This is a genomic window from Phytohabitans sp. LZ39 (genome assembly GCF_059359075.1).
The window spans coordinates 113,645-169,935 of record NZ_JCADBM010000017.1 but is presented as its reverse complement, the minus strand read 5'-3'; the positions used below and the strand labels follow the sequence as shown (position 1 = coordinate 169,935).

The window sequence follows — 56,291 nt, the reverse complement described above, 5'->3', positions numbered from 1 at the left end:
GATGCCCCGGTCCCAGCCGACCGAGTCGGGCTCCTCGTCCTCGCCGAAGCCCTCGTCGTCGGCGACCAGGCGGCCGGCGCGGGCCTCCCGCTCGTAGCCGCGGCGGGTCAGCTCGTCCTCGTCGGCGTCGCTGTCGTCGGAGTACGGGTCGACGTCCGGCTCCTCCTGCGCAAGGTACTGGTCCAGCGACTCGCCGGCACGCTCCTCGGCCGCGGTCGTGCCGTACCGGTCGGCACCACTCCAGCGGTCGGCCGGCGCGATGCCGGTGTCCAGCGGGTCGTCCACGCGGTCGTCGTCGAGCGTGTCCGACGTGTCGAGGACGCCGTCGTCCTCGATCTCGTCGCCCTGCCGGATGTCGTCGCGCGAGTCGTCCTGCGTCATGGTCCACAGCTTAAACGCGCCGACCGGGCCCCTCGGCGCTCATTGATTACCGGTCACCTCGTCCGGGTAGGGTGCCGCTCATGGGGGGTCCACGATGGCAGGTCGCCGGCGAAGGGCCGGCGAGTGCGTACGAGAAGTATCTGGTACCCGCGTTCTTCACCGGGTGCGCCGAGCAGTTGTTGGAGCTGGCCGAAGTCAAGCCGGGCGAGCGGGTGCTCGACGTCGCCACCGGCACCGGGATCGTCGCCCGGCTGGCCGCCGCGCGGGTCGGCGGCGAGGGCGCGGTCACCGGCATCGACGTCAACGAGGGCATGCTCGCCGCCGCGGCCGCCGCCGGGCCCGGCGAGGTCGAGTGGCGGCAGGCGGACGCGGTCGAGCTCCCGTTCGCGGACGGCAGCTACGACCTCGTCACGTGCCAGCAGGGGCTCCAGTTCGTGACCGACCACCGCGGCGCGCTGCACGAGATGCGCCGGGTGCTCGCGCCGGAAGGCCGCGTGGCGGTCGCCGTGTGGCGGGGCATCGAGGTCAACCCGGCGTTCGTCGCCGTGGTCGACGTCCTCGACCGCTACGTCGGCACCGACGCGGGCATGATCCTGCGCGAGCCGTTCGCCGGCCCGGACCGCGCCGACCTGCACCGGCTCCTGACCGCGGCGGGCTTTCGCGCGGTGCGGGTGCGGATCGGCATCGTCGACGTGCGCTTTCCCTCGGCGCGCGAGTTTCTGCGCCGCGAGGTGGTGAGCACACCGCTGGCCGAGCCGGTGAGCGGGCTCGACGAGGCCCGGCACGAGGAGATGGCGGCGGAGCTGGAGCGCACTCTTGCGCCGTACACCGACGACGACGGCATCACCTTCCCCTTCCAGACCTGGCTGGCCGTCGCCGCCCGCGGCCTTGACTAAGCCCTCGAAGCCGGGGGTCGCCGCCCGTCGTGCCGTTCGGGCGGTGCCGTGATAACGGTCACCAGGGCCCGGTCGTCGGCTTGCGTTCTCGCCCGAGCCGCTGGGCGGGGCGCGGGTCGGCGGTGAAGCCCGCGACGGTCGCCCGTCCAAAGGCCGCGAGTGGCCTACGTGCTCTACCTCACTCAGGCCGCACCGACGCAGGCGGCGCCACCCCATAAACCCAAACCATGTCCCGGGTCCGCGTCACCCGCGGACCGCCGCTCCCGCCGGAGACCGCGGAGGCCGGCGGCTCGCGGGGCGAGCCGAAACCCCCGACCTCCGCTGCCATGCCCGCGCCGCAAGACCACACCGCGCGACCAACAGCGGACGGGTGAGGCCGCGAAGCAACGGTCCGGATCCACTGCCAATCACCGTGAGTCGACCCTGGTCTGGTCCGTTGCTCCCGCGGCTCACCCTCGCGTTTTGTCGCGGTAACCCCTTTGCCCCGGCGGATGTAGCGGTGTTTGTCCACAATGCCCGTTGCCGAACAGCCGGCGGAGATCGAAACAAGGGCTTCGTCGCGCTGAGTAACCGCCGCCACCGTGCGCGCGGCCTGAAATTCGAGATCTTGGAGAGTTAGGGCGCCATATCAGCCTTAACTCTCCTAGATCTCGTAGTTTCCTACCTGAGCCCGCTGACGCTGCGTCACAGACGGTGGCCGGTGAGTCCGGCCCACCCTGTGAAGCGGTGGACCCGCGCCGGTCCTGTCGCCCGCGCCCCCGGAATGTCCAGGCCGGCCCTTTGATCAACTTAGGGTGAGTGGCATTGGGTCCGGACCACGACGGACTTCGCGGTAGCCCGAATCCCGGGCGGGTAAGGGGTTACGAAACGGGCGAGTAGAAGCGGTACTCCGCCCGGTAGGGCACGCCCGCCGTCGCGCCGTCGACGCAGGCGCCGGCTGGGGCGACTCCGCCCTGGGTGGCCAGCCGCTGGATGTACGACGTCTTGCCGAAGACGCCGTCGCCGCGGTTGCGCGTCGACTGGAGCAGCAGCTCGGGGATCGAGCCGGGCACCGGCGAGTTGGCGACCGCGCGGGCCTCGACCAGCGAACCGTCCTCCGTGGACTGCCAGCTCGGCCCCCGGAAGTGGATCACGTCGTGGTGGCCCTTGGGACGCCAGGAGAACCCGTTGAGGCTGGCGGCCGGCTCCACGAAGGCCCACGCGCCCGCCGTGCACTGGTAGACCTGCACGCCGCGGGCGGCGAAGACGGCGGTCAGCACGTTGCCGGCCGGCGGCGCGAGCGCGGGTGGTGCGGGCTTGAGCGACGGCACGGCCGAGGCGCTCGCGCCGGAACCGGCGATCAGGGCGCCGGCGAGCAGCGCGGCGCAGGCCAGGGCACGCCCCATTGTGGACTTTCGCACGTTTGTCTCCCCCCAGAGTGTGGTCGCAGCGAGCCTATGGGGCTACCGCACATGAACACCATTAGCTGTCGCTTAAAAGAGGACCGGATGGATTAGGCCCCTGTTACCGGCGGGTTTGGGTGCCGTTCGCGACTTCGCCCACGCCATCGCCTGGTCCCAATGGCGACGCAAAGTCCAAGCCCGAGCCAGACGAGCCCACTACCAGCGCAGACTCACCCCGCAACACACAAGTGATGTTGGAGTATTAGCCGCAGTGGCGGCCCGAGAGGGCTGTCGACTGGCCGCAGGCTTCGGGCGCGGGTCGGTCGCCCGCCGCGCGTTGTTCAGCGGGTCTTGCGGCTGCGGGTGGTGTTGCATCCGGCCGCTTTGTTCGAGCTGGTGACGGGCACCGGGTCAGGGACTCGGCAAAGTCGTCACTGGTCGAACGGCATGTTCTTGGATCGCGGGCGTGTTGACTACCTGGCTCGAGTCGTAGGCAGGCGGCTGCGAGGTCAGATACAGGATTACCGCCATGGCGAGGGCCAGCAGGGCAAACGCCAGCACGACGAGCAACACGTCGAGGCCGCGGGTGCGCCTGGGGCGAGGGGGGCCGACGTCGGGGTTCTTCATTGCTACCTCCGTGCTATTACGCACGGGGGCCTGGTGTCGCTGCGTGGCAAGCTCGCTCATGCCCGGTGGGCGGTGCCGATGCTTGCGCGTCGCCCGAGCACGCTCGTCTTGAACGCCGCCCAGATCGGCGGGCACTCTGACTGTGGGATTGGCGAGGTAAGCGGATCGGAACGCTGAAGCGTATGTGGGATGTGGGAGGGGTTCAGGAGGACTTCGCGGAGTTCTACGCGGCGTACCGGGACGGGTGCGTGCGGGCGGTGCTGGCGGCGGTCGGCGACGCGGCGCTGGCGGAGGACCTTGTCGCGGAGGCGTTCGCGCGGGCGTGGGCGTCGTGGAGCAAGGTCAGCCGCCATCCCGCGCCGCAGGCGTGGGTGGTCCGGACCGCTTACAACACGCACGTGTCGTGGTGGCGTCGCCGCCGGCGTGAGGTACGGCTGGATGGCCACGACGCCGCAGCAGGCGTCGACGTGGACGCCGGCGTGGATGCCAAGGTCCTCGCCGCGCTGCGCCGGTTGCCCGCGCGGCAGCGTGACGTGGTGGTGCTGCGGATTTTCCTTGACCTGGACACCGAGGCGACCGCGCGTGTGCTGGACGTTGCGGAGGGCACTGTGAGAGCGCACCTGTCGCGTGCTGTCGCCTCGCTTCGCGAGCTGCTGGCCACCGTTGATGTTCAGGAGGACGGACGTTGACTGACAACCAGGTGCTGGACGCCTTAAAAGACTCTTTCGCCGGTGTGCGGATGAACCGTCCGTTGGAGGCGGTTTTGGCACGCGGCCGCAGCCGCCGCCGGCAACGCCGCGCCGCTGCGGGGGGCACGCTTGCGGTGGCGGCCGGGCTGGTCGCAGTGGCCGCGGCCGGCGTTCTGGGCGGCGCGGCGCCGCCAGCCGCATCCGAAGCCACCCCACCCCAGCTGGCCTCCGAGGCCACCTCATCCCAGCTGGCCGCGGCCTTGTCGGTCGTCACCGACAAGCACGGCACCATCACGGTGGAGCTTCGCCACCCCAACGACGTCGTCGACCCATCGGCACTGCGACATGCTCTGACGGCAGCACGCGCACCGGCGATCGTGCGGATCGGGGACTGTACTTGGCCCTCCCCAGGCTCCGGCTACGGCGGCGAGGGGTTCAGCATGGACGCTGAAGGCGGTCGAACCATCCGGATCACACCGTCGAAGCTGCCGAACGGAGCGGTGGTTGTGTTCGCCATCGACGGCCAGCTAGCACCGTCTGGCACCACCAACCGCGAGGGCCGCTGGGTGATCATCCGCGCGGGCGTGATGGCACCCGGCGGCACGGTCACGTGCAAGCCCTGACTCGTCACCAGCCCCAGGGTGCCGGCAAGTCGGTCAAGCGATGCCGAGCAGGTTCAGTGGTCGGTTGCTGTCGCGGGCGTGGTGGCGGCAGGCGACGGCGATGTTGGTGAAGCCGGCCAGGCGCAGCAGACCGATGGCGGAATTTTGACCCTTCGCTACCAGTCACCCCCGCGGCCTCACCCGTCCGCTGTTGGTTGCGCGGTTGGGTCTTGCACCGCGGACATGGCAGCGGAGGCCGGGGATCTCGGCTCGCCCCGCGAGCCGCCGGCCGCCGCGGTCTCCGGCGGGAGCGGCGGTCCGTGGCTGACGCGGACCCGGGACATGTCTCGGCTTATGGGGTGGCGCCGGCCGCTTCGGTGCGGCCCGAGTTGAGGTAGAGCACGTAGGCCACCAGGGCGGGTGAGCGGGACGGTGAGGTGGCGGCGCCGACCAGGGCGACCCGCTCGTAGCTCAGCAGCCGCCCGGCGCCCGGGTCGAAGACGGCCACGTCGCGGGTGGTGCCGCCGTCGCTGTCGACGCTGACCGCGACGCCGCTGCGCCCGCTGCGGTCGACGACGGTGCCCCGGTAGTCGATGCCGTCGGTGTCGGCGAGCACCTGGAGCGCGGCCGCGCGTTGCGCCGGATCGAGGTGGTGGGAGCGGTAGAGATCGGCCACCGCCCGCAGCACCCCGCGCGGACCCTCCTTGAGCGGGTGCCGGTCGGCGAGCTGGAACGCGAGAAGTGGGGCCTGTGCGGACGGCGCGTCAACCACGACGGACACCTTCCCTGGCTCGTAGGTGGTGATAGCGGTGTCCGAAGTGGACGCCGCCGGCAACGGGACGGGGGGTGGCTGCGGCAGCACGGTGATCTCCGCCCGGCCGGACCGGTCGGCGGCCCACCACAGCCGCTCGTCACGGGAGATCGAGCGGGCCCCCCGGCTCCGCCCGGCCGTCCACGTCTGCACGTGCACGTAGGTGTAGGCGCCCACGGCGGGCGTCGCCGGCGCGCGGCCGGCCGCCTTCGCGAGGGCGGCGAGGTGGGAGCGCGCCGCGGGCGGCCGCCCCGCCGTCGACAGGGCCAGCGGGCTCGGGGTGCCGGGGTTGCCGGCCGGTGCGCTCGCCGGCACCATCGGCGGCGCCTCCTCCACAGCCTCGCCGGAGGTCAGCAGGCCGCCACCGACGGCGCCCAGCACGGCGACCGCCGCCACGGTGGTGCCGACCGCCGTGGGCAGCGCCCACCGGCTGGACCGCATCGCCCAAATTCGCAGCTTGGTGGGCGGGCGGCCGGCGTGCCGGGCGTCGGCCCGCGCGCGCAGCTCGGCGGAGGTGGCCCGGGGCGGCGGCACCGGGAGATCACGGACGGGGTTGGCGGCCAGCACGACCTGGCGCACCACCTCGTCGACGTGCTCCTCCTCGATGTGTCCCATCACTTCCCCTTCCGGGCGCCGGCGGGCGCCAGAGACCCGGCCCTACCCGCCGGCAGGGCTGCGCCCGCTGGAAGATCGTTGTCCATGTCTTCGATGATCTTGCGGAGGCGGCCGCGGGCCCGCTGCACGCGCTTGCGGGCGGCCGCCGGCGCGATGCCGAGCACCGCCGCGATCTGGTCGTCACTCATCTCGTGCAGGTAGCGCTGCTGGAGCAACTCACGGTCTTCGGCGCTGATCGCCCGCCACGCGGGCGCGAAGTCGTGCCGCTGCTCCCAGGCGCGCAGGCCACCGTCGTGCGGCGGCCCGGGCTCCCCCAGCCTGGTCAGCGCCCGCAGCAGCCGCACGTGCAGCCGCTGCCGGTTGTAGACGTGGTTGCGCGTGGTCACGTACAGCCAGGGCCAAGGGTCGTCACCCAAGCTGTGGCGCTTTTCCCACGCCGTCGTGAACGTCTCCTGCGCGACCTCCTCGGCCTCGTGCCTGTACTGGTATCCCAACAACGACGCCGCCACCGCCATCACCCGCTGCCGGTAACGCCGGTAGAGCTCGTCGTGCCATGCTTCGTCCCGCACCCCTTCGGTGCCCACAATGGACTCCTTGATGGATCGCAGCCTGCGTCAAAGCCCCCCGCTGCTGATCACCCGATTGGTTAATGTCGCCAACTGCCTCCCCGTGACCCACAATCGCGGAAATTCATCGTTCCGGCTGACCCGGGCCGCGTGTGCCTTTGCCCATTTGGCGACAACAGCCTGGCATCGACGGTAATGAGACGCTTACCGTGGGTGACATGTTGCTCTCTGCATTTGCACGAGCACGGCCTGTAGCGGCCTTGCTGACCGCAGCCACCATCGCCGTGGCGCTCGCCGCCACCGCCACCCCCGCCCGCGCGGCCGACGTACAGGACCGCGTCGACGCCTACCTCAAGGCCCACCCCGGAGGCACCCAGATCGGCCCGGCCGACATCGCGTACAGCGGGGGCAAGTTCGTCGTCACCGTCGTCCGGACCGACCTCGCCGCCGCCGCGCCGGACTGCCCCTCGAACTGGTTCTGCTTCTACGACGGCACCAACTACACGTACCCGCGCGGCAAGCTCAGCGACTGCGGCGCGCAGGACCTCGGCACGTGGGGGTGGCGCAACCGCACGGCCTCGGTGCACTACCGCATGTCGACCGGCTCGGTCACGTTCATCAACGAGACCGGCTCGACCGACACCCCGCTCTTCACGGCCAGCACGACCCGGCGCACGATCGCCGACGTCGCGCCCTACCGAGACATGGCCGACTACGTCTACCGCACCTGCTGACCCGCCACCGATGAGTCCGGCCGCCCCGAGCCGTCCAACCCAGCGTCGGAAATAACCGCGATGCGAGGCGAGGGAGACGGACATGAGCGGCTACGAGTACACGGTGTCCCGCGTGGTGGACGCGCCGGTCGAGCAGGTCTGGCGCATGTGGACGGAGGCCGAGCACTACGCCGGCGTCTTCCAGACCACGCCCGGCGCGGCCGAGATCGACGTGCGCCCCGGCGGCGCCTGGAAGATCACGATGTCGGGCGGCACCCCGATGACCGGCGCGTACGTGGAGGTGATACCGAACAAACGCCTGGTGACCACGATGGACGGTGCCGGCCCGCACCCCTCCCCGATGGCGATGGACCTGGCCGACGAGGGCGGCCGCACCCGCATCACCTTCTCGCAGACCTGCACCACCCGGGAGGAGCACGCCCAGTCCAAGGAAGGCAGCGAGATCCTCCTCCAGTGGTGCGCCGACTACGCCACGAAGATGTAGCAGCTCCCGGATCGTGGTACTCAGACCCTTGACTTCGCGATTTGGCTGGCTTGGGGCCCGGCCAAGCAAGGCTTGGTCGGACCCGGTGTCCACGGCGCGTCGGTGATCGTTAGCCCGAAACCCGCGTTCGTGCCGGCGTGTCACGCGGGTTTCGGGTTAACGATCATGGCGCCGCCCACATGCTGAGCTACCTCCCCAAACAGTGGGAAGCGGGGCCGGCGGTCCGCCGGTCATCGTCGTTCGCGGCCGGGGACAAACCCACAGTCGCCACCACCGTGCGAAGCCGATCATGGTCTCGCCCGGGGGCTTGCACCGCGGGCCTGGCAGTGGACGGCCGGGGGGTTCGGCTCGGTCTGCGAGCCGCCGGCCGGGAGCGGTGCCCGCGGGAGCATACGGTCTTCAGCTGACGCGAGCGTGGGCAAATCTGTCGCCAGAAACTCGCCAGACTCCTGGTCGCGGTGGCTCAGAGCGGGTCGATCACCTGGTTGTGGGCGTGCTGGAAGATCACCGAGCTGCGGAAGCCGACGATCTCGCGGCGCTTGCTGAGGCGGTCCATGAGGAAGGCGTGCAGGCCGTCGACGCTCGGCACCGCCACGTGCACGATCAGGTCGTCGCCGCCGGAGACGACGAACACCGAGATCACCTCGGGTTGTGCCGCCACGAAGGCCTTGAAGTCCTGGATCACGGCCCGGCTCAGCGGCCGGATCTGTACGTGCAGCAGGGCCTGCACGTGGCGGTTGAGCGCGGCCAGGCTGATTTCGGCGTGGTAGCCGGTGATCACACCCCGCTCGCGGAGGGCGCGCACCCGCTCGAGGCAGGTGGACGGTGCGATGCCGAGCTTGCTGGCCAGCTCGCGGTTGGTCTGCCGGGCGTCCTGCTGGAGGTGCTTGACGATCGCACGATCAACCTCGTCCACGGCCGAATTCTATTCGACACATGCGCGCCCTGGCCGATCATGTCTCGCTGTCGAGGATCGCCATGTGCGTCTCGTCGTAGCGGGTGCCGGCCACCGCTGCCGCCGGCACGGCCGCCTCGATTCGGGCGAGCTCCGCCGGGCCGAGCTTGAGCGCCGGCGCGTCGAGCGACTCGGCCAGCCGCTCGCGGGTGCGCGCGCCGACCAGTGGCACGATGTCGTCGCCGCGGCTGAGCACCCAGGCGATCGCCACCTGCGCCACCGTGCCGCCCAGCTCGTCGGCGACCGCGCGGAGCGCCTCCACGAGCCGGAGGTTGGCGTCGAGGTTGTCGCCCTGGAAGCGCGGGGCGTGGCCGCGGAAGTCACCGGCGACAAGCTCCCGGTCCGGCCGCCAGTGGCCGGATAGGAGACCGCGCGACAGCACGCCGTACGCGGTGACGGCGATCCCCAGCTCGCGGGTGACCGGCAGGATCCGGTCCTCGACGCCGCGGGACATCAGGGAGTACTCGATCTGAAGGTCGGCGATCGGGTGCACCGCCGCCGCCCGGCGGATCGTCTCGGCGCCCACCTCGGAGAGGCCGACGTGGCGCACGTACCCCGCGTCGATCATCTCCTTGATCGCGCCGACGGTCTCCTCGATCGGGATGCCGGTGTTGAGGCGCGCGGGCCGGTATACGTCGATGTAGTCGGTGCCGAGCCGGCGCAGCGTGTACGCCAGCCGGTCCTTCACCGCCGCCGCGCCCACGTCGGCGCCGACCGGCTGGAAGCCGCCGTCCGGGGTGCGCATGCCGCCGAACTTCACGCTGATCACCACGTCCTCGCGCCGGCGGTCGCGCAGCGCCCGGCCGATCAGCAGCTCGTTGTGGCCGGAGCCGTAGAAGTCGCCGGTGTCGACCAGGTTGACGCCGGCGTCGAGCGCGGCGTGGATGGTGGCGATGCTCTCGGCCTCGTCCGCCGGGCCGTAGAAGTCGGACATGCCCATCGCGCCCAGGCCGAGCGCCGAGACGGTGGGGCCGGTCGTGCCAAGCTTTCGGTTCTCCATGCCGTCGATCCTGTGGCGGCCGGGCGCGGTGTGGCAGGGCGAGGTTTACCAGGGAGCGGCTCTCCCTGGATAGCCTTGGCGGGTGGATCGGGCCCAGCTCGCAGACTTCCTCCGCCGGCGCCGGGAGGCGCTCCTGCCCCGCGACGTGGGCTTCGCGGCCGGTGTGCGCCGGCGCACCCAGGGCCTGCGCCGCGAGGAGGTGGCGCTGCTCGCCGGCATGTCGACCGACTACTACAGCCGCCTGGAGCAGCAGCGCGGCTCGCAGCCGTCCGAGCAGATGGTGGCCGCGATCGCCCGCGCGCTGCGCCTGAGGCCGGACGAGCGTGACCACCTGTACCTGCTCGCCGGCCACCGGGTCCCGCCCAGGCACGCGCCCTCCGCCGCCGTGCACGCCGCCACGCTGCGCATCCTCGACCGGCTGCACGACACGCCGGCCGTGGTGATCACCGAGCTCGGCGAGACCCTGGCGCAAAACAGCCTCGCCGTCGCGCTGCTCGGTGACCAGACCGGGTACACCGGGCTGGCCCGCAGCTTCGTCTGGCGGTGGTTCGCCGATCCGGCCGCGCGGCTCGTCTATCCCGAGGCCGATCACGGGTATCACAGCCGTGTGCTGGTGGCCAACCTGCGCGCGGCGACGGCCCGGCGCGGGCACGACCCGTTCGTGGGGGAGATCGTGACGAGCCTCACCGCGGCGAGCCCGGAGTTCGTGGCGCTGTGGGAGCGGCACGAGGTGGCGGTGCGGCGCATGGACACCAAACGCATCGTCCACCCCGAGCTCGGCGTGATCGAGCTCGACTGCCAGGGTTTCGTGGCGGAGAGCGACGCGCACAAGCTCCTCGTGTACACGGCGGTGCCCGGCAGCCGTGCGGCGGAGCAGCTGGAAATGCTGGGGAATAGCGGTCATCGGCATCTAGTTCAAAGTTGAACGAAAGCAGGACTAGAGGCAGGATGGGTGACATGCAGTTCGGGATCTTCTCCGTCGGCGACGTCACGCCCGACCCGACAAACGGCACCGTTCCGACGGAGCACGAGCGGATCAAGGCGATGGTGACGATCGCGCTCAAGGCCGAGGAGGTGGGCCTGGACGTCTTCGCGACCGGCGAGCACCACAACCCGCCCTTCGTGCCCTCTTCGCCGACCACCTTCCTCGGGTACATCGCCGCGCGCACCGAGCGGCTGATCCTCTCCACCGCCACCACGCTCATCACCACGAACGACCCGGTGAAGATCGCCGAGGACTACGCGTACCTCCAGCACCTCGCCGACGGCCGCGTCGACCTCATGATGGGCCGCGGCAACACCGGCCCGGTGTACCCGTGGTTCGGCAAGGACATCCGTGACGGCATCGCGCTCGCGGTGGAAAACTACGCACTCCTGCACCGCCTGTGGCGCGAAGACGTCGTCGACTGGGAGGGCAAGTACCGCACGCCGCTCCAGTCGTTCACCGCGACGCCCCGGCCGCTCGACGGCGTGCCCCCGTTCGTGTGGCACGGCTCGATCCGCAGCCCGCAGATCGCCGAGCAGGCCGCCTACTACGGCGACGGCTTCTTCCACAACAACATCTTCTGGCCGGTCGAGCACACCAAGCGCATGATCGAGCTGTACCGGCGGCGCTTCGAGCACTACGGCCACGGCTCCGCCGACCAGGCGATCGTCGGCCTCGGCGGCCAGGTCTTCATGCGGCGCAACTCGCAGGACGCGGTCCGCGAGTTCCGGCCCTACTTCGACAACGCCCCGGTGTACGGGCACGGGCCGTCGCTGGAGGAGTTCACCGAGCAGACGCCGCTGACCGTGGGCAGCCCGCAGCAGGTGATCGACCGGACGCTGACGTTCCGCGAGCACTTCGGCGACTACCAGCGGCAGCTGTTCCTCATGGACCACGCGGGCCTGCCGCTCAAGACCGTGCTGGAGCAGATGGACATGCTGGGCGAGGAGGTCGTGCCGGTGCTGCGGCGGGAGATGGCCGCGGGCCGCCCCGCGCACGTGCCGGACGCGCCGACGCACGGTTCGCTCCGCGCCGCCGCGGCGGCCGTCGCCGCTGCTTCTGCTGGGATCGACGCGTGAGCCGGCGTTCCCTCGTGGTGGTCTCCGCGGGCCTGAGCCAGCCGTCCTCGACGCGGCTGCTCGCCGACCAGCTGGCGGCGGCCACCCGCCGCCGGCTGGACGCGGACGCGGAGACGGTCGAGCTGCGCGACCGCGCGCACGACCTGACCAACCACACGCTGACCGGCTTTCCCTCGCCCGAGCTGGAACGGGTGCTCGACGCGGTCGCCCGCGCCGACGGCCTCGTCGCGGTCACGCCGATCTTCAACGCGTCGTACAGCGGCCTGTTCAAGTCCTTTGTGGACGTACTGCCGGAGGGCGCGCTGGTCGACAAGCCCGTGCTGATCGGCGCGACCGGCGGCACGGCGCGGCACTCGCTGGCGCTGGAGTTCGCGATGCGCCCGCTCTTCGCCCACCTGCGGGCGGTGGTGGTGCCGACGTCGGTGTTCGCCGCGCCCGAAGACTGGGGCGGCGCCACCGCGCAGGGCCCGCTCGCGGCCCGCATCGAGCGGGCGGCGGCGGAGCTCGCCGTCGAGATCGAGCGCCGCGAGCCGCCGGTGGTGGCGGACCCGTTCGACGAGCCGACGCCGTTTTCCGAGCTGCTCGGCGGTCAGCCCAGCTGAGTGGCCTCCCGCTCCAGGGCGGCGACGAGCTCCGCGGCCGGGAGGGCGCGACTCCAGGTGGCGCCCTGGCCGGCCAACATCGGCGGCTCCGGACTCAAGTAGCGCGGCAGCGGGTAGTCCGGCGGCTGGAGGCCCGCGGCCTCGAGGCGGTCGACCAGCGGCGTACGAACCGCCCGCGCGTGCCGCCCGGTGAGCACCTTGGTCACCGTGGTCTCGGCACCGGCCAGGGCTCCTTTGTGGGCCTCGCTCGCGCCGGACTCGGGGCAGCGGATGAAGCACGTGCCGAGCTGCACCGCCTGCGCGCCCAGGGCCAGCGCCGCCGCGACGCCCCGGCCGTCCATGATGCCGCCCGAGGCGATGACCGGCACCGACACCGCGTCGACCACCTGCGGCACCAGGGTCAGCGTGCCGACCAGCGACCGCTCCACCGGCGCCAGGAACGTGCCGCGGTGGCCGCCCGCCTCGTACCCCTGCGCCACCACGGCGTCCACACCGGCCCGCTCCAACGCGAGGGCCTCCTCGACGGTGGTCGCCGTGCCGACCGTGAACGCGTCGACGCCGTCCAACGGCGGGATGCCGAACGTGAAGCTGAACACCGGCACCCGCTCACCCACGACGGCGGCGAGCTGGTCGGCGAAGTCGGGCGCCGCCGGGAAGCTCTCGGGCGGCGCGACACCGGTGAGGGCGGACCACTCGGCCACCCGTGCGGTGGTGGGGCGGGGGAGCGGCGCGAAGAGGTTGACCGCGAGTGGGCCGTCACTGGCCGCGCGGAACTCGGCGATCGCGGCGCGGATCGCGTCGGGGGTGAGCATGGCGCCGGCGATCGAGCCCAGGCCGCCCGCGTTGGCGACGGCGGCGGCCAGGCGGGGCGTGGAGATGCCGCCGGCCATGGGTGCCTGGATGATCGGCACCCGCAGACCGAGCCGCCGCGCCAGCGCGGTATCCCGCCACGTCATCGTGGTCCCCTTCTTCTCAAGAGCCGAGGTTCATTTTCCCACGAGCGTTCCGGTTGTTGGTTTGGGGGCAATGTGAAGCCCGCCGAGGTCAGTCGGCGGGCTATTTGGTGGTTGCGATGTTTGTCGTATAGATGGATTGTTTAAGAGCCGTACGTCGGACGGTCGAAAACGCCGCACTTTGTCGCGTCGAGAAAGCTCGCAAAGCTCTGTTTGCTAACGGTCAAGACGGAGCCGCCCGGCTCCGCCTTGGAATCCCTGATACCGACCCGATCTTCTAAGATGCATATCTCAACGCAGTTGCCGTTGCCAGCGGCACTGCGACTGCTCTTCTTCCAGGCGTAGCTTGCCCATCGGACGACGAGCCCGTCGTGGGTCGTATCGCCACCCTCGGCGCGGTAGGTGATCACCGGGCACTAACTAACACAAAATGGGCGTGAGGCCAAGTTTCCCCGGCGTGTCGTCTTGCTTGCTGGGATCGGCAAGCGTGTGGAGGTGGTCGTAGGTTGGAAAAGTCTGACAAATACCGTATCTTGAGATCAAATTGATATTCATATATCTCAATGTCAGTTCTCCTAGTGCATTCTGTCCTGATCGTCGGTAGGGGGTGGGATCGGCATTGCGCCGCTTCCAGATGGTGACTAGCGCATCGCTAGTTGTCATACTGCTAGTGACGGCGATCCGTGATCGCCGTTTGTGCGATCTTTTGCGAGGGGAACCCAGCCATGGCAGAGTCACTCGATCCGTCCATCTGTCGGTTGCGACTGAGGCGCGCTTTGCGGGAGGCGCGCGTCGCGAAAGGGCTCAGCCAGAAGGATGTCGCCGAGGCTCAGGATTGGTCGGTGTCAAAGCTGCTGAGGATCGAGGGTGGCGCAGTCGGAGTTTCCACCACTGACCTGCGCGCTCTCCTCGACATGTACCAGATCCGTGATCCTCATCAGGTGGGCGAGTTGACGAGATGGGCCCAGATCGCGCGTAAGTCGCCACTGTCCCGTCACCGCGACGTCCTCAGCTCTGAGATGTTGACCTACCTCAACTACGAGGGCTCCGCTTCGGTCGTGCGGCAGTGGGAGCCGCTCTTCGTCCCTGGGCTCTTGCAGACCGAGGCGTACGCGCAGGCGGTTATAGAGACCCTTGCCCCGCCGGGGACATCGAGACGCATCATGGACCGCCAGATCGAGGCACGGTTGGCCCGGCAGGAACTCCTCCGCCAGCCCGAGGCGCCTGAAATGTTCTTCATCGTCGACGAATCGGCGTTGCGTCGCCGGGTTGGCCCTGGAGACACGATGATCGCGCAGTTGGCATACCTCCGTGAGCAGGCGGAACTTCCCCAGATCACGATCCAGATCCTGCCGTTTGAGGTCGGGGTGCATCGCAACATGCGATCCCCGTTTGTGATCCTGGAGTTCAGGGAGGCCAACGTCGAGGCGCTTCTATTCGTGGAAAATCCACGGGGTTACATCCTCGATCGCGATGACGGGGAGGAACTCGCTCTCTACTTGTCCGGCTTCTGGGATTTGGAGGGCCTTGCTCTGCCGGCCGAGGAGACTGGTGCGGTGATCGGCCGCATCATCGGTGACCTTGGCGGTCAGGCCGCGCGTGCGGCCTGACCGAGATGGTTGTTACGCCTACGGCTTCAGGTGTGTAGTGGGCAGAACACCCTGGTGGAGCCGAGCAGGGCGGCCGTCGTCACGATGATCGAGACGATGGCTGGGGCGTCCCAGCCCAACGCGGCCAGCGCGACCGACTGCACTAGGATCACGATGACCAAGATCACGTTTGCCGGGCGTCTCGTGCGGCGGTGGGGGTGTAGCGCGATTGAATGCGCGTAGTGTCTTGGTGGGAATCGTCTCGTCATCTTCTGGCACCCTCTCTGCCTGCAGCCCATGGGGAGCGCGCCGCGTCACATGCGGGGCGTTTGCTGCCGCTGAATCCCGTACGGTGACTCGGTCTGCCGTCGAGATTACGTGCTGTGAGCGTGAAGAATCGGATGGATCGCAGGAAATGCGCATTGGGGCTCCGCGCCCAAATGACACGAAAGCCCTCCGCAGCATCGGAGGGCTTTCGCGGCGCTTCCGAGGGACAAGCGTCTGGGCTGCAGGCGATGCCTGGAAGCAGCGCTGATCCGAGGAGAACCAGCCCATACAGTATGGCGCTGATACCGGCGGAACGGAAGTGTCAACTAGCTACATGGCAGATCGCGATCCGGAGAGTGGATTGCTGCTGTCGGTGAGCATCGACAAGCCGACGTTCAGACGTACGATAGCTTAGCGCGCGATGGCACTCCGGGATTTCCGTGAATTGGCATTCCGTGCCAATGGGGTTGCATGAATGTTGCGGCGGGAATGGGCGGGAACCGAAGGGCGCCCTCGTGACTCGTAGGCGACATGATCGAGCGCTCCATCCATGGCATCGCCGTCGCGGTGATCGGGCTCGGCGGGGTCGTCGCGTGCGACGGTGGCGATCCGGCGCCGGTGGTGACGAGCGCTAGCCCGAGCGGCGCGTCGGGATGCGCGCGGCCCGCGTTCGGCAGGGCCGACGTCACCCTCACGCCGGGGCCGACCGAAGGGGTGCCCCAGGCCACCGCCGGCGGTGACGTGCTCGCCATCGACGCGGTCGTGCTCGACCGGGGCTGCCAGCCGGTGCCTGGTGCGCCGCTGCGGATCTGGCACACCGACGCGCGCGGGCTGTACGGTCCCAAGGGCGGGGACGACTGCTGCTTCTACGAGGCGCGCGGCCAGACCGACCACAGTGGACGCTTCCGGCTGGAGACGATCCGGCCGGCGCAGTACCCCGAGGCGAACGCGCCGCCGGCACACATCCACCTTCAGATCGACCACGGTGGGCGGCGGGCCGAGGTGACGATGGTCTTCGGCTCCGGCTCGCCGCCCGCCACCGTCACGCCGGCGGAAGGGCCGGTCGGTGTCCTGCTCAGCCGTGACGGTGCCGGGTGGCGAGGCGAAGCCGTGCTGCTGCTTACTTGATCGGCTCGCCGTCCACGTACACGGTGACGCCGGGCTTGCCGGTCCAGAAGGAGAGGAGGCCGGCCACCTTCTGGCTCTCCGGGAGCGGGGTGCGGTAGGTCCACACCACGTCGTCGCGGACCGTGTCTCCCGCGCGCACCGACCAGTACGTCGCCTTGCCCTTGTACGGGCAGTACGACTCGGTCGCCGACGGCTGGAGCAGGTCGAGGCGCACGTCGACCATCGGCAGGTAGTAGCGGGGCGGCAGCCCCGTCTCGTAGAGCACGTACGGACGGCTCGACTCGGCGACCGTGACGCCGTCGACCTCGACGCGTACGTGGCGGGAGCTGGCCAGGATGTCCACGCGCGTGTAGGGGTCGCGGGCGTGTACGTAGACCGGCTCGTCCTCCTCCAGCCACTCGTCCATCGCGTCCCAGTCGAAGCGGACCAGCTCGCGCAGCTCGTCGATCGGGGAGTCTTCGTGGCGGAGGGCGGCGTCCACGGCCTCGCGGTCGCCCACGCGCACGGTGTACAACTGGCCGTCGCCGCGGCTGGGGGAGTGCTTGGCGCGACCGGTGGGCTCGAGCACACCGGCGGCCACGTCGGCGAGGGGCAGGTAGTAGGTGGGGTAGTAGGGGCTCTCCCACACGTACGCCGGCTTGGTCGTGTCGGCGATCACCTGGCCGTTGAAGACCACGCGGACCCGCTTGGCGCCCTGCTCCACCCGTACCCGGCCGCGGGTCGCGGTGGAAGCCGTAGAAGTAGTCATGTTCTCAACCAACAGACCCGGTCGAGATCGAATTCCGGATATGGTGCACGCCGTGAGCAACCTCCTGAAGAGCGTCGCCGCCAGGCTGCGCAAGCGGCCCCGGCCGCAGCCGGCCGCCCTGGGCGGCCGCACTCTCGTGTACGCGCCCAACCTGGACGGCGACGCCGATCCGGGCGAGATCGTGTGGACCTGGGTGGCCTACGAGGACGACCCGCGGCAGGGCAAGGACCGCCCGGTGCTGGTGGTGGGACGCGACGGGCGCACGCTGCTGGGCCTGATGCTCTCCAGCAACAACGACCGCGAGGGGCAGCGCCACTGGTACGCGCTCGGCCCCGGCGCCTGGGATCGCGAGCACCGCCCCAGCTGGGTGCGGCTCGACCGGGTGCTCACCGTCGACGAAGACGGCATCCGCCGCGAGGGCGCGGTGCTCGACCGGGTGCGCTTCGAGGCGGTGGCGCAGGAGCTGCGCACCGGCTACGGATGGGCGGCGCAGCGATGACGCGCGAGGTGCCGGAGCGCACGCCGTTCGCGACGATCGACGACATGCCGCCGCCGATGCAGGCGATGATCTTCGATGCGCTCGAACGGATGGCCGCCGACCCGCAGATGCGCCGGGTGCGGGCCGCCGCTCAGCGGGCGCTCGACCCGCGGCCCGGGCAGCGCCTGCTCGACGCCGGGTGCGGGGTGGGCGAGGTGGCGCGTGACCTCGCGGCGGCCGTCGCCCCGGGCGGTCAGGTCGTCGGCGTGGACGCCTCCGCCGCGGCCATCGCCGTCGCCACCGGACGCGCCGGCGACGCCCGGGTGACCTACGCCGTCGGCGACCTGCTCTCCCTCGACTTCGAGGACCAGACATTCGACGGGGTACGGGCCGAGCGGGTGCTCCAGCACATGGGGGAACCGGACGCGGGCGTCGCCGAGCTGGTGCGGGTGACCCGCGCCGGCGGGCGGGTGTGCCTCGTCGACACCGACTGGCTCTCGCTGGCCAGCGACGGGCTGCCGGACGACCTGGTGTCGCGGATGTGGCAGGGCGCGATGGTCGCCCGCCAGCACCAGCCGACGATGGGGCGCACGCTCCGCCGGCGCCTGGTGCGCGCCGGTCTCGTCGACGTGGTGTGCGAGCCGGTGCCGCTGTGGTTTACCGACCCGGACGACGCCAGCACGGTGATCCCCCTCTTCAACCGGAGCATCCCGCGCGAGGCCGGGTTCATCCCGGAGGAGCTGTGGGACCCGTGGTGGGCGGCGGTCGACCGCGCGGCCGACGCGGGCGAGCTGCTCGCGGTGGTGACTATCTGGGTGGCTGCTGGCGTCCGCCCTTAGTGTCGCTCGGGTCGCCGACGACGCCGGCGAAGAGCGGCACCCCGGTCGGCACGTGCGTGATGGCGAAGGCGAACGGCAGGTCGGCACTGACCACTGTGGTCGGTGGCTGGCGCATCGAGGTGAGCATCATCAACCCCGTGGCGGCGGCCGCCTCGGTGCCCCACTCGTCCACTGTGATCGTCGCCCGCTGCACGGCGCCGTCGACGCGGAGCCCGGGGTGGATGCCGCCCAGGTCCGCCTCCGGCGCGAAGACCGTCCGCAGGCCGAGGGACTTCAGCGGTGGTACAAGATCGATGTGCGAGCCGTAATCGAACCGCGGCATGGCCAACCCGACGTAGGTCGGGACGAGTGATCGGGTCACGGCGGCGAGCAGGTCGGGCGCGAGCAGTGCGTCCGGCGCCTGGTCGTCCGCCGGCACGATGAGCCGCATGGCGAGGTCGGCGCCCTTGTAGGGGAGCTCGACGGCCTGCCAGTCGGGCCCGGCGGCGTAGGCGAGGTCGGCGGTGAGGTGCATCATCGGCACCCGCACCGGCCCGCCGGCCGCGGCGAAGTGCTCGTGGGTCGTCTCGCCCTCGGCGAACGGGTGCCGCCACGGGGCCTTGAGGTAGATCGCGTTGGCGAGCACCAGGCGGGTGGCGGGGGAGAGGGCGTCGAAGAGGCGCGGGATGCGGCCGGCGGTGGTGTCGTGCACCCACGCGTTGATGACCTCGGCGCCGTCGCGGGCGAAGTCGACCGGGTGCACGCCGGTGCCGTAGTGCGTGGCCAGCGTCTCCAGGAACTCCGCGCCGACCGGCAGGCCGTGCTGGGTGAACAGGCCGTTGGCGACGCGCACGTGGTCGGTGGCGGCCTGCCGCGAGATCGCGTTGAACGCCGCGTGCGTGCCCTCCGCCGGAAAGCCGAGCACGCGGTCGATCTCCGCCGCCGTCTCGCCGCCCGCGCCGGCACGTGCCATGGCGAACGCGTATGCCAGCGACAGGGGGGAGCAGACCCAGTTGGTGGTCGTGGCCCGCTCGGCGAGCGCGTGGCCCACGCGGGTGATGCCGGCGGCCACCTCGGCGATCGGTGCGTCGCCGGGCGGGGCGACCCGCTCGACGCCTTCGGCCGTGAGGGTGGGTACGGCTGCCATCTGTCCAGAGTATGCGGCCGCGGCCGGCTTCGCGCCGGCCGCGGCCGATCGTACTGGTCCCTTGTGGATCGTCAGGCGCTGTAGCCGCGCTCGGCGATCCAGTTGGCGGCCGAGATGGTGCTCATCCAGTAGGTGCCACCGTTCGAGGTGTCGAACGGGTCCGCGATCCGCACGGTGCGGCCCTGGTCGCGGTAGCCGACGATGGTCAGGTAGTGCCCACCCTCGTACGAGTGCGCCTTACCGTTGACGTCGGTGGCGGTGCCCTTGATGTTCGCCACGACCGGGTAGCCGTGGCTCAGGGCGCGCATGACGTCCGCCTGGAGGCGGTCCATCTCCGCGGGCTTGGCGGACGGGCCGGGGATCTCCCGCGTGCGGTAGAAGTCGGTCCCGTTCACCTTGTTGAGCACGCGCGTGGTCTCGTGCGCCGAGTTGGTGCCGTTCTCGGTGGTGCCCAGGCTCTTCGCCAGGTCGTACTGGCTCGGCGCGGGCCCACGCGCGGAGAGCGCGATGCGGGTCGCCGCCGGGGCGCAGAAGTAGTACGTGCTCTGCTCCTGGTAGCCGAAGCGGACCTGGGCGGCGGCCTTCGCCGGGACCGCCTTCTTGGCGGGGGCGGTGTGCTTCTTGGCGGTGTTCGCCGGCTTGCCGTCGGCCTTGGCGGCCACGGTGGCCGTCGCGGCGGGAGGCGCCGCGCTGGCCGGGTCGTTGGCGGCCTGGATAGCGGCCGGGCCGCCGACAGTGCCGGCGGCGAGTGCCAACCCAGCGGCGAACATGGCCGGCCGGTGGAGCCGGTTCCTGTCGATGGACGGCAGCCACCGATCGAGGACGTGCTTCATCACAGGGGAACCCTTTCGTTTGCTGGGGGATGGTCGCTCCGCGGCGGGCTCTTCGGCGAGGGCCACGGGCGGCGCTTGCGGCATCTCGTCGTACTGGCCGCGAACGCGAAGGCACGCTCGGTTGGGGTTCCGGCGTGCCGGGGATGTCAACCGGCCGGTAACCCGATCCATTCCCCGGGCCGGGACGTGGCCCGGGTCACTGGCTGGGCGCCCGACACCATGGGGCCATTGGGTCCGAATGCGCCGGACCGTCCGGGGTGGGCGGCCGGACCGCCGGGCCCGGGGCGGGCCGCCGCCCGGTGGGCACACCCCGGCCCGTCAAGCCATCGCGGCCGGTCCGTGCGGCCGCCATGCGGGCGGCCCGGGCGCCCGCGGGCGGCGGCCGGTCAGGTCACTGCACCGGTCCGTCGTGCTTTTTTGCCGTCACGTGCCAGAATCCGGCAACGGCCACCACAGCGCCCAGAAAGGCGACGAACGGCGGCATGATCGCGGCCGTGATGGCCAGCGCGAAGAACCCGATGACGATGGCCCAGAGGACCCTTGTGCCCCCACTCACGTACCACTCCCGTTGTCGTGCGGTAGTGGCCGGCGCAGGGGGCACCGGCGATGCGGGCATACGACCCGCCCAGGAGTAAACGAGCGACCACCCGGTGAGGTGGTCGTGTGGGGCGTTTTACGTAGTTTGGGACCGCGTGTCCGCCGCCCGCGGGAGAGAGATCAGGCGGCTGCTGCCGCGGCGGCGCGGCGGGAGCGGCGCCACTTCGTGACGATGATCGTGGTGGCTACCAGGCCGAGGCCGGCCGGGGCGATGGCGAACCAGTTGATGTCGCCGGGTGAGGCCACCGCGGCGCCCATGGCCGCGTAGCCGAAGGCGGACGGTATCGACGCCAGCACGCTGCCGACCAGGAACGGGCGCAGCCGCGCGCCGGTCGTGCCGTAGCCGTAGCTGATCAGGCCGAAGCCGCCGACCGGGAGCAGGCGTACGGTCACCACGCCGAGCACGCTCTGCCGGGCGAACCAGCCGTCGAGGCGGGCGAGGCGGCCGCGGACGCGTTCGGCGACGAAGTCTCGGCCAAGCGTGCGGCCGACGGTGAAGCCGAGCAGGGCGGCGAGCAGCGCGGCGCCGAGCGCGTAGCTGGCGCCGCCGACCGTGCCGAAGAGCGCGCCCCACGCGAAGGACACCAGCGTGCGGGGGACGAGTACCACCATCATCAGCGCGCCCACGACGACCGCCGCCGGTGGTGCGAGCGGGCCGAGGCGGTCGACCAGGCGGGGGGCGTCGGCCAGGTCGGGCTGGGGGAGCAGCAGCACGGTGAGGCCGAAGAGGACCAGGATCGCGAGCAGCAGCGTGAAGCGGGCCACCGACCGCTGCCGCAGGCGGGGCGCCAGCGCACGCAGGCGGGGGGCCGACGCTCGCAGGCGGGGGGCCAGCGCCCGCAGGCGGGCGATCACGAGGCCGCCGTCGCGGCCATGCGCTCCGCGCGGAGGCGGTCTGACCACGTGTCGTCGAGTGGGGGGAGCGAGTCGTAGCCGGTGGCCCAGCGCAGCAGCAGGTCGGCGATGGCCGGGTTGCGGGAGAGGGCGGGCCCGTGGGAGTACGTGCCGAGGAGCTTGCCGCGCCACGCGCCCTCGGTCGCGCCGTCGTTGCCGATGCCGGTGGTGACCCGGGCCAGCGGGGATACGCCGGCGCCAAGGTGGGTGCGGCCGCCGTGGTTTTCGAAGCCGGTCAGCGGAGGCAGGCCGAGCCGCGGGTCGATCGGGCCGCCGAGCTCGCCGACCGCGCGGGTGGGGCCCCGGTCGGAGTGGAAGTCGAGCAGGTTGAGGCCGGGGTACTGGGTGCCCTTGGCGAAGAACGAGCCGCCGAGCAGCTGGTAGCCGGCGCAGACCGCGAACACCACCGAGCCCTGCGCCACGGCGCGGTGCAGGCCGCCGTCGCCGATCAGCCGCTGGGCGGCGAGGGCCTGCGGGCCGTCTTCGCCGCCGCCGAGCAGGTAGATGTCGGCGGTGGTGGGCAGCGGCTGGTCGGAGCGCACCTCCAGCGTCTGCACCGGCAGCCCGCGCAGCGCGGCTCGGCGGGCGAGGATGAGCAGGTTGCCCCGGTCGCCGTACGTGGACAGCAGGTCGGGGTAGATCCAGACGATGCGGATGGTGCTGTCAGAGGACACGGTCGAGCTCCGCTCGGATGTCTTGGAACGCGGTGTAGTTGGCGATCACTTCCAGCCGGCCGGGCGGCACGAGCCGCACCGCCTCGCCGAAGGTACGTACGTGCTGGAACCGCACGTCGTTCACCTCGAGGCGTACCGCCAGGTCGTACGCACGGTCACCGGTGATGAGCACCTGGCGGCCGCGCAGCGGGCTGAAGTCGACGTCGAACAGCCACGACGTGTCGAGCCCGTCGGGGTCGCGCGCGTTGATCGAGAGCAGTGTCGGCGCGTTATCGGCCATGTCGAACGCCTCCAGCCAGCTCGCCGGGTTTTTGGCGAGCAGCAGCCGGATGTTGCGGCCGTCGCGGACCACCTGGGCGTACCGGCCGGCGACCGAGGCGACCGTGGAGAGGCGGGAGACCGCGTCGGTCGGGCGGACGCCGAACTGGGCCGCCACGGCGAGCGCGGTGGCCGCGTTGCCGAGGTTGACCCGGCCGGGGAGCTGGAGCGAGATCTTGTGCCAGGCGCCGCGCGGGTCGACCACGCCCTCGTCCTCGACCACCCACTGCGGCACCGGCCGGCGCAGCGAGCAGCCGGTGCACCACCACTGGTCGGCCTGGCGCTCGATCGGCGAGCCGCACTCGGGGCAAACCCATGAGTCGTCATGCCACCGCTGGCCGGCGCTAAACCACGTGACGGCGGGAGAACCGGCGGCGGCCCACACGACCATCGGGTCGTCGGCGTTGGCCACCACGTGCACGCCGGGGTGCTCGGCAAGCGCGGTGCGCCACATCTGGGCCATCATCGCGACCTCTTTGGCCCGGTCGAGCTGGTCACGGGAGAGGTTGAGCAGTGCCACCACGCGCGGCTCGGTGGCGACCAGCACCCTGGGCAGGTAGTGCTCGTCGACCTCCAGCACCGCGTACGGCGTCTGGCCGGCCTTGGCGAGCGCGGAGGTGTGGCCGGTCGGCATGTTGGCGCCGAACCCGTTTGTCGCGACCGGCCCGAGCACGCCCACGGCGGCCGCGGCGAGGCGGGTCGTGGTGGTCTTGCCGTTGGTGCCGGAGATCAGGGCGATCGCGCGCCCCGCGGCGAGGTGGGCGAGGAGGTCTGGGTCGATCTTGAGGCCGATCCAGCCGCCGATCACCGAACCGTCGCCGCGCCCAGCCGCTCGCGACAGGGCGGCCGCCGTGCGGGAGACCGAGCTGGCGACCTTCGCCCGCAGGGGCATCTTGCCGTCCGTCACGGAGGCGAGGTTACCAACGCAGTCTGGATCTCCACTCGACCGTCGGGAAACCGTCCGTCGCGCGCGATGTGTGTGGCGATACTCACCGTGAGCGATCAACGAAGCGTGAGTCCGAGTTCGACAGAGTGTCGCGACATTTAGGACAGTGGCCTTAACGACCGCTCATATTCTTGCGTGCCAAACTCGCTCCGTAAGATTCTCGTCACAGCGTGTGGAGAACGGCATCCGCTACAAACGTTGAGCCGGGTCGTTCACCCGGCCGCGCCGCCGAGACACGCCGAGCCCTGCCCGCTCGTCCGGTGCGGACCTTGGAGCCACACAACGGCATAGCGGGCGGGGACGGGGGACCCAGGATCTGCGGTCCCGACCCACGCCGGGGAGACCCGGCCGGGCTGAGGCCTTGGGGTGAAGCCGCCACGGCGGCCGGGCAATCCTTCCCGCCCGAACCCGACAGCTCACCTCGCAGGCGTGCCGGAGGGAACACATACCGTGCACGAACTCCGTTCGGGCCGGCACAGGCTGCCCGCGAAAAGGCGGGCCGGCCGGCTCGCGCTCGCCGTCGGGCTCTGCGTGTGCGCCGGCCAGCTGCTGGCCGGTCCCGCGCTCGCCGAAGCCGCGCCCGTGTCGACCACCACCGTCGCCGCCGCGCAGGCGGCCGCGTCGGTCACTCCACACGTGACGATCAAGCCGAACACCGCCCGCCTGCCGTGGGGCAACACGCTGGTGCTCACTGCCACGATCACCGACCCGAGCACCCGCAAGGCGGTCTGGGGCGGCACCGTCCAGTTCCAGGTGTGGAAGGGCGGGAAGTGGGTCAGCACCGGCACCCGTCCGGTCTACTCCACCGGCAAGTCGATCCTCTCCATCAAGCCGTACGAGAGCCGCATGTACCGGGCCGTCTACAGCGGACGTGGCTCGTACAAGGGGACGGTCACCGGCCGGACCTCGGTCGCGGTGATCGCCAGCCGGGCCAAGGTGCTCGCCGAAGCGCGCAAGCACATCGGCAAGCCGTACAAGTTCGGCGCCGTAGGACCCTCGGCTTTCGACTGCTCGGGCTTCACCAAGTACGTGTACAAGAAGGCCGCCGGGCGGGTGCTCCCGCACAAGGCGAACGACCAGCAGCGCTCGGGCACCGGCGTGGCGAAGAACAAGGCGCTCCCCGGCGACCTGATCGTGATCCGCTCCGGCTCGTACGGCACCCACGTCGGCATCTACGCCGGCGGCGGCTACATGTACGACTCGCCGCGCGCCGGTGTGCGGGTCGGCAAGCACAAGATCTGGTCGAGCAACTACGTGGTGCGCCGGCTCGCCTAGTCGCTCCACTTCCCTCCCCGGCACCGATACATCACCCCATCCCCCCAACGATCCAGGGCAAGCCCATCCGGGTTTGCCCTGGATCGTCTCTGGGGTCGGTTGCCCCCTCCGGCCTGTCGCCATCCGGACCCTCCACCGCCCTCCACCGCATTTGACGTGCGGTTTTGTCAAGGGGGTCACCCGAGCAACGCTGCGATTCCGGTTGCGAGTGGAGGGAAGTGGAGTACAGTGGGGCGCAGTGGCAGGGTTACTCACCGGAGGGACCCGCCGGCCCCGGGGGACAGCGGCTCCGCGAAAGCCGCCAGAGGCGAGGGGGTGGGCCGATGTTTCTCGGCACCCACACCCCGCGCCTGGACGAAAAGGGCCGGTTGATCCTTCCGGCGAAGTTTCGCGACGAGCTGGCGGGAGGTGTCGTGATCACAAAAGGGCAGGAGCGCTGCCTCTACGTCTTCCCAGCACCCGAGTTCCAGCGGATCGCGGGCCAGCTACGCGAGACGCCGATGACACACAAGGCGGCTCGGGCCTACAGCCGGGTGTTCTTCGCGAGCGCCCACGACGAGGTGCCCGACAAGCAGGGCCGGGTGACGATCCCGGGCCACCTGCGGGAGTACGCCGGGTTGAGCCGCGAACTCGTCGTGATCGGTGCGAGCAGCCGGGTGGAGATCTGGGACAAGCAAGCGTGGGACACCTATCTCTCCGAGAGCGAAGACGACTTCGCGGGCATCGAGGAGGGGGTGCTGCCCGGAGGACTCTAAGGGCTGGCAGACGCCGTACTGCGAGATCTCCAGCCGCTCCTGCACCTGACGTCTCTTCCCCGATGTCAGGCGCGTCCCGGCCTCCCCGCGAAGGAGGCTCACGGAAGAGCGGATGGGGATCTGGCAGTACGGCGCACGGTTCTTCGGGCACCGGGCGCATGGGCACACGGGCGGGTCACTGGGGGTCGAGATGGGGGAGCTGCGCGGCACGCACGTGCCGGTGCTGCTGGAGCGGTGCCTCGCGCTGCTCGCGCCCGCGCTCGACCGGGGTGACCGTACGACCGTGCACGTGGACGCCACCCTCGGGCTCGGCGGCCACGCGGAGGCGGTGCTCCGGGCGCATCCCCGGACCGTCCTGATCGGACTCGACCGGGACACCGAGGCGCTCGCGCACGCGCGGGCCCGGCTGGAGCCGTTCCGCGGGCGCGCGCACCTCGTGCACGCGGTCTACGACGAGCTGCCGCGGGTGCTCGACCTGCTCGACTACGAGCGGGTCGACGGGGTGCTCTTCGACCTCGGGGTGTCGTCCCTCCAGCTCGACGCGCCCGACCGCGGGTTCGCCTACGCGCAGGACGCGCCGCTGGACATGCGCATGGACCAGACCCGCGGCCGGACGGCCGAGGAGGTCGTCAACGAGTACGAGGCGCCCGAGCTGATCAGGGTGCTGCGGGTGTACGGCGAGGAGAAGTTCGCCGCACGGATCGCCGCGGCGATCGTGCGCGAGCGGGCGAAGGCGCCCATCACCTCGTCGGCACGGCTGGCCGCGCTGGTGCGGGACGCGATACCCGCGGCGGCGAGGCGCACCGGGGGGCACCCCGCCAAGAGAACGTTCCAAGCACTTCGCATCGAGGTAAACGGCGAGCTGGCCGCGCTGGAAAGGGCGCTGCCGTTCGCGCTCGACGCCCTCGCGCCGGGTGGCCGCGCGGTGGTCCTGTCCTACCACTCGCTGGAGGACCGGATCGCCAAGCGGGCGCTCGCCGCGCGGGCACGGAGCACCGGGCCGGTCGACCTGCCGGTCGAGCTGCCCGGCACCGGGCCGACGCTGCGGCTGCTCAGCCGCGGCGCCGAGCCACCGAGCGAGGAGGAGGTCGCGGCAAACCCGCGCGCCGCATCAGTGCGGCTGCGGGCCGCGGCCCGGATCGAAGAGGGGGAGGGGACATGAACGCCATCGGGAGCAGCAGGATCAAGACGACAGGAGCACCGCGGTCGGGGGGCCGGACCGCGGAGCGGGAACACCGGACGGTCGGCAACACCGCGCTGAAGACCGAGCCGATCGACACCGCGCGGGATTCCGCGGCGCCGGGGGGCGCACCGCGGGAGCGCAAGGTCGTGCCGTGGCTGCGGGTCGCGCCGCCGCTGCCGGTGGCGGTGCCGCGGGCACCGTTCATCGCGCTGATCCTGGTCGTCGTGGTCGGCGGCGTGCTGGGCATCCTCGTGGTCAACACGAAGATCAACGAGAACGCCTTCCGGCTGAGCGAGCTGCGCGAGCAGCAGTCCGCGCTCGACGTGCAGGAGCAGCAGCTCAAGCAGGAGATCGCGCGGGCCGAGGACCCGGGCAACCTCACCGCCCAGGCCCTCCGGCTGGGTCTCGTGCAGGGCACCCCGGTGCAGATCCGGCTGCCCGACGGCCGGGTGACCGGCATGATGACGCCCGCCACGCAGGCGCCGTCGATCACCAGCCAGCAGGGCACCGGCACCGGCACCGGCGAGCAGGCGGGTGGCACGGGCACCGGCCAGCAGGGCACCGGCGACCAGGCGGGCGGCACGGGTAACACCCAGCAGGGGACCGGCACCAACCAGCAGCCGACGGAGTAGGTCAGGATGCCGCAGCGGCCTTCGGGGTCTTCCGGGTCTGGTCCACGCGGAGCGGGCACGCGACGCGAGGACCAGACCCCAGGTGAGACAGTGCCGCGCCGGGGCAGCGACGAGCCCCGGCGCGGTTCCGCCCGTGGCACGGACGCCACGCGGCGGGGTGGAAAGCCCGACGACTCCGCGCGAGCGGAGCGAGCGTCGACCGGCGAAGCACCGGCGGAGCGCGGCTTCGGGATCTCCGAGGCGCGGGCGTACACGCCGCGCGGCCGCACGATGCGGGAGCGGACGCCGCGCACCGGGCGGACCGCCGATCCCTTCCGGCCGGCGCTGCAAGTGGTCGAGGGCGGCAAGCCGCGCAACGCCCGCCGCGCGCCTGGGGAGGAGCCCAAGCGGGCGGAGGCGCCACAGACTCCTCCGAGGGCCACGAAGAAAGCCGCCCCCTCGTCGGTACCCGGACCTCGAAAGCGCACGACGGCGGCGAAGGCGTCCGCGGCGGCGAAAAAGGCAGCGGCGCCGCGGAAGAGGGCGCCCGCGCGGCCGCGGCGCCCGCCGCGGCTGATGGACCAGCGGCGGCGGCTGCGCCTGGGCACGGTGCTGGCGCTCACGGTCTTCGCCACGATCGGGATCCGGATCGTGACACTCCAGTTCACCGAGTCGCCGGCCTTCGCGGCGAAGGGTCTGGAGACGCGGCTGGACCGGGTCGTCCTGCCCGCGCCGCGCGGCGCCATCTACGACCGGGGCGGTGCCGTGCTCGCGCAGAGCGTCGAGGCTCGCTATGTGGCGGTCGACCCGGAGCTCGCCACCGACCTGCCGAAGACGGCCGCCGCGCTCGAGCCGCTCATCGCCGTACCCAAGTCGGTGTTGATGACCAAGATGGCCAAGCGCAAGCAGCCCGGCGGTGGCCCGTCCCGCTTCGAGTACCTGGCGCGTGGTGTCTCCATCGCCGACGGCCGGCGGGTCGAGGCGCTCAACCTGCCAGGGATCATCGTCGACCGCGACGAGCAGCGCCAGGTGCCCGGCCAGGACCTCGCGGCCAGCATCATCGGCTTCACCAGCCAGGACCTCAACGGCCTGGAAGGGCTGGAGGCACGCTACGACGAGCTGCTGCGCGGTGTCGACGGCAAGCGGGTCTTCGAGGTGGGACAGGGCGCGCTCGACGCGGAGATCCCGGGCGGCTACAACCAGGAGACCAAGGCCCAGCCGGGCAGCTCGCTCCAGCTGACCATCGACCGCGACCTCCAGTACATGGTGCAGCGGACGCTTTTCGCCCGGATGCAGGAGGCGAAGGCGTACGTCGGCGCGGCGGTCGTGCTCGACGTGCGCAGCGGCGAGGTGCTGGCGCAGGCCAGCTACCCGACGTACGACGCCGCCCAGCCGCTGAAGAGCAAGCCCGAGGACCGCGAGGACACCGCGACGAGCTTCGTGGTCGACCCCGGCTCGGTGCACAAGGCGATCACCATCAGCGCCGCGCTGCAAGAGGGCGCGGTCAAGCCGACCGACACGTTCATGGTGGGGCCGAACGTGATCAAGGGCGACCAGCGCTTCAAGGACTCGCACACCAACTGGACGCCCCGGCGGATGAGCATCCCGGGCATCCTCGCGTACTCCTCCAACGTCGGCACCATCGCGATCGCCGACAAGCTGGGCAAGGAGAAGCTGTACGAGTACCAGAAGAAGTTCGGGCTCGGCACGGCGACCGGCGTCGGCGTGCCCGGCGAGGCGTCCGGCGCGCTGCTGCCACCGGAGGACTGGAGCGGCTCGGCGTACGGCTCGGTGCCGATCGGCCACAGCGTGGCGGTGACTCCGCTCCAGATGGCCGCGGCGTACGCGGCGATCGCCAACGACGGCACGTGGGTGCAGCCGCACCTGGTGAAGGAGACGATCGGCCCGGACGGCAAGCGCACGCCGGCCGCGCCGCCCACCAGGCGCCAGGTGATCACGCCGGAGACCGCCCGCGAGGTGCGCACGATGCTGGAGGCGGTGACCACCGTCAAGGGCGCCACGGGCGTCCACGCGGCGGTCGACGGCTACCGGGTGGCGGGCAAGACCGGCACCGGCTCGCGCGTGGTCAACGGCAAGTACGTGCCCGGCAGCGTCGCGTCGTTCGTCGGCATGGCGCCGGCGGACAACCCGCGCTACGTCATCGCGGTCTTCGCGCACGTGCCGGCCGGCGGGGGCGGCGAGGTCACCGCGCCGGCGTTCCACGACATGATGGGGTACGCGCTCACCCACTTCGGGGTACCGGTGAGCAGCGGGAAGCCGCCGAACTTTGTCGTCTACCCCTGAACCGCCGGACGTGCTGTACGGCCGGCGTGCCACCAACCGGTAGGGTCTGACGCCGTGCCTGGCAATCTCCGTCCGCGTACGGTGACACCGCGCCCCCTGGCCGGCCTCGCGGCGCTGGTTGGCGCCACCACGGCGGCTGACCTACTGATCGGCGGGGTGACGCACGCGAGCGGCGACGTACGGGCGGGCGACCTCTACGCGGCGCTGCCCGGCGCCCGGCGCCACGGGAGCGAGTTCGTGGCGGACGCGGCCCGCGCCGGTGCGGTGGCGGTGCTCACCGACCCGGCCGGCGCCCCCGCCGCGGCCGAGGCGGGGCTGCCGGCGATCGTGGTGGACCAGCCCCGGGAGGCGCTCGGCCCGATCGCCTCGGCCGTCTACGGCGACCCGACCGCGCACCTCACGGTCATCGGCGTCACCGGCACGGCCGGCAAGACCTCGACCGCGTACCTGGTGGAGAGCGGGCTGCGCGCCGCCGGCCACGTGACCGGGCTGATCGGCACCGTGGAGACGCGCCTGGGCGACCTGGTGGTCGACAGCGTCCGCACCACGCCCGAGGCGACCGACCTGCACGCGCTGCTCGCGACCGCCCGCGAGCGGGGTGTGACCGCCGTGGTGATGGAGGTGTCCAGCCACGCCCTCGCGATGGGCCGGGTCAGCGGGGTGCGCTTCGACGTCGGCGGGTATACCAACTTCGGCCTCGACCACCTCGACTTCCACGCGGACGCGGACGACTACTTCGCGGCCAAGGCGAAGCTCTTCGACGGCCGCTGCCGGGTGGAGATCCTCAACCTCGACGACCGGGCACTGACGCCGTTGATGAAGCCGGCGACGGTGACGTACTCGGCGGCGGGTTCGCCGGACGCCACCTGGCGGGCTGCCGACATTTCGGGCATAGCGTACGCCCAGCGGTTCACGGCGATCGGCCCGGACGGGCCCGTCGAAGCCGGCGTCTCCCTGCCCGGGCGGCACAACGTCGCCAACGCGCTGCTGGCCATCGCCGCGCTCGCCGCCACCGGCGTCGATCCGGCTACCGCCGCCCGCGGTGTGGCCGCCTGCCCCGGCGTTCCGGGGCGGCTGGAGCGGGTCGAGGCGCCCGGGCCGGTGCTCGGCGTCGTCGACTACGCGCACAAGCCGGACGCGATCGTCGCCGCGCTCGCCGCGCTGCGCGAGCTCGCCACCGGCCGGGTGTTCTGCGTGATCGGTGCCGGCGGCGACCGCGACAAGGCGAAGCGCCCGCTGATGGGCCGGGCCGCCGCCGAGGGCGCGGACGTCGTGGTGGTCACCGACGACAACCCGCGTACCGAGGACCCGGCGGCGATCCGGCGGGGCGTGCTGGACGGCGCGACGGGCGCCTCCGGCGCCGAGGTCTTCGAGGTCGCGGGGCGGCGGGCGGCGATCGACTTCGCGGTCGGCAAGGCGGCGCCGGGCGACATCGTCGCGGTGCTGGGCAAGGGACACGAACGCGGGCAGGAGGTCGGCGGCGAGGTGCTGCCCTTCGACGACCGGGTGGAGCTCGCCGCGGCGCTCGCGGAGGTGATGGCGTGATCACGTTGACGCTCGCGGAGGTGGCGGCCGCGGTCGGTGGCCGCCTGGAGGGCGCCGACCCCGAGGCCCGGGTCACCGGCACGGTGGAGTTCGACTCCCGCAAGGTGACGCCGGGCGGGCTGTTCGTGGCGTTCCCGGGCGAGAAGGTGGACGGTCACGACTACGCGGCGGGTGCGGTCGCGGCCGGCGCGGTCGCGGTGCTCGCGTCACATCCGGTGCCCGTGCCCGCGGTGCTGGTCGACGACCAGCGCGCCGCCATGGCCGCGCTGGCCCGGTACGTGGTCGACCGCCTGCCGGACCTGACGATCGTCGGGCTGACCGGCTCGTCCGGCAAGACCACGACCAAGGACCTCGTCGCCCAGCTGCTCACCCGGCTCGGCCCGACCGTGGCGACGGCCGGCTCGTTCAACAACGAGCTCGGCCACCCGTACACGGTGCTGCACGCCGACGAGAAGACCCGCTTCCTGGTGCTGGAGATGGGTGCCCGCGGCGTCGGCCACATCACCCACCTCTGCCAGGTCGCCCCGCCGAAGATCGGCGTGGTGATCAACGTGGGGGTGGCGCACATCGGCGAGTTCGGCTCGGTCGACGCGATCGCCGCGGCGAAGGGCGAGCTTGTCGAGGCGCTGCCGGCGGGTGGTGTCGCGGTGCTCAACGCGGACGACCCCCGGGTACGCGCGATGGCCGACCGCACCGCGGCCCGCGTCGTGCTGGCCGGAGAGGCGCCGGACGCGTCGGTGCGCGCGGCGGACGTCGTCGTGGACGCCGGTCGGGCGGCCTACACGCTGGTCACCCCCGACGGGGAGGCGCCCGTGCGGCTCGGCATCGCGGGCCGCCACCAGGTGGGCAACACGCTGCTCGCCGCGGCGGTCGCGCACGCGCTCGGCTTTCCGGCGGCCGAGCTGGGCGCCGCCCTCTCCGAGCTGCGGGTGGTTTCCGACCGCCGGATGGACGTCTTCGACCGTGCCGACGGTGTCACGGTCATCGACGACTCGTACAACGCCAACCCCTCCTCGATGGCGGCCGCGCTGCACGCGCTGGTCGGCATCGGCGCGGGTCGCCGCACGGTGGCGGTGCTGGGCTACATGGCCGAGCTGGGCGAGCACGAACGGGAAGGCCACGAGGAGGTCGGACGGCTCGCCGCGGAGCTCGGCGTCGACCGGCTGCTCGTGGTGGGCGATACCGCCGCGCCGATCCACGAGGGCGCGGTGGCGGTGGCGACGTGGGGAGGAGAGTCGGTGCTGGTTACCGATCAGAGCGCGGCCGTCGCGGCGCTGCGGCGCGAGCTGCGCTCCGGCGACGTCGTGCTGGTGAAGGGCTCGCGGTATCGCACGTGGGACGTGGTCGACTCGCTGCGCCCAGGGGCCGATTCGTGAGGGCGGTCATCGTCGCGGCCGCGGTCGCGTTCCTCGTGTCGCTCTTCGGCACCCCCATCGCCATCCGGGTCTTCACCGCGCTGAAGGCGGGACAGCCCATCCGCTCCATCGGCCCGGCGACCCACCAGGGCAAGAAGGGCACACCGACGATGGGCGGCGTGGCGTTCATCATCGCCACGTGCCTGGCGTACGTAGCCGGTCACGCCGCGCTCACCACCCTGCCCGAGGCGCAGATCGCCCAGGTCGGCCCGACCATCACCGCGCTGGTGCTGCTCGGGCTCTTCGTCTTCTGCGGCGCGGTCGGCTTCATCGACGACTACCTGAAGGTGCGGCGCCGCAACAGCGGTGGCCTCAGCGGCCGGTACAAACTGGTCGGGCAGGCGATCGTCGGCGGCGTCTTCGGCGTGGTCGCGCTCTACTTCCCGAGCACCAACACGGAGACCGTCGGCAGCACCGAGATCTCGTTCATCCGTGACATCGAGTGGTTCGACGTCACGAAGGTCGGCTCGGTCATCATCTTCATCTTCGTGGTGATGGCCGCCAGCAACGGCGTCAACCTCACCGACGGCCTCGACGGCCTCGCCACCGGCGCGTCGGTGATGGTGCTCGCCGCCTACGGGCTGATCGCCTTCTGGCAGTACCGCCACTGGTGCGCCGACCCGAGCTACACGGCCGACTACTGCTACGCCGTGCGAGATCCGCTGGAGATAGCGCTGATCGCCGGCGCCGCGGCCGGCGCCTGTGTCGGCTTCCTGTGGTGGAACACGTCGCCCGCCCGTATCTTCATGGGCGACACCGGCGCGCTGGGCCTCGGCGGCCTGATCGGCGGCTTGGCGATGGCGAGCCGCACGATGCTGCTGCTGCTCATCATCGGCGGCCTGTTCGTCATCATCACGATGTCGGTCGTGATCCAGGTGATCTCGTTCCGCACGACCGGCCGCCGCGTCTTCCGCATGTCGCCGCTGCAACACCATTTCGAGCTCGCCGGCTGGAGCGAGGTCAACATCGTGGTCCGCTTCTGGATCATCGCCGGCATCGGCGTCGCGATCGGCCTCGGCCTGTTCTACTCGGACTTCCTCACCGGCGTCAGCTAGCTACGATCCACTCGATTCGCTACCCGTCGTGGCGTTTCTTCGAGGCATATTTCGCCCATGTCCGCGTCAGCGGCGGACCGTATGCGCGGGCCGGGGCGGGCCGGGGCGGGTGGGCGTGACCAGCGGCGGACGGGTGAGGCCGCGGGAGCAGTGGTCGGGACCACGACGGACATCGCGGTAGCTCAAATCCAAAAGGGGGGTCGAAGCCACCCCCGACTCGAAAGCTCTCTAGAGCCCTGGGGCGACGACGGGCGACCAGACGCGGGCGTGGGCAGGAAGAAACGCGGCACGCGACACGCCCGAGCAGAAGCCGGGCTGTGCGTGTTGGAGCGCCGATGATAAGGGCGTGGGGGAGGACGACAAGGCCGAGGCCGGCCCGCTCGCGGTGCTGCGCGGGCTGCTCCAGCGACCCCTCGCGTCCTACTACCTCCTGATCTCCAGCGCGGCCCTGCTGCTGATCATCGGCCTCACGATGGTGTTCTCGGCGACCAGCGTGAAGGCGTACGCGACCAACGGCAACGCGTTCACGATGATCACGAAGCAGGCGGTGTTCGCCGCTATCGGGCTCGTCGCGTTCTGGGCCTGCCAGCGGCTGCCGGCGCGTACCTTCCGGGCGCTCGGCAAGCCGGTCCTCGGCACGGCGTTCGTGCTGCTGATCGTGCTCGACCTGCTCGTCGTGTACGGGCGGATGGCCCGGATCGAAGGCACCGTCTCGCTCGGGCCGATCCAGGCCGACCTGCTGTGGCTGTGGCTCGGCCCGATCCAGGTGCAGCCGTCCGAGCTGGCCAAGTTCGGCCTGGTCATGTGGGGCGCCGACCTGCTGGTCCGCAAGGGCGAGTCGCTCGGCTGGTGGCGTGAGCTGGCCACCCCGCTCTTCCCGGTCGTCGCGCTGCTGTTCGTGCTCGTCGGCTACAACGACCTCGGCACGATGCTCTGCCTCCTCGCGGTCGTGGTCGGCCTGCTGTGGGCGGTCGGCGTGCGGCTGCGGGTCTTCGGCACCCTCTCCGCGCTCGGCCTCGCCGGCATCGGCCTGCTCATCGCGGCCGCCTCGGTCGGCGGCGGCTCGGGTGAGGAGGGACAGCGAAACTACCGGTTCGAGCGGCTCACGTCGTTCTTCAACCCGCCGGAAAACTGCGACCAGTCCATTTGCTACCAGGCGCTCCAGGCGCGGCGGGCGATCGACCACGGCGGCTGGTTCGGCGTCGGGCTGGGCAAGAGCAGCTTCAAGTGGGGCTGGCTGCCGGCCGAGCACAACGACTTCATCTTCGCCGTCGTCGCCGAGGAGCTGGGCGTCGTCGGGTGTGTGGTGGTGCTGGCGCTGTTCGCCGTGTTGGCGTACACCGGCCTGCGCATCGCCCGCCGGGTCGACGACCCGTTCCGCCGGCTCGCCGCGGCGGCCGTGACCACCTGGCTGACCAGCCAGGCCATCATCAACATCGGCGGGGTGGTAGGGCTGCTGCCCATCACCGGCCTGCCGCTCCCGTTCATCTCCGACGGCGGGAGTGCCCTCGTGGTCACCCTCGCCGCGGTAGGCATGCTCGCCTCCTTCGCCCGCGCCGAGCCCGACGCGGCCCGAGCCCTGCACGCCCGTCCGCCCGCGAAATGGGTGCGGCTACTCTGGGCCCCGTTGCCACCGCTGCCGCCGGCGGCGAAGCCCGCGGCCGCCAAGCCGGCCGCCAAGGCCGCCACGGCGGCGGCACGGGCCGGTGCGGAGAGCGAGAGGAGACGGTGATGGGTGTGCTGCGGTCGGTCGTCCTGGCTGGAGGGGGGACCGGGGGCCACATCTACCCACTGCTCGCCTTCGCGGATTGCCTGCGCCGGCACGACCCGCACGTGCGGATCACCTGTGTGGGCACGCCGAAGGGCCTGGAAAACGAGCTGATCCCGCCGCACGGCTACGACCTGCGGCAGATCCCGGCCTACCAGCTCCCGCGCTCGGTCAACATGAACCTGCTGCGCACGCCCGACCGGATGTGGCGGTCGGCCCGCGCGGCGGGCAAGGTGATCGACGAAGTCAAGGCCGACGCGGTCGTCGGTTTCGGCGGGTACGTGTCGGTGCCGGCCTACCTCGCCGCCTGGCGCCGCGAGATGCCGATCGTGATCCACGAGGTCAACGTGCCGCCCGGCGTGGCCAACAGGATGGGCATGAAGTTCACCAAGCACGTCGCGGTGGGCTTCCCGCACCAGCCGGTGCAGTCCGAGGCGTTGCGCAAGGCGAAGGTGGTGGGCGTGCCGCTGCGCCGCTCGATCACCTCGCTCGACCGCACTGCGGCGCGCGACGCGGCGCGGGCGCACTTCGGGCTCCGCCCCGACCTGCCGGTGCTCTTCGTTTCCGGTGGCTCGCAGGGCGCCCGCTCGATCAACCTCGCGGTCGTCGGCGCCGCCAAGGAGCTGGCCCGCGCCGGCATCCAGGTGCTGCACGTGATCGGCGCCCGCAACGAGGCGGTGTCGCCGCCGAGCGACCTGCCCGTCCCGTACGTGACGCTGCCGTACCTGTCCGAAATGGAGCTTGGCTACGCGGCGGCCGACATGATGCTGTGCCGCGGCGGCGCGATGACGTGCGCCGAGGTGGCCGCGCTCGGGCTGCCCGCGGTGTACGTGCCGTACCCGCACAGCAACCAGGAGCAGAAGCGCAACGCGTTGCCGGTCGTGGAGGCCGGCGGCGGGCTGCTCGTCGACGACGGCGAGATGAGCCCGGACTGGATCGAAAGGACGGTGGTCCCGCTGGCACGCGACCCGCAGCGGCTGGCGGCGATGGGTGCCGCCGCGGCCGCGTACGGCCGGCGCGACGGCGACGAGGCGCTGCTCGACTTCGTGTACGAGGCGGTGGCCAGCCAGTGACCGACTTGACGGCCGAGGATCTGGGCTCGGTCCATCTCATCGGCGTGGGTGGCGTCGGGATGAGCGGGCTGGCCCGGCTCCTGCTCACCCGCGGCATCCCGGTCTCCGGCAGCGAGCTGCGTGAGTGGCCGTCGCTGGCCGGGCTGCGCGCGCTCGGCGGCACCGTACACATGACACACGAAGCGTCCAATCTGGACGGTGTGGACACGGTCGTCTACTCCACCGCGATCCCGCAGGACCACATCGAGCTGGTCGAGGCGCGCCGGCGCGGGCTGCGCGTGCTGCACCGGGCCGAGGCGCTCGCCGCGACGATGACCGGGCGGCGGGCGATCGCGGTGGCCGGCACGCACGGCAAGACCACCACCACCTCGATGGCCACGCTGATCCTCCAGCAGGCCGGTGAGGACCCGTCGTTCGTCATCGGCGGCGAGATCTCCGAGGCCGGCTCCAACGGGCACCACGGCACCGGCGCGTACTTCGTGGTCGAGGCCGACGAGAGCGACCGCTCGTTCCTGCTCTACCGGCCGTACGTCGCCATCATCACCAACATCGACGCCGACCACCTCAACACGTACGGCGACCTGGCCGGGCTCTCCGCCGCGTTCGCGGAGTTCGCGCGGCTGGTGCGGCCGGGCGGGTTCGTGGTCACCTGCGCCGACAACCCGGGCACCCGCGCGCTGGCCGACCTGCTGCGCGGCGAGGGGCGCACGGTGTACACGTACGGCGAGGCGGAAGACGCCGACCTGCGCCTGACCGACGTCGTGTCCTCGGTAGACGGTGTGCGCTACCAGGCCACATTGGACGGTAAGCCGCTCGGCACGGTCACGCTGCCGGTGCCCGGTCGCCACCTCGGTCTCAACAGCGCCGCCGCGGTGCTCACCGCGATCCGGCTCGACCTGCCGCTGGAGGCCGCGGTGCGCGCGCTCGCGGCGTTTCCGGGCGTGCGGCGGCGCTTCGAGCGCAAGGGCGTCGCGGCCGGCGTGGCGGTGTACGACGAGTACGCGTACCACCCGACGTCGATGACCGCCGCGCTGCACACACTGCGCGAGGTGGCCGCGGGCGGGCGGCTGATCGTGGTCTTCCAGCCCTACCGGGTCTACCGCACCCGCGACCTCCAGGCCGAGCTCGCCACCGCGCTGGGCATCGCCGACGAGGTGGTCATCCTGGAGGTCTTCGGTCCGGGGGAGGTGCGCCAGCCCGGCGAGGGCGGCGTCGCGCTGACCGCCGCCGTCGACCTGCCCGCCGGCGCCAAGGTCTTCGTGCCGTCCTGGGAGGACGTGCCCGCCGAAGTGGTGCGGCGCGCCAAGCCGGGAGACGTGGTCGTCACGATGGGCGCCCCGCCCATCTCCCTGATGGGCGACGAGCTGCTCGCCGCCCTGGAGCCGCAGGCGTGAGCCCCGTGATCAAAGCTCCTCTCAAGCAGTTGGAGCTGCTTGAGAGGAGCTTTGATCACTCCACGCGGAGCGCGGCGTGACCGCACCGGGGAGTCGTGGCGGCGGGCCGACCAGGGCGCGGCGGTGGCGGCTTGTCAGGGCACGTTCCGACGCCGTGCCGGCCTCGGCCCGGCGCTTCATGGCCCGGGCCCGCCAGCGGCGGCTGCGGGCCGCGATGCCGTGGGCCACGATCGGGGCGGTGCTGGCCCTCGCCGGGCTGGTCACCTGGATCGTGTACGGCACGGGCGTCTTCGGCGTCCGCGACGTGCGGGTGTCCGGCACCGCGATCCTCTCCGCCGAGGAGGTGCGGCAGATCGCCGACGTGCGAGACGGCGTCCCGCTGGCCCGCGTCGACCTCGGCGCCATCGAGGAGCGGCTGGCCGGGCTCGCGCCCGTCGACCGGGTGATCGCCTCCCGCGACTGGCCCGGCACGATCGCGATCGACGTCGTCGAGCGCACGCCCGTGGCGGTGGTGCCGCAGGGCAAGAAGTTCGTGCTGGTCGACAAGCACGGCGTCGCGTTCCACACCGTCTCCGCGCGGCCCGGCGGGCTGCCGCTGGCCCGGGTACCCAGTCCTGGTCCGGACGACGCCGCCACCCGATCGGCGCTGGAGGTGCTGGCGGCGCTCAGCCCGCAGCTGGCCAAGCAGCTGTCCGCCGTGGTCGTGAAGGGCCCGGCCGAGATCGAGCTGGAGCTGCGCGGCGGCCGGCTGATCGTGTGGGGCGACGCCAGCCAGAGCGACGCGAAGTCCGAGGTGGCGACCGCGCTGTTGAAGCGCAAAGGCGACCGGATCGACGTGAGCGCGCCGGAAGTAGTCACGATCCGATAGATCGCCCGGCGTGTCGGTCCTTGGATCGCGCCCTAGCTCCGCATACGTTGCCGGAGAGGATCAGTAGTTGACATAACTCTAAGCCTCTAGTAGAGGGTGAGGGTTACGCCTTCGCTCATCGGACCCTGGCACCAAACCTGGGAGGGAAGGCCACCTGATGACACCACCGCACAACTATCTAGCGGTCATCAAGGTCGTCGGCATCGGCGGTGGCGGCGTCAACGCGGTCAACCGCATGATCGAGGTGGGCCTGAAGGGCGTCGAGTTCATCGCGATCAACACCGACGCACAGGCGCTGTTGATGAGCGACGCCGACGTCAAGCTCGACGTCGGCCGCGAGCTGACCCGGGGTCTCGGCGCGGGCGCCAACCCCGATGTCGGCAAGAACGCCGCCGAAGACCACCGCGACGAGATCGAAGAGGTACTCAAGGGCGCCGACATGGTGTTCGTGACCTGCGGCGAGGGCGGTGGCACCGGCACCGGCGGCGCGCCGGTCGTGGCGCAGATCGCCCGCAAGCTGGGCGCGCTGACCATCGGCGTGGTGACCCGGCCGTTCTCGTTCGAGGGCAAGCGGCGCCAGGTGCAGGCCGAGTCCGGCATCGACGAGCTGCGCAACCAGTGCGACACCCTCATCGTGATCCCCAACGACCGGCTGCTGGCGCTCGGCGACCGCGGGATCTCCATGATGGACGCGTTCCGGCAGGCCGACCAGGTGCTGCTCTCCGGTGTACAGGGCATCACCGACCTGATCACCACGCCCGGCCTGATCAACCTCGACTTCGCCGACGTCAAGAGCGTGATGAGCGGCGCGGGCAGCGCGCTGATGGGCATCGGCAGCGCCCGCGGCGACAGCCGCGCGGTGGAGGCGGCCGAGAAGGCGATCTCCAGCCCGCTGCTGGAGCAGAGCATGGACGGCGCGCGCGGCGTGCTGCTCTCCATCGCGGGTGGCTCCGACCTCGGTCTGTTCGAGATCAACGACGCGGCCCAGCTGGTGACCGACGCGGCCCACCCCGACGCCAACATCATCTTCGGCGCGGTCATCGACGACGCGCTCGGCGACGAGGTGCGGGTGACCGTGATCGCGGCCGGCTTCGACGGTGGCACACCGGCGTACAAGCCGGCCGAGGCGCCGCGCAAGGTCGTGCCCCGGGTGGAGACCCCGCTGCCCACCAGCGCTCCGCCGGTCTCGCCGGCCCCGCCGCCGCCCGCCCGCCGCGTGCTCTTCGACGACGTCGACGTGCCCGACTTCCTCAAGAACGGTTCCTGATCCACTCTGTGAGCGTGAGCGAGTGAGTTGGCGCGGCGGGGGATCTGGACGGACCCGCCCACCTCCCCAAGCCGCAGGCGACCGCCGACGGAGTCGGGGTTTCGGGGTGGCGGAGGAAGACGTCGCCTTCGGCGCCGCACGAGCGAGCGAACCAGGAGGCACGGTGCGCGAAGAGGAGATCGCGGCCGGGCTCTCGGCCGTACGTGAACGCATCGCCGCCGCCTGCGCGGCCGCCCGTCGTGACCCCGCCGAGGTGACGCTGGTGGTGGTCACCAAGACCTACCCGGCCAGCGACGTCCAGGTGCTCGCCCATCTGGGCGTCACCGACGTGGGGGAAAACCGCGACCAGGAGGCTGCGCCCAAGGCGGCCGCCGCGCAGGCCCTGGGTGCCCAGGTGCGGTGGCACTTCGTCGGCCAGCTCCAGCGCAACAAGTGCCGCTCGGTCGTGGAGTACGCCGACGTGGTGCACTCGGTCGACGGCGTGCGGCTGGCCCGCGCGCTCGGCGGGGCGGCCGAGCGCCACCGCGAGCGTCCGCTCGACGTGCTGGTGCAGGTGAGCATCGACGGCGACCCTGCCCGGGGTGGCGCGGTGGTCGGTTCCACTGTGGACCCGGATCGCGACTTCGACCGGGTGGCGGTGACCATCGCCGAGGCTTCGCGGCTGCGGCTGGCCGGCGTCATGGCGGTCGCGCCCCTGCACTGGGCGGCCGAGGCGGCGTTCGAGCGGCTGGGCGAGGTGTCCGCGCGGCTGCGGGCGGCCCACCCGGAGGCCACCGCCGTCTCGGCCGGCATGAGCGCCGATCTCGAGCCGGCGATCGCGCACGGCGCGACACACGTAAGGATCGGCAGCGCGGTGCTCGGAACCCGTCCCAAGCTGCGGTAGCCTGGCGGCCGGGCACCGAACTACACCATTGTTATTCGTGGTTCCTCAGAGGGGCCTCAGGCCGGTGTGCGGGATACGCGACGTGGCACGCCAGGGGGCGCGTGCCGCCCGGCGGAGGGAGGTGAGCGCATGAGCGCTCTGCGCAAGGCGGGGGTTTGGCTCGGTCTCGTCGAGGAAGAGGACGACGACCGTTCATACGACGACGGCTACGAGAGCAAGAGCCGCTACCGCGAAAGCGGCGGCTACCGTGATCGCGAACCGCGGGACGGCTGGGAGAGCCGCACGAGCCGGTACGCGGAGGAGTTCGCCGACGAGGACGAGGAGATCGACGAGCAGCCGCCGCCGCGTACGCGGTCACGGTTGGGTGAGCGGGTGCCGGTCGAGCGGTCACCGTCGCGGAGCGAGCGCGAGTCCCGGGGGGACCTCGAGCGGCTGGACGGCGAGCGGGCGAGTGTCCGCTCGATCACCCGGCCGAGCGCGCCGGAGCCGGTCGCGTATCCGACTCGGGAAAACCTGGCGCTCGCGCCCCAGGTGCAGCTCCGCGAGCGGGCCGTGGTGGCCGACGAAGACCAGCGCTACCAGATCACCACGCTCCACCCGACCACCTACCGGGAGGCGCGGACCATCGGCGAGCACTTCCGCGACGGCGTACCTGTGATCATTAATCTCACCGAGATGGACGAGGCGGACGCCCGCCGACTGGTCGATTTCGCCGCCGGTTTGGCGTTCGGACTGCGCGGTACGATCGAGCGCGTGACCAACCGGGTGTTCCTGCTCTCTCCGGCCAACGTCCAGGTCACCGCGGAGGACAAGGCCAAGATCGCCGAGGGCGGGTTCTTCACCCTGAGCTGATAACCCGACCGAGGGACCTTGCCTGCCGTGCTGTCGATCACCCTACAAGTCGTCTACCTGGTGCTTTACGGCTTTTTCTTGACCCTTCTTGCCCGGTTTGTCCTAGGGGCGGTGCTCCAGTACGGCCGCCGCTGGCAGCCCAGCCGGGGGGCCTCGGCGGCACTGGAGTCCGTGTGGACCGTCACCGATCCCCCCTTGCGGGCGTTGAGGCGTGTGATCCCACCACTGCGAATTGGTACTGTCAGCTTCGACCTAGCCTCCCTTGTGTTGCTGGTTATTCTGTTCGTGCTGATGTACGTGGTAGGGCGGTTGATCACTAGCTGAACAGCTGGTGACCAGCCGCTACGCGGCCTCAACTGACCCGAGGAGTTTCGATGCCGCTCACCCCGGCCGACGTTCACAACGTCGCCTTCAAGAAGCCTCCGATCGGCAAGCGGGGGTACGACGAGGAGGAGGTCGACGCCTTCCTTGACGAGGTTGAGCGCGAACTCGCTCGTCTGATCGAAGAGAACAACGAGCTCCGTGCCCAGGTAGAGCGCGGTGGCGGCGGTCGTGGCGGCGCTCCAGCCGGCCCGGGTGCCGACCCGCGGCTGGCCGCCGAGCTCAACGACATGAAGGCCCAGCTTGACCGCGTCCAGCGGGACAAGGCGGCCGCCGAGCAGGCGGCCCGGGCCATGCAGGCCGAGCTCGAGCAGGTCCGCTCGCAGGGCGGTCCGGTGGTGGGTGGCGACGGCGAGCAGCAGGCCCTTCGGGTCCTGATGATGGCCCAGCGCACCGCCGACGACCACGTGGCGGACGCCCGGCGCGAGGCCGACAAGCTGCTCTCCGACGCGCGTTCCAAGGCGGAGGAGGTCACGCGCGAGGCGCGGGCCAAGGCCGACGCCCTGGAGCGGGACGCCCGGCAGCGGCACCAGGAGGCGATGGGCGGGCTCGACGCCAAGCGCACCGCGCTCCAAAAGCACATCGAGGAGCTCAAGCAGTTCGAGCGCGAGTACCGCACTCGGCTCAAGGCCTACCTGGAGAGCCAGCTGCGCGACCTGGACGGTCGTGGGCAGGGTCTCGAGGCGGAGATGAGCCGGGCGGATGGCAACCGGGCCGTCGGTGGTTCCGGTGGCCTGGCCACGGCTGGCTCCTACGGCGGTGGCCGTGCGGGCGCGCTCGAGAGCCGGTAAACCACCAATACGAGAGAAAAGCCGTTTCATGCGGCGGGGGTGAGCTGTGATCGTCGGAAGTCTGCTGCTCATCCTCGTCGCCGTCACGCTGCTCGTGCTCGGCCTGGCCAACGGGTCGAGCGCGCTGCTGATCAGCTCCATCGCGGCGAGCCTGCTGGCCGCCGTCGCATTGGTCGTCGGTGCCCGCCAGGCCGCCGCCGCCCGTGCGGACGCCGGCTACGCCGACGACGACGAGCGCGAGCGTGCCGGCGACGAGGCCGAGGAAGCCGAATGGGAGCGCCGGGCACTGACCGCCGCCCGCCCGACCGAGCCGCTCGCCCGCCGCTCCGGCCCGGTCTTCGCGCCACCGGCCCGCCAGTCCGACAGCACCATGCTCTTCGAGTCGCCGGTCGCGGTGGCCGAGCCCGACGTCGAGTACCAGGCCCACCAGCCGCTCGACACGCGCCAGCCGCTCGACTACCCGCCGGCTGACTACGCGCCGCCGCAGCGCCCGGCCGACATCGCCGACGCCGACGAGACCACGGCCGACATCCTCGACGAGGACGACCCGCCGGACGAGCCCGCCGCGCAGTACGTCTCGCCCGCCGACGCCGCCCGCATCGCCCGCATGACAGCCGACGTCCTGGTGATCGACGGCCGCCCGCGCTACCACCTGGCCGGCTGCGTCCACCTGCTCGGCCGCGAGAGCGAGCCACTCCCGGTCGGCGAAGCGGTCGAGCTCGGCTTCAGCCCCTGTGGCCGCTGCGAGCCCGACAGCGCGTTGCTCGCCGACGCCCGCCGCGTCTAGACCGTCGGGGCAGACGCGTCCAGACCTCAGGGGCAGACGCCTCCAGACCTCAAGAGCAGATTTGCCCGGGTCCGCGTCACCTGCGGACCGCCGCTCCCGCCGGAGACCGCTGCGGCCGGCGGCTCGCCAGAGCTCGCCGAAACCCCCGCCCTCCGCTGCCAGCTCCGCGCGCCAAGCCCAGCCCGAGGCCGTCCGTGGCGAAAAATGGCCCCTATGGGGGCACAAATTCGCCACGGACGGCTTTCGCCACCCCCGCGCGCACCGTAGGCACTCCAAGTGCGGCCCCCGGCGATCGCGGCGACGGGTGCGGGAGCGCCTGCCGAGGAGATCACCGCCCCGCTTGCTCTTCCCCATCTCTGCGGCGGCCCGGGGTCTGGGGCCGGAGGCCCCAGGGTCTTGGGGCTTGCACCGCGGACCCGCCGGCCCGCGGGAGCGTGCGGTCTCCAGCTGACGCGGACGCGGGCATATATAAAAGGGCGGATCTAAAGCACTATCCGATCCCGCGTCGACCGTCGTGCCGGCAGAATGAGGCATGGTCACGCGGCCTGACGCCATCGCTGTGCCGGTCCGGGTAAAGCCCGGCGCCGCTCGGGCGCGCGTGGGCGGGCGGCACGATGGGCCGTTCGGGCCGGCGGTGGTCATCGCGGTGCACGCGCCGCCGGTCGACGGGCGGGCCACCGAGGCGGCCCGGCGGGCGCTGGCCGAGGCGCTCGGGGTGCGACCGGCGCAGGTCACGCTGCGGTCGGGTGCGGCCAGCCGTGACAAGCTCTTCGAGGTGACCGGGGTGGCCGACCTGGCCGGCCGGCTCGACGCACTCCGCGAGACCCCCTAGTGACGGACCGGCTGGACGTCGCCCTGCTCGTGGGCGCGGTCGTCGTGCTCGTGGCCGTCGGCGCGGTGCGCCTCTCCACCCGCGTCGGTCTGCCCAGCCTCCTTGTCTACCTGGCGATCGGTGTCGCGCTGGGGGAGTCGGGGCTGGGCATCGAGTTCGAAAACGCGGAGCTCACCCGCACGCTCGGCTTCTGCGCGCTCATCGTGATCATCGCGGAGGGTGGGCTGACCGCGCGGTGGGGCATGCTCCGGCCGGTGCTCGGCGTCTCGGCCACGCTCGCCACGCTGGGGGTGCTGGCCAGCTCGGCCATCGTGGGGGTCGCGGTCTACCTCGTGCTCGACCTCGACTGGCGGCTCGCCCTCCTCTACGGGGCGGTGCTCTCCTCGACCGACGCGGCGGCGGTCTTCGCCACCCTCCGCCGTCTGCGCCTGCCACCCCGGTTGGTGGCGACGCTCGAGGCCGAGTCCGGCATGAACGACGCGCCCGCCGTCCTCCTCGTCGTCCTCCTGTCCACGAACCCGATCGGCGGCGGCCACCCCTGGTGGTACGAGGTGCTGGTCGTCGCCTACGAGCTGGCGACCGGCGCGGCGATCGGCTACCTGGTCGGGATCGGCGGGCGGTGGACACTCCGCCGGGCCGCGCTCCCGTCGGCCGGCCTCTACCCCATCGCCGCCGTGGGGCTCACCGTGCTCGCCTACGCCGCCGGCGCCGTCGCGCACGCCTCCGGATTCCTCGCGGTGTACGTCGCCGGCGTGGTGCTCGGCAACGCCCGGCTGCCACACCGGCAGGCGATCCTGGGGTTCGCCGACGGGCTGGCGTGGCTGGCGCAGATCGGGCTCTTCGTGCTCCTCGGGCTGCTCGTCTCGCCGGGGCGGCTGGGCGACGCGCTGGTGCCTGCGATCGTGACCGGCCTGGCGCTGGTGCTGCTCGCCCGGCCGCTGTCGGTGGCGCTGTCCGCGATGCCGTTTCGGGTGGGGGTGCGCGACCAGGCGTTCCTGTCGTGGGCCGGGCTGCGCGGCGCGGTGCCGATCGTGCTCGCGACCGTGCCGCTCTCCGCCGGGGTCGAGGGTGCCACCCAGCTCTTCGACGTGGTGTTCGTGCTGGTCGTGATCTACACGCTGGTGCAGGGCGGCACGCTCGCGCCGGTCGCCCGCGTGCTCCGGGTCACCGCGCCGGGTGAGGCCGCCGAGATCCATGTGGACAGTGCCCCGCTCGAACACATGCGCGCCGACCTGCTCCAGATGGAGGTGCCGGCAGGCTCGCGGCTGGCCGGGGTGCACCTCGACGAGCTGCGCCTGCCGGTCGGCGCGTCGGTCACGCTGGTGCTGCGCGACGGGGTCGGCTTCGTGCCCGGCCCGGACACCCGGCTCAAGGTCGGCGACAGCCTGTTGATCGTGGCCACCGCCCAGGTACGCGACGCGGCCGAACGGCGCCTGCGCGCGGTGAGCCGCCGGGGCAGGTTGGCGAAGTGGTTTCACGAGTACGGCGACGATCGCGACGATTGATCGACTAGAGTGTCCTTTGCCCGGTTTGTGGGTTTAGCAGCCTCTGAATTGGGTACGAGCGGTGCGGCATGTTGTCGGACGTCTTCACGTTCCGTATTCTTGCCAGCCACCGGAGTGCGCGGCGTCCGCCGCGCGCCCGTTTTGCAAGTGGGGGAACGCGATGGCCGAGCGGGCGAAAGCCGCACGCAAGGCGGCATCGAAGGGCGGTGCGAGCACACGCACCGGAGGCACTCGGGCCGCGGCGCAGCGTACCGCGAACGTGCCCGCGACCAAGGCACCGGCCGCGAAGAAGGCGGCCGCGGGACCGGCCCGCACCGGGGCGGCGGCGGCCAGAAACGGCGGCGGCACCCCGGCGAAGAAGGCCACGAGCGCCCGCAAGGCATCGTCCGGTCCGGCGCGCGCCGGCACCTCCACCAGCAAGACGGCGGCGAAGAAGGCACCCGCGAAGCCGGCCGCGAGCGGGCGGTCGAGCACCCCGGCGAAGGCCGCGGCGCCCGCGAAGGCCGCGGCTGGTTCCGCGAAGGCTGCGGCGCCCGCGAAGGCTGCGGCGCCCGCGAAGGCCGCGGCTGGCTCCGCGAAGGCCGCCCGTCCCGCGAAGGCGGCTGGTCCTGTGAAGGCGGCCGGCTCCGCGAAGGCCGCTCCTCCCGCGAAGGCCGTGCCTCCCGCGAAGGCGGCTGGCTCCGCGAAGGCGGCGGTGAAGAAGGCCCCGGCCAAGGGCGCCGGCAAGGTCGCGGCGCCGGCCAAGACCACTGGCAAGATCGCGACTCCGGCCAAGGTCGCGACGCGCACTACCAAGAAGGTGGCGGGAAAGAAGGCCACCCCGACCAAGGCCGCGCCCAGGAAGACGGCGAAGTCCGCGCCCCCGAAGCTGATTGAAGAGACAAAGCCGGCTAAAGCCACGAAGACCACTGGCACCGCCAAGGCGACGCAAGCCGCGAAGCGCGCCGAAGCGGTCGGAGCGCCAGCAGCCGCGAAGGCCGCCGGAGCCGCGAAGAAGGCCGCCGCCACGGCGACCACCACCAAGAAGTCCGCCGCGCGGAAGGGGGCGGCGCGAGCCGTACCCCCGGAAACCCCCGCCGCGACCGCGACCCCACCGACCACGGTGACCGGCGCGGGCGCACCACCACAGACACCGGCGCCCACCCCGGCGCCGGCGGAGGCCGTGGCTCCGGCCCACCCGGCCGGCAGTGCTGCGAGCACCACGACACCGACCGCGGCCACCCAGGCCCCGCCTATCGCCGCGGACACCGCGGCCAAGGGAGCGACGATGGCGAAGCCAGCTGACACCAAGACCGCCACCAGCCGCAAGCCGGCGAAGGGGACCCGCAGCGCCGCGGAGACCGAGAAGATCCGGGCCGCCCTGGCAGGGCGCCGGGACGAACTGCAAGCCGAGTACGATCAGACGCTGAGCGAGATCACCGAGCTTCAGCGCGAGCGGCTCACCGACTCGGCCGGCGACGACCAGGCCGACACGGGCACGAAGACGTTCGAGCGGGAGCAGGAGATTTCCCTCGCAAACGGCATTCTCGACCGGATCAGTCAGGTGGAGCGTGCGCTGGAGCGGCTCGACGAGGGCAATTACGGCTGGTGCGAGCGGTGCGGCAACCCGATCCCGGTGGAGCGGCTCGCCGCCTTCCCGTCGGCGACGCTGTGCGTGACGTGCAAACAGTTGGAGGAGCGGCGCTGAGCGCGGAGACGGAAGAAGCGGTTGGCGAGCGTCCGGCACCGCCGGCACGACGGCGGGCGGTGTGGATCCTGCTCGCCACCGCCGCCGTCTCGGTGCTCGTCGACCAGAGCACCAAGCAGCTCGCACTCTCCTATTTGGAAGACAGCGAACCGGTCCGCCTGCTGGGCGGTGCCGTCTACCTCAGCCTGACCCGCAACAGCGGGGCGGCGTTCAGCCTCGGCAGCGACTACACGTTCGTGTTTCCGCTGATCACCTGCGGTGTGATCGCGTGGATCGTGTGGATGGCGCTGCGCCTGCGTTCGGTGCCGTGGGGCGTCGCGCTGGGCCTTGTGCTCGGCGGCGCGCTGGGTAACGCGGCCGACCGGGTCTTCCGCGCGCCGAGCCCGTTCCAGGGGCACGTGGTCGACATGGTGAGCCTCTTCGACCCGCACGGCCAGGTGTGGCCGATCTTCAACGCGGCCGACTCGTCGCTGGTCTGCGGCGTGGTCCTGGCCATCGCACTCGAGTTCACCGGCCGCCAGCGCGACGGCACGAGGGTAAAGGGCAAATGACCACCCGTTCCGTACCCGTCCCGGACGGGCTCGACGGCCTGCGCCTGGACCAGGCCGTGTCCCGCCTCTTCGGGCTGTCGCGCAGCGCCGCGGCCGCGCTGGTGGAGGCGGGCAACGCGCTCGTCGACGGGGTGCCGCGGCCCAAGGCCGACAAGGTCACCGCCGGCTCGTGGCTGGAGGTCACGCTGCCCGCGCCGCCGGCCGCCGTCGAGGTGGTGCCGCAGGCCGTGCCGGGGCTGCGGGTGATCTACGCGGACGACGACATCGTCGTCGTGGACAAGCCGGTCGGCGTGGCCGCGCACCCGAGTCCAGGGTGGACGGGTCCGACCGTGATCGGCGGCCTCGCCGCGATCGGCCACCGCATCTCCACCAGCGGCGCGGCCGAGCGGCAGGGCGTTGTGCACCGCCTCGACGTCGGCACGACCGGCGTGATGGTGGTGGCCAAGAGTGAGCACGCGTACACGGTGCTGAAGCGGGCCTTCAAGGAGCGCGAGGTCGAAAAGCGATACCACGCGCTGGTGCAGGGGCACCTCGACCCGCTGCGCGGCACCATCGACGCGCCGATCGACCGCCACCCCACCCACGACTACAAGTGGGCGGTGATGTCGGGCGGTAAGCCGAGCATCACGCACTATGACACGTTGGAAGCGTTTCCGGCCGCAAGCCTCGTCGATGTGCGGCTGGAAACCGGCCGTACGCACCAGATCCGGGTCCACTTCTCGGCCATGCGGCACCCGTGCGTCGGTGACCTGACGTACGGCGCGGATCCGACGCTCGCTGCCCGATTGGGTCTGACCAGGCAATGGCTGCACGCCCGTGCGCTCAGCTTCCTCCACCCCCGTACGGGGGAAGAAGTTCGCTTCGTCAGCGACTACCCTGATGACCTGGCGCACGCGCTGGACACGCTCCGTGACGCCGCCTGACCACACGGGTCGAGGGCCGAAGACATTCGAGGGAGAGCTACGCCGTGCGCACTGGCGACTTGCTGCGCCGGTTGGACAGCCGGTTGCTGCCGCCGCTGGCAAAGGCGATGTCGCGGCTGGCGCAGGGGCGCCTGCGGATGCGGGTGCTGACCAGCGCCGCGCTGCTCTCGTCGACAGCCGTGCTGCTGACCGCCGTGTGGGCGGCCGACCGGGGCGCGCCCGGCGGCGATCCGACGGTCGGTGACGTCGTGCGGGTCGGCGTGGGCGACGGCCAGTCGATCCCCGGATACGTCGCGTCGAGCCGCAAGGAGCTCGCCCAGCTCGTCGCCACGCCACCGTCCACGGGAGACACGTACGCGCTGGTCACCCTCACGGAGTACCTGGCGCCGGACCGGCTCACCCCGGTGCTGGCGGACGCCTCGGTCGCACAGGTCTTTGGCCGGGTGCCGCTGGCGCAGACCCAGACGCAGATCGTCCACATTCCCGCGGTGCGGATCCCCACCGACGTGGTCGCCGGCATGGCCGAGATCGCCGAGCGCAAGGAGACCGAGGCCGCCGAGTACCGGATGCTGAGCAGCAAGCTGACCGGCGACGGCGAGCGGGAGCGGCAGCTGCGCCAGGTGTACGACAGCGGCGCGGCGGTGGCGATCGCCGAGGCGACCGCGTACCGGTCGAAGTGCTCGTGCGTGTACGCGGCGGTGATTCGTGCCACACCGTCCGCTCTGGAGCAGATCTCCACCCGTTCCGAGGTGCGCGCGGTCGACCCGGCTCCCGAGGTGCGCCGCCTCGACCGGGCCGTGTTCCTGCCGCCGCTGCCCGAGCAGGACGACGTCGTCCGGCCGCCGGCCGACACCGCGCTGCCGACACCCGACCCGACCGCGCCGGCCACGTTCGCTGCCGTCCCGGAGCCGAGCGACAGCGCCGCACCGCCCGAGCCGGCCGTGACCAGCGAGGCGCCGGCCTCGCCCGCCCCGACGACCGCGGAGCCGGCGGAGACCACACCGCCCGCGTCGCCGCCGCCACCGACCGAGCCGGCGACCTCGCCCGCGGCCCCGCAGTGACCTCACGTGCGGTAGCGGTCACTCCGTGCGGCAGCATCCCGGATCACAGACGGCGCGTTGAACTATTGGCCGGCGGGGTTCGTGTCTGGACCGGGTGGCCAGGAAGGAACCGGAAGTGACGCACTGTGTGTGCTTCGCTCGTTGGGCAGATGGTGTGGTCTCAACGAGGATTTGTTCGTAGCCTGTCAGGGCGGGACCGATATGGCGCTGGGAGGGCCGAGCCGTGGAGGGCACCGAGACCGGCTGGGGCCGGCCTGCGGAACCAGCGCCGCGTTGGCGGGCGCTGCTCGACCGTGCCCGAGGCGGCCGAAATGGTGAACAGACGGACGTAGATTTCGATCCGCGCGGGCGCCGGGCGCCGAGCCCGCTGGACGGCCGCGACGACGACGGACCCGCCTTCGACCTGCCACCGCCCCGCCCGCTCGACGGCGGATACGACGACCGGTGGGACGACCAGCGCGGTGGCGACGGCCGTGGCTACGACGGCGGCCGCGGGTTCGAGGGTCCGCCGCCGCGCCCCCGGGGGGCGAACGGCGCGGCCAACGGCACCAACGGCCGCGGCCGCGGCGGCTACGCCCCGCCGGGCGGATACGGCAGCCCGGTGGCGTACGGGAGCCCGGTCGACTATCCCGAGGACGGCTACCCGCCGGACGCGCGCTACGCCGACCAGCGTTACCCCGAGGGTCGCTACGGCGACGGCGGCGGGCGCCGGCCCGAGCCGCCGCGCTACCCGGCCGAGCCGGGCTACCCGGGTCCCGACCCGCGCATGGCGGCGCGGCCCGGCCCGGCGGTCGTGCGCGAGCCGGCCCCGCGCGAGCCCATGCCGCGTGAGCCGGTCCAGCGTGATCCGGCGCCCCGGCCGGTGTCGTCGCCCGGTGGATACAGCCGGTGGGCCGAGCTCGAGGGCGGGTGGCAGCCACCGGCGCCGCCCCGGTCCGCGCCACCGCCGCCCCCGCCGCCCCCGCCGGCACCGCCGCCGGACAACGGCTACGTGCCACAGGTGGAGTTCCGGCAGTCCCGCCCCGACGCGGAGGTGGAGCGGGCGGTCAGTGTGCTCCGGCGCGACCTCGGCATGCCCAAGGTGCTCGCGTTCGCCAACCCCAAGGGCGGCGTGCACAAGACCACCGCGACGGTGCTCGCCGCCGCGACCGTGGGCAGCGTGCGCGGGCGCGGCGTGCTCGCCTGGGACGACAACGAGCTGCGCGGCACCCTCGGCCTGCGGGCCGGCAGCGCGCGGCACGCCCGCACGATCCGGCATCTGATCGCCGACCTGGCCGACGTCGAGGCCCGCCACGGGTTGGAGCTCAAGGAGGAGCTCGACGACTACCTGCGGCACGCCTCCGACGGCTCGTACGACGTGCTGGCCGGTGAGGAGAGCCCGCGGTTCGCGCAGCGCCTCGACCAGTACACGGTGCGCCGGGTGCTGGAGCTGCTCCGCCGCACCCACGACGTGATCTGCGTCGACACCGGCAACAACGTGGAGAGCGCCAACTGGCAGACCGTGCTACAGGCCGCCGACCAGCTGGTCATCACCACGGTGCCGCGCGAGGACGCCGCGTTCACCGCCGACTGGATGCTCGACCTGCTCGACGAGGTGGGCATGGGCGAGCTGGCGGCCAACGCGGTGACGCTGCTCTCCTGCCCGACGCCCGGCCACTCGCCGCTGCTGGAAGACCTGGCCCGGCACTTCTCCACGCGTACCCGGGCGGTGGCCGTCGTGCCGTACGACCCGGCGCTGGAGACCGGCTCCTCGATCGAGTACAACCAGCTCCAGCCGGACACCCGGTCGGCCTGGCTCAAGGCGGCCTCGGTGATGCTGGAGCCGTTCGTCCGTTAGCTCCGCAAGTCTCCGGTGGCGTGATCCAGATGGCACGCTTCGGTGCCGTGTCAGCCGTGTCTGCCGTCGTACCCGCGGGCTAGGCTCGCCTCGAACTGACATTGGGAGGGGGCAGGGTGTCGGAGCCGTCTTACGTGCATCTTCACGTACACACCGAGTACTCGATGCTCGACGGCGCCGCGCGGCTCAAGGATCTTTTCAGCGAGGCCAGGCGGCTGGAGATGCCGGCCCTCGCGATGACCGACCACGGCAACCTCTTCGGTGCCTACGACTTCTTCAAGCAGGCCACCGCCGCCGGCGTCAAGCCGATCATCGGTCTCGAGGCCTACCTGACACCGGGCACCGACCGGCGCGATCGCACCCGCGTGCGGTGGGCCGACGGCGGGGAAAACGACGTCTCCGGCGGTGGCGCCTACACGCACATGACGATGCTCGCCACCGACGCCGGCGGCCTGCAAAATCTCTTCCGCCTCGGGTCGTATTCGAGCCTGGAGGGCTACTTCTACAAGCCGCGCGCCGACCGCGAGCTGCTCCATCGATACGCCAAGGGCATCATCGCCACCACCGGCTGCCCGTCCGGCGAGATCCAGACCTGGCTGCGCATCGGCGACTTCGAGAAGGCGTGCGCGTCGGCGGCCGAGTTCCGCGACATCTTCGGCCCGGACAATTTCTACCTGGAGCTGATGGACCACGGGCTCGACATCGAGACCCGCGTCCGCGAAGACCTGATCCGGCTCGGCAAGCGGCTCAACCTCAAGCCGGTCGCCACCAACGACCTGCACTACACGTTCGACCGCGACGCCGACGCGCACGAGGTGCTGCTCTGCGTGCAGTCCGGCTCGACGATGGCCGACCCCAAGCGGTTCAAGTTCGACGCCCGCGACTTCTACCTCAAGTCGCCGGCCGAGATGCGCAAGCTGTGGGACGCCGAGGTGCCCGGCGCCTGCGACCACACGCTGGAGATCGCCGAAAAGATCGGCGACTACTCGGCGCTGTTCGCCGCGCGTAACCTCATGCCGCAGTTCCCGGTGCCGGCGGGTGAGACCGAGGAGTCGTTCCTGCGCAAGGAGGTCATGCGCGGGCTGGAGCGGCGCTTCCCCAGCGGCGTGCCCGACGACCGGCGCGCCCAGGCGGAGTACGAGCTGGACGTCATCATCAAGATGGGCTTCCCGGGCTACTTCCTGGTGACCGCCGACCTCGTGGCGTACGCGAAGCGTGAGGGCATCCGGGTCGGCCCGGGCCGCGGATCGGCGGCGGGCGCGCTCATCGCGTACGCGCTGGGCATCACCGAGCTCGACCCGATGCAGCACGGCCTGCTGTTCGAGCGGTTCCTCAACCCCGACCGCATCTCGATGCCCGACATCGACATGGACTTCGACGAGCGCCGGCGCGGCGACATGATCCGGTACGCGACGGAGAAGTACGGCGAGGAGCGGGTCGCGCAGATCATCACGTACGGCACGATCAAGGCGAAGGCCGCGATCAAGGACGCGGCCCGGGTGCTCGGTTACCCGTTCGCGATGGGCGACAAGATCACCAAGGCGATGCCGCCGGCGGTGATGGGCAAGGACATCCCGCTCGGCGGCATCTTCGACTCCAGCCACCCGCGCTACCCCGAGGCGGTCGAGTTCCGCCAGCTCTACGACGGCGACGCCGAGGTGCAAAAGATCGTCGACACCGCCAAGGGCCTCGAAGGGCTCAAGCGGCAGTGGGGCGTGCACGCGGCCGGCGTGATCCTTTCCCGCGACCCGCTCGTCGACGTGCTGCCGATCCACAAGCGCGAGCAGGACGGCGCGATCATCACCCAGTGGGACATGGGCGCCTGCGAGTCCATCGGCCTGCTCAAGATGGACTTCCTGGGCCTGCGAAACCTCACGATCCTCGATGATTGCCTCGACGCGATCCGTGACAACCGCGGCATCGACCTGGTGCTCGAAGACCTGCCGCTCGACGACAAGCCGACCTACGAGCTGCTCGCCCGCGGCGACACGCTCGGCGTCTTCCAGTTCGACGGCGGGCCGATGCGGGCGCTGCTGCGCTCGATGGTCCCGGACAACTTCGAAGACATCTCCGCCGTGGGCGCGCTCTACCGCCCCGGCCCGATGGGCGCCAACGCGCACAACGACTACGCCGACCGTAAGAACAACCGCAAGCCGGTCGTGCCGATCCACCCCGAGCTGGCCGACTCGCTGAAAGACATCCTGGGCGACACCTACGGGCTGATCGTCTACCAGGAGCAGGTCATGGCGATCGCGCAGAAGGTGGCCGGCTACACGCTCGGCAAAGCAGACCTGCTGCGCCGCGCGATGGGCAAGAAGAAGAAGGAGATCCTCGACAAGGAGTTCGCGCCCTTCGCCGCCGGCATGAAGGACAACGGCTACTCCGACGCGGCGATCAAGACGCTGTGGGACATCCTCGTCCCGTTCTCCGACTACGCGTTCAACAAGGCACACTCCGCGGCGTACGGCGTGGTGTCCTACTGGACCGCCTACCTCAAGGCCAACTACCCCGCCGAGTACATGAGCGGCTTGCTCACGAGCGTCGGCGACGACAAGGACAAGTCCGCGGTCTACCTGGCCGAGTGCCGGCGCATGGGCATCAAGGTGCTGCCGCCCGACGTCAACGAGTCGATGGCCCGGTTCGCCGCCGTGGGGGAGGACATCCGCTTCGGCCTGGCCGCGGTGCGCAACGTCGGCACCAACGTGGTCGAGGCGATCATGCGGTGCCGCAAGGAAAAGGGCGCGTACACCGACTTCTACGACTTCCTGCGCAAGGTCGACGCCGTGGCCTGCAACAAGAAGACCATCGAATCGCTGATCAAGGCGGGCGCGTTCGACTCGATGGGCCACCCGCGCAAGGGCCTGCTCGCGGTGCACGCCGACGCGATCGACTCGTTCCTCGACATCAAGAAAAACGAGGCGATCGGGCAGTACGACCTCTTCGGCGACGCGTTCGGCGGCGGTGACGACGCGGCCGGCGGCGGCATGGTGGTCACACCGCAGATCCCGGCCGGCGAGTGGGACAAGGGCGACCTGCTCACGTTCGAGCGCGAGATGCTCGGCCTCTACGTCTCCGACCACCCGCTCTTCGGCGTCGAGCACGTGCTCAGCGCCGCCGCCGACATGTCCATCTCCGCGCTCGCCGAGGAGGGCTCGGTCGGCGACGGCGCGGTGGTCACCCTCGCCGGCATCCTCTCCGGCGTGCAGCGGCGCATCACCAAGCAGGGGCGGGCCTGGGCCTCGGCCACGCTGGAAGACCTGGGCGGCGCCGTCGAGGTGCTGTTCTTCCCCAACACGTACGAGATCGTCGGGCAGTACATCGCCGAGGACGCGATCGTCGTGGTGAAGGGCCGGGTCGACCGGCGCGACGACCAGCCGCGGCTGATGGCCATGGACATGTCACTGCCCGACATCACCGCGGCCGACGAGATCAAGCCGGTCGTGCTGGCGCTGCCGCCGTCGCGGTGCACGCCGCCGATGGTCGAGCGCCTGCGCGAGGTGTTGAGCAGCCACCCGGGCAAGGCCGAGGTGCACGTCAAGCTCGTCAACGGCTCACGCGCCACGCTGCTGCGGCTCGGCCCCACCCGGGTCGCGCCGACCACCGCGCTGATGGCCGACCTCAAGGCACTCCTCGGCCCCGCCGCGGTCGCGGGCTGATGTGCCGGTGGCCGCTCGGGCCTGAGAGGATCGGGCCGTGAGCGAGCATCCGAATGGGCGGCCCGAGCCGAAGCGCAAGGGGTGGCCCACGGCGCTGGTCGGCCTCGTTCTGGCGCTCGTTCTGGCCGCTCTCGGCGCGCCGCTCGGCTGGCTGTGGACGGCGCTGGCCCCCGACGTGCCCCTGATCAAGACCGAGGGCGGCGCCCGCCTGACCGACCCGCAGCCGGAGGAGTT

56 protein-coding genes, 1 pseudogene and 1 riboswitch (2 of these 58 running past the window's edge) are annotated in these 56,291 nt (G+C 71.5%); of the genes and pseudogenes, 39 read left to right on the top strand and 18 right to left on the bottom strand.

The genetic code is table 11. From position 1 onward, the window contains the following. Positions 1–381: the 5' portion of a DUF5709 domain-containing protein gene (locus AC5L36_RS29665; RefSeq protein WP_441215405.1), read on the bottom strand. The gene continues 84 nt to the left of window position 1, outside the view; only the first 381 of its 465 coding nucleotides appear in the window; it begins with the start codon at positions 379–381; its stop codon lies beyond the left edge, outside the window. 80 nt (positions 382–461) lie between these two features. Between AC5L36_RS29665 and AC5L36_RS29660 the strand changes: the two genes are divergently transcribed. Then, a complete protein-coding gene (locus AC5L36_RS29660) occupies positions 462–1,277 on the top strand; it encodes a methyltransferase domain-containing protein (protein ID WP_441215015.1) in 816 nt (271 codons plus the stop codon). Positions 1,278–2,137: 860 nt separating this feature from the next. Here the strand turns inward: AC5L36_RS29660 and AC5L36_RS29655 are convergent. Both AC5L36_RS29655 and AC5L36_RS29650 read right to left on the bottom strand, forming a co-directional pair. After that, positions 2,138–2,677 (bottom strand): DUF3455 domain-containing protein, encoded by a 540-nt coding sequence (locus AC5L36_RS29655; RefSeq protein WP_441215016.1) that lies wholly within the window; start codon positions 2,675–2,677, stop codon positions 2,138–2,140. Positions 2,678–3,070: 393 nt separating this feature from the next. Then, entirely contained in the window at positions 3,071–3,286 is a 216-nt protein-coding gene (locus AC5L36_RS29650; RefSeq protein WP_441215017.1) for a hypothetical protein, read from the bottom strand. Positions 3,287–3,468: 182 nt separating this feature from the next. On the opposite strand from AC5L36_RS29650, the gene AC5L36_RS29645 reads away from it, so the two are divergent. Both AC5L36_RS29645 and AC5L36_RS29640 read left to right on the top strand, forming a co-directional pair. Beyond that, a complete protein-coding gene (locus AC5L36_RS29645; protein WP_441215018.1) occupies positions 3,469–3,975 on the top strand; it encodes a sigma-70 family RNA polymerase sigma factor in 507 nt (168 codons plus the stop codon). After that, positions 3,972–4,598 carry a hypothetical protein gene (locus AC5L36_RS29640; RefSeq protein ID WP_441215020.1) on the top strand — a complete coding sequence of 209 codons (627 nt, stop codon included), beginning with the start codon at positions 3,972–3,974 and terminating at the stop codon, positions 4,596–4,598. Before AC5L36_RS29645 ends, AC5L36_RS29640 begins: the two co-directional genes overlap by 4 nt. Before the next feature lie 331 nt (positions 4,599–4,929). Here the strand turns inward: AC5L36_RS29640 and AC5L36_RS29635 are convergent, their stop codons facing one another. Together AC5L36_RS29635 and AC5L36_RS29630 are read right to left on the bottom strand one after the other, a co-directional pair. Then, positions 4,930–6,003: a hypothetical protein gene (locus AC5L36_RS29635; RefSeq protein WP_441215021.1), complete on the bottom strand. Its 1,074-nt coding sequence runs from the start codon at positions 6,001–6,003 to the stop codon at positions 4,930–4,932. Further along, positions 6,003–6,587: an RNA polymerase sigma factor gene (locus AC5L36_RS29630; RefSeq protein WP_441215022.1), complete on the bottom strand. Its 585-nt coding sequence runs from the start codon at positions 6,585–6,587 to the stop codon at positions 6,003–6,005. The genes AC5L36_RS29635 and AC5L36_RS29630 overlap by 1 nt, the downstream gene beginning before the upstream one ends. A 242-nt stretch (positions 6,588–6,829) precedes the next feature. Between AC5L36_RS29630 and AC5L36_RS29625 the strand changes: the two genes are divergently transcribed. Then, a complete protein-coding gene (locus AC5L36_RS29625; RefSeq protein WP_441215023.1) occupies positions 6,830–7,303 on the top strand; it encodes a peptidase inhibitor family I36 protein in 474 nt (157 codons plus the stop codon). Positions 7,304–7,385: 82 nt separating this feature from the next. Then, positions 7,386–7,787: an SRPBCC family protein gene (locus tag AC5L36_RS29620; protein WP_441215025.1), complete on the top strand. Its 402-nt coding sequence runs from the start codon at positions 7,386–7,388 to the stop codon at positions 7,785–7,787. Positions 7,788–8,250: 463 nt separating this feature from the next. On the opposite strand, the gene AC5L36_RS29615 is transcribed toward AC5L36_RS29620, so the two are convergent. Both AC5L36_RS29615 and AC5L36_RS29610 read right to left on the bottom strand, forming a co-directional pair. Then, positions 8,251–8,703 (bottom strand): Lrp/AsnC family transcriptional regulator, encoded by a 453-nt coding sequence (locus tag AC5L36_RS29615; RefSeq protein ID WP_441215026.1) that lies wholly within the window; start codon positions 8,701–8,703, stop codon positions 8,251–8,253. A gap of 37 nt (positions 8,704–8,740) precedes the next feature. Continuing rightward, a complete protein-coding gene (locus tag AC5L36_RS29610; protein ID WP_441215027.1) occupies positions 8,741–9,742 on the bottom strand; it encodes an aldo/keto reductase in 1,002 nt (333 codons plus the stop codon). A gap of 82 nt (positions 9,743–9,824) precedes the next feature. On the opposite strand from AC5L36_RS29610, the gene AC5L36_RS29605 reads away from it, so the two are divergent. From AC5L36_RS29605 to AC5L36_RS29595, 3 genes are read left to right on the top strand one after another with little or no spacing between them, the layout of a single operon-like run. Beyond that, positions 9,825–10,667 (top strand): helix-turn-helix transcriptional regulator, encoded by an 843-nt coding sequence (locus tag AC5L36_RS29605; protein WP_441215028.1) that lies wholly within the window; start codon positions 9,825–9,827, stop codon positions 10,665–10,667. Between the two features lie 32 nt (positions 10,668–10,699). Then, entirely contained in the window at positions 10,700–11,806 is a 1,107-nt protein-coding gene (locus tag AC5L36_RS29600; RefSeq protein ID WP_441215029.1) for an LLM class flavin-dependent oxidoreductase, read from the top strand. Continuing rightward, a complete protein-coding gene (locus tag AC5L36_RS29595) occupies positions 11,803–12,408 on the top strand; it encodes an FMN reductase (RefSeq protein WP_441215030.1) in 606 nt (201 codons plus the stop codon). Before AC5L36_RS29600 ends, AC5L36_RS29595 begins: the two co-directional genes overlap by 4 nt. On the opposite strand, the gene AC5L36_RS29590 is transcribed toward AC5L36_RS29595, so the two are convergent. Further along, positions 12,396–13,364, bottom strand: a complete 969-nt coding sequence (locus AC5L36_RS29590) for an NAD(P)H-dependent flavin oxidoreductase (protein ID WP_441215031.1) — start codon at positions 13,362–13,364, stop codon at positions 12,396–12,398. The genes AC5L36_RS29595 and AC5L36_RS29590 overlap by 13 nt on opposite strands. 140 nt (positions 13,365–13,504) lie before the next feature. Beyond that, positions 13,505–13,771 (bottom strand): DUF397 domain-containing protein, encoded by a 267-nt coding sequence (locus tag AC5L36_RS29585; protein WP_441215032.1) that lies wholly within the window; start codon positions 13,769–13,771, stop codon positions 13,505–13,507. Between the two features lie 315 nt (positions 13,772–14,086). Here AC5L36_RS29585 and AC5L36_RS29580 point away from each other — a divergent pair, with 315 nt between their 5' ends. Then, on the top strand, positions 14,087–14,971 hold the full coding sequence (locus tag AC5L36_RS29580; RefSeq protein ID WP_441215033.1) for a helix-turn-helix domain-containing protein: 885 nt from the start codon (positions 14,087–14,089) through the stop codon (positions 14,969–14,971). Between the two features lie 26 nt (positions 14,972–14,997). Here the strand turns inward: AC5L36_RS29580 and AC5L36_RS29575 are convergent, their stop codons facing one another. Further along, positions 14,998–15,123, bottom strand: a complete 126-nt coding sequence (locus tag AC5L36_RS29575) for a hypothetical protein (protein ID WP_441215034.1) — start codon at positions 15,121–15,123, stop codon at positions 14,998–15,000. Between the two features lie 625 nt (positions 15,124–15,748). On the opposite strand from AC5L36_RS29575, the gene AC5L36_RS29570 reads away from it, so the two are divergent. Next, complete coding sequence (locus AC5L36_RS29570; RefSeq protein WP_441215035.1) at positions 15,749–16,345, top strand: dioxygenase family protein; 597 nt, start codon at positions 15,749–15,751, stop codon at positions 16,343–16,345. On the opposite strand, the gene AC5L36_RS29565 is transcribed toward AC5L36_RS29570, so the two are convergent. Continuing rightward, on the bottom strand, positions 16,338–17,093 hold the full coding sequence (locus AC5L36_RS29565; protein WP_441215036.1) for a DUF427 domain-containing protein: 756 nt from the start codon (positions 17,091–17,093) through the stop codon (positions 16,338–16,340). The two genes, AC5L36_RS29570 and AC5L36_RS29565, sit on opposite strands and share 8 nt — an antisense overlap. A gap of 52 nt (positions 17,094–17,145) precedes the next feature. On the opposite strand from AC5L36_RS29565, the gene AC5L36_RS29560 reads away from it, so the two are divergent. Both AC5L36_RS29560 and AC5L36_RS29555 read left to right on the top strand, forming a co-directional pair. Then, positions 17,146–17,592, top strand: a complete 447-nt coding sequence (locus tag AC5L36_RS29560) for a type II toxin-antitoxin system PemK/MazF family toxin (RefSeq protein WP_441215037.1) — start codon at positions 17,146–17,148, stop codon at positions 17,590–17,592. Further along, a complete protein-coding gene (locus tag AC5L36_RS29555; protein WP_494909265.1) occupies positions 17,574–18,410 on the top strand; it encodes a methyltransferase domain-containing protein in 837 nt (278 codons plus the stop codon). The genes AC5L36_RS29560 and AC5L36_RS29555 overlap by 19 nt, the downstream gene beginning before the upstream one ends. On the opposite strand, the gene AC5L36_RS29550 is transcribed toward AC5L36_RS29555, so the two are convergent. The 6 genes from AC5L36_RS29550 to AC5L36_RS29525 all read right to left on the bottom strand — a co-directional run bounded on the left by AC5L36_RS29550 (position 18,379) and on the right by AC5L36_RS29525 (position 23,744). Further along, a complete protein-coding gene (locus AC5L36_RS29550; RefSeq protein ID WP_441215039.1) occupies positions 18,379–19,536 on the bottom strand; it encodes a serpin family protein in 1,158 nt (385 codons plus the stop codon). The genes AC5L36_RS29555 and AC5L36_RS29550 overlap by 32 nt on opposite strands. Before the next feature lie 71 nt (positions 19,537–19,607). Then, positions 19,608–20,369: a C39 family peptidase gene (locus AC5L36_RS29545; protein ID WP_441215040.1), complete on the bottom strand. Its 762-nt coding sequence runs from the start codon at positions 20,367–20,369 to the stop codon at positions 19,608–19,610. Positions 20,370–20,760: 391 nt separating this feature from the next. Beyond that, positions 20,761–20,925: a hypothetical protein gene (locus tag AC5L36_RS29540; RefSeq protein ID WP_441215041.1), complete on the bottom strand. Its 165-nt coding sequence runs from the start codon at positions 20,923–20,925 to the stop codon at positions 20,761–20,763. A 161-nt stretch (positions 20,926–21,086) separates the two neighbouring features. After that, positions 21,087–21,821 carry a TVP38/TMEM64 family protein gene (locus AC5L36_RS29535; RefSeq protein WP_441215043.1) on the bottom strand — a complete coding sequence of 245 codons (735 nt, stop codon included), beginning with the start codon at positions 21,819–21,821 and terminating at the stop codon, positions 21,087–21,089. Then, positions 21,818–22,534 (bottom strand): type 1 glutamine amidotransferase, encoded by a 717-nt coding sequence (locus AC5L36_RS29530; RefSeq protein WP_441215044.1) that lies wholly within the window; start codon positions 22,532–22,534, stop codon positions 21,818–21,820. Before AC5L36_RS29530 ends, AC5L36_RS29535 begins: the two co-directional genes overlap by 4 nt. Continuing rightward, positions 22,524–23,744, bottom strand: coding sequence for a Mur ligase family protein (locus AC5L36_RS29525; RefSeq protein WP_441215406.1), 1,221 nt, complete (start codon positions 23,742–23,744; stop codon positions 22,524–22,526). Before AC5L36_RS29525 ends, AC5L36_RS29530 begins: the two co-directional genes overlap by 11 nt. Positions 23,745–24,120: 376 nt before the next feature. Next, positions 24,121–24,243, top strand: a riboswitch (cyclic di-AMP (ydaO/yuaA leader). Between the two features lie 5 nt (positions 24,244–24,248). Here AC5L36_RS29525 and AC5L36_RS29520 point away from each other — a divergent pair. The 20 genes and pseudogenes from AC5L36_RS29520 (at position 24,249) to AC5L36_RS29425 (ending at position 46,342) form a co-directional block, all read left to right on the top strand. Continuing rightward, a complete protein-coding gene (locus tag AC5L36_RS29520; RefSeq protein ID WP_441215045.1) occupies positions 24,249–25,073 on the top strand; it encodes an NlpC/P60 family protein in 825 nt (274 codons plus the stop codon). A gap of 323 nt (positions 25,074–25,396) precedes the next feature. Then, on the top strand, positions 25,397–25,828 hold the full coding sequence (gene mraZ, locus AC5L36_RS29515; protein WP_441215046.1) for a division/cell wall cluster transcriptional repressor MraZ: 432 nt from the start codon (positions 25,397–25,399) through the stop codon (positions 25,826–25,828). A gap of 190 nt (positions 25,829–26,018) precedes the next feature. After that, positions 26,019–26,972 (top strand): annotated as a pseudogene (rsmH, locus tag AC5L36_RS29510) (16S rRNA (cytosine(1402)-N(4))-methyltransferase RsmH); the annotation flags it as partial. 14 nt (positions 26,973–26,986) lie between these two features. Then, entirely contained in the window at positions 26,987–27,643 is a 657-nt protein-coding gene (gene ftsL, locus AC5L36_RS29505) for a cell division protein FtsL (RefSeq protein WP_441215047.1), read from the top strand. Positions 27,644–27,733: 90 nt separating this feature from the next. After that, complete coding sequence (locus tag AC5L36_RS29500) at positions 27,734–29,926, top strand: peptidoglycan D,D-transpeptidase FtsI family protein (RefSeq protein ID WP_441215048.1); 2,193 nt, start codon at positions 27,734–27,736, stop codon at positions 29,924–29,926. 96 nt (positions 29,927–30,022) lie between these two features. Next, on the top strand, positions 30,023–31,471 hold the full coding sequence (locus AC5L36_RS29495; protein ID WP_441215407.1) for a UDP-N-acetylmuramoyl-L-alanyl-D-glutamate--2,6-diaminopimelate ligase: 1,449 nt from the start codon (positions 30,023–30,025) through the stop codon (positions 31,469–31,471). Further along, complete coding sequence (locus AC5L36_RS29490; RefSeq protein ID WP_441215049.1) at positions 31,468–32,847, top strand: UDP-N-acetylmuramoyl-tripeptide--D-alanyl-D-alanine ligase; 1,380 nt, start codon at positions 31,468–31,470, stop codon at positions 32,845–32,847. Before AC5L36_RS29495 ends, AC5L36_RS29490 begins: the two co-directional genes overlap by 4 nt. Next, positions 32,844–33,941, top strand: coding sequence for a phospho-N-acetylmuramoyl-pentapeptide-transferase (mraY, locus tag AC5L36_RS29485; RefSeq protein ID WP_441215050.1), 1,098 nt, complete (start codon positions 32,844–32,846; stop codon positions 33,939–33,941). The genes AC5L36_RS29490 and mraY overlap by 4 nt, the downstream gene beginning before the upstream one ends. A gap of 346 nt (positions 33,942–34,287) precedes the next feature. Then, entirely contained in the window at positions 34,288–35,673 is a 1,386-nt protein-coding gene (locus tag AC5L36_RS29480) for an FtsW/RodA/SpoVE family cell cycle protein (protein ID WP_441215051.1), read from the top strand. After that, positions 35,673–36,782, top strand: coding sequence for an undecaprenyldiphospho-muramoylpentapeptide beta-N-acetylglucosaminyltransferase (murG, locus tag AC5L36_RS29475; RefSeq protein ID WP_441215052.1), 1,110 nt, complete (start codon positions 35,673–35,675; stop codon positions 36,780–36,782). Before AC5L36_RS29480 ends, murG begins: the two co-directional genes overlap by 1 nt. Next, a complete protein-coding gene (murC, locus tag AC5L36_RS29470; RefSeq protein ID WP_441215053.1) occupies positions 36,779–38,176 on the top strand; it encodes a UDP-N-acetylmuramate--L-alanine ligase in 1,398 nt (465 codons plus the stop codon). The genes murG and murC overlap by 4 nt, the downstream gene beginning before the upstream one ends. 76 nt (positions 38,177–38,252) lie before the next feature. After that, positions 38,253–39,044: a cell division protein FtsQ/DivIB gene (locus AC5L36_RS29465; protein ID WP_441215054.1), complete on the top strand. Its 792-nt coding sequence runs from the start codon at positions 38,253–38,255 to the stop codon at positions 39,042–39,044. Positions 39,045–39,201: 157 nt separating this feature from the next. Continuing rightward, positions 39,202–40,311, top strand: a complete 1,110-nt coding sequence (ftsZ, locus tag AC5L36_RS29460; protein WP_441215055.1) for a cell division protein FtsZ — start codon at positions 39,202–39,204, stop codon at positions 40,309–40,311. 163 nt (positions 40,312–40,474) lie between these two features. Next, a complete protein-coding gene (locus AC5L36_RS29455) occupies positions 40,475–41,194 on the top strand; it encodes a YggS family pyridoxal phosphate-dependent enzyme (protein ID WP_441215408.1) in 720 nt (239 codons plus the stop codon). 129 nt (positions 41,195–41,323) lie between these two features. Beyond that, positions 41,324–42,046: a cell division protein SepF gene (locus AC5L36_RS29450; RefSeq protein WP_441215056.1), complete on the top strand. Its 723-nt coding sequence runs from the start codon at positions 41,324–41,326 to the stop codon at positions 42,044–42,046. A gap of 27 nt (positions 42,047–42,073) precedes the next feature. Next, entirely contained in the window at positions 42,074–42,370 is a 297-nt protein-coding gene (locus AC5L36_RS29445) for a YggT family protein (protein WP_441215057.1), read from the top strand. Positions 42,371–42,420: 50 nt separating this feature from the next. After that, positions 42,421–43,218, top strand: a complete 798-nt coding sequence (locus AC5L36_RS29440; protein WP_308711800.1) for a DivIVA domain-containing protein — start codon at positions 42,421–42,423, stop codon at positions 43,216–43,218. Positions 43,219–43,264: 46 nt separating this feature from the next. Next, positions 43,265–44,005, top strand: a complete 741-nt coding sequence (locus AC5L36_RS29435; protein ID WP_441215058.1) for a hypothetical protein — start codon at positions 43,265–43,267, stop codon at positions 44,003–44,005. 532 nt (positions 44,006–44,537) lie between these two features. Next, a complete protein-coding gene (locus AC5L36_RS29430; protein ID WP_441215059.1) occupies positions 44,538–44,837 on the top strand; it encodes a DUF167 domain-containing protein in 300 nt (99 codons plus the stop codon). Further along, complete coding sequence (locus AC5L36_RS29425) at positions 44,837–46,342, top strand: potassium/proton antiporter (protein ID WP_441215060.1); 1,506 nt, start codon at positions 44,837–44,839, stop codon at positions 46,340–46,342. Before AC5L36_RS29430 ends, AC5L36_RS29425 begins: the two co-directional genes overlap by 1 nt. Before the next feature lie 84 nt (positions 46,343–46,426). Here the strand turns inward: AC5L36_RS29425 and AC5L36_RS29420 are convergent, their stop codons facing one another. Continuing rightward, positions 46,427–47,056 carry a hypothetical protein gene (locus tag AC5L36_RS29420; protein WP_441215061.1) on the bottom strand — a complete coding sequence of 210 codons (630 nt, stop codon included), beginning with the start codon at positions 47,054–47,056 and terminating at the stop codon, positions 46,427–46,429. 553 nt (positions 47,057–47,609) lie between these two features. Here AC5L36_RS29420 and AC5L36_RS29415 point away from each other — a divergent pair. From AC5L36_RS29415 to AC5L36_RS29385, 7 genes are all read left to right on the top strand, one after another. Continuing rightward, the gene (locus AC5L36_RS29415; RefSeq protein ID WP_441215409.1) at positions 47,610–48,029 is read left to right on the top strand and encodes a TraR/DksA family transcriptional regulator; all 420 of its coding nucleotides are present in this window, start codon (positions 47,610–47,612) and stop codon (positions 48,027–48,029) included. Beyond that, positions 47,993–48,580, top strand: coding sequence for a signal peptidase II (gene lspA, locus AC5L36_RS29410; RefSeq protein WP_494909256.1), 588 nt, complete (start codon positions 47,993–47,995; stop codon positions 48,578–48,580). The genes AC5L36_RS29415 and lspA overlap by 37 nt, the downstream gene beginning before the upstream one ends. Continuing rightward, the gene (locus tag AC5L36_RS29405; protein ID WP_441215063.1) at positions 48,577–49,503 is read left to right on the top strand and encodes an RluA family pseudouridine synthase; all 927 of its coding nucleotides are present in this window, start codon (positions 48,577–48,579) and stop codon (positions 49,501–49,503) included. Before lspA ends, AC5L36_RS29405 begins: the two co-directional genes overlap by 4 nt. A gap of 44 nt (positions 49,504–49,547) precedes the next feature. Next, positions 49,548–50,564, top strand: a complete 1,017-nt coding sequence (locus tag AC5L36_RS29400; RefSeq protein ID WP_441215064.1) for a hypothetical protein — start codon at positions 49,548–49,550, stop codon at positions 50,562–50,564. A 223-nt stretch (positions 50,565–50,787) separates the two neighbouring features. After that, on the top strand, positions 50,788–52,401 hold the full coding sequence (locus AC5L36_RS29395) for a MinD/ParA family ATP-binding protein (RefSeq protein ID WP_441215065.1): 1,614 nt from the start codon (positions 50,788–50,790) through the stop codon (positions 52,399–52,401). Positions 52,402–52,517: 116 nt separating this feature from the next. Continuing rightward, a complete protein-coding gene (dnaE, locus tag AC5L36_RS29390; RefSeq protein WP_441215067.1) occupies positions 52,518–56,057 on the top strand; it encodes a DNA polymerase III subunit alpha in 3,540 nt (1,179 codons plus the stop codon). A 37-nt stretch (positions 56,058–56,094) separates the two neighbouring features. Continuing rightward, positions 56,095–56,291, top strand: partial view of a DUF2567 domain-containing protein gene (locus AC5L36_RS29385; protein ID WP_441215068.1) — the 5' end (the start) only. Its footprint extends 592 nt past the window's final position; only the first 197 of its 789 coding nucleotides appear in the window; it begins with the start codon at positions 56,095–56,097; its stop codon lies beyond the right edge, outside the window.

Bases quoted from the DNA above. Each gene is read 5' to 3' on its own strand.
- AC5L36_RS29660 (WP_441215015.1), top strand. From the start codon at position 462: ATGGGGGGTCCACGATGGCAGGTCGCCGGCGAAGGGCCGGCGAGTGCG.
- AC5L36_RS29650 (WP_441215017.1), bottom strand. From the start codon at position 3,286: ATGAAGAACCCCGACGTCGGCCCCCCTCGCCCCAGGCGCACCCGCGGC.
- AC5L36_RS29645 (WP_441215018.1), top strand. From the start codon at position 3,469: ATGTGGGATGTGGGAGGGGTTCAGGAGGACTTCGCGGAGTTCTACGCG.
- AC5L36_RS29635 (WP_441215021.1), bottom strand. From the start codon at position 6,003: ATGGGACACATCGAGGAGGAGCACGTCGACGAGGTGGTGCGCCAGGTC.
- AC5L36_RS29620 (WP_441215025.1), top strand. From the start codon at position 7,386: ATGAGCGGCTACGAGTACACGGTGTCCCGCGTGGTGGACGCGCCGGTC.
- AC5L36_RS29610 (WP_441215027.1), bottom strand. From the start codon at position 9,742: ATGGAGAACCGAAAGCTTGGCACGACCGGCCCCACCGTCTCGGCGCTC.
- AC5L36_RS29600 (WP_441215029.1), top strand. From the start codon at position 10,700: ATGCAGTTCGGGATCTTCTCCGTCGGCGACGTCACGCCCGACCCGACA.
- AC5L36_RS29590 (WP_441215031.1), bottom strand. From the start codon at position 13,364: ATGACGTGGCGGGATACCGCGCTGGCGCGGCGGCTCGGTCTGCGGGTG.
- AC5L36_RS29580 (WP_441215033.1), top strand. From the start codon at position 14,087: ATGGCAGAGTCACTCGATCCGTCCATCTGTCGGTTGCGACTGAGGCGC.
- AC5L36_RS29570 (WP_441215035.1), top strand. From the start codon at position 15,749: ATGATCGAGCGCTCCATCCATGGCATCGCCGTCGCGGTGATCGGGCTC.
- AC5L36_RS29565 (WP_441215036.1), bottom strand. From the start codon at position 17,093: ATGACTACTTCTACGGCTTCCACCGCGACCCGCGGCCGGGTACGGGTG.
- AC5L36_RS29555 (WP_494909265.1), top strand. From the start codon at position 17,574: ATGGGCGGCGCAGCGATGACGCGCGAGGTGCCGGAGCGCACGCCGTTC.
- AC5L36_RS29550 (WP_441215039.1), bottom strand. From the start codon at position 19,536: ATGGCAGCCGTACCCACCCTCACGGCCGAAGGCGTCGAGCGGGTCGCC.
- AC5L36_RS29545 (WP_441215040.1), bottom strand. From the start codon at position 20,369: ATGAAGCACGTCCTCGATCGGTGGCTGCCGTCCATCGACAGGAACCGG.
- AC5L36_RS29525 (WP_441215406.1), bottom strand. From the start codon at position 23,744: ATGCCCCTGCGGGCGAAGGTCGCCAGCTCGGTCTCCCGCACGGCGGCC.
- mraZ (WP_441215046.1), top strand. From the start codon at position 25,397: ATGTTTCTCGGCACCCACACCCCGCGCCTGGACGAAAAGGGCCGGTTG.
- ftsL (WP_441215047.1), top strand. From the start codon at position 26,987: ATGAACGCCATCGGGAGCAGCAGGATCAAGACGACAGGAGCACCGCGG.
- murG (WP_441215052.1), top strand. From the start codon at position 35,673: ATGGGTGTGCTGCGGTCGGTCGTCCTGGCTGGAGGGGGGACCGGGGGC.
- ftsZ (WP_441215055.1), top strand. From the start codon at position 39,202: ATGACACCACCGCACAACTATCTAGCGGTCATCAAGGTCGTCGGCATC.
- AC5L36_RS29450 (WP_441215056.1), top strand. From the start codon at position 41,324: ATGAGCGCTCTGCGCAAGGCGGGGGTTTGGCTCGGTCTCGTCGAGGAA.
- AC5L36_RS29440 (WP_308711800.1), top strand. From the start codon at position 42,421: ATGCCGCTCACCCCGGCCGACGTTCACAACGTCGCCTTCAAGAAGCCT.
- AC5L36_RS29430 (WP_441215059.1), top strand. From the start codon at position 44,538: ATGGTCACGCGGCCTGACGCCATCGCTGTGCCGGTCCGGGTAAAGCCC.
- AC5L36_RS29415 (WP_441215409.1), top strand. From the start codon at position 47,610: ATGGCGAAGCCAGCTGACACCAAGACCGCCACCAGCCGCAAGCCGGCG.
- AC5L36_RS29405 (WP_441215063.1), top strand. From the start codon at position 48,577: ATGACCACCCGTTCCGTACCCGTCCCGGACGGGCTCGACGGCCTGCGC.